This is a genomic window from Kriegella aquimaris, assembly GCF_900103215.1.
Classification (GTDB): Bacteria; Bacteroidota; Bacteroidia; order Flavobacteriales; family Flavobacteriaceae; genus Kriegella; species Kriegella aquimaris.
Genome location: NZ_FNGV01000020.1, coordinates 1 through 57671 on the forward strand (window position 1 = coordinate 1; position 57671 = coordinate 57671).

Annotated in this window: 50 protein-coding genes and 1 other RNA gene (1 of these 51 running past the window's edge); 33 read left to right on the forward strand and 18 right to left on the reverse strand. The window is 39.4% G+C overall.

What is annotated here, in order from left to right; translation table 11 throughout:
• From BLS33_RS24990 to cmk, 4 genes are all read left to right on the forward strand, one after another.
• Positions 1-525: T9SS type A sorting domain-containing protein (locus BLS33_RS24990; protein ID WP_176801490.1), on the forward strand; the 525-nt coding region annotated here is incomplete at its 5' end.
• 315 nt (positions 526-840) lie between these two features.
• Positions 841-5073: a PQQ-dependent sugar dehydrogenase gene (locus BLS33_RS23010; RefSeq protein WP_089895413.1), complete on the forward strand. Its 4233-nt coding sequence runs from the start codon at positions 841-843 to the stop codon at positions 5071-5073.
• A 221-nt stretch (positions 5074-5294) separates the two neighbouring features.
• Entirely contained in the window at positions 5295-7745 is a 2451-nt protein-coding gene (gene lon, locus BLS33_RS23015; protein WP_089895519.1) for an endopeptidase La, read from the forward strand.
• Positions 7746-7812: 67 nt separating this feature from the next.
• A complete protein-coding gene (gene cmk / locus BLS33_RS23020; protein ID WP_089895415.1) occupies positions 7813-8523 on the forward strand; it encodes a (d)CMP kinase in 711 nt (236 codons plus the stop codon).
• 36 nt (positions 8524-8559) lie between these two features.
• Here cmk and BLS33_RS23025 read toward each other — a convergent pair whose 3' ends face one another.
• Positions 8560-8940 carry a LysM peptidoglycan-binding domain-containing protein gene (locus BLS33_RS23025; RefSeq protein ID WP_089895416.1) on the reverse strand — a complete coding sequence of 127 codons (381 nt, stop codon included), beginning with the start codon at positions 8938-8940 and terminating at the stop codon, positions 8560-8562.
• 263 nt (positions 8941-9203) lie between these two features.
• On the opposite strand from BLS33_RS23025, the gene rpsA reads away from it, so the two are divergent.
• From rpsA to BLS33_RS23080, 11 genes are all read left to right on the forward strand, one after another.
• Entirely contained in the window at positions 9204-11048 is a 1845-nt protein-coding gene (gene rpsA, locus BLS33_RS23030) for a 30S ribosomal protein S1 (RefSeq protein ID WP_089895418.1), read from the forward strand.
• Positions 11049-11177: 129 nt separating this feature from the next.
• The gene (gene pyrR / locus BLS33_RS23035) at positions 11178-11717 is read left to right on the forward strand and encodes a bifunctional pyr operon transcriptional regulator/uracil phosphoribosyltransferase PyrR (protein WP_089895419.1); all 540 of its coding nucleotides are present in this window, start codon (positions 11178-11180) and stop codon (positions 11715-11717) included.
• 3 nt (positions 11718-11720) lie between these two features.
• Entirely contained in the window at positions 11721-12647 is a 927-nt protein-coding gene (locus tag BLS33_RS23040; RefSeq protein ID WP_089895421.1) for an aspartate carbamoyltransferase catalytic subunit, read from the forward strand.
• A gap of 6 nt (positions 12648-12653) precedes the next feature.
• Positions 12654-12986: a ribonuclease Z gene (locus BLS33_RS23045; protein ID WP_089895423.1), complete on the forward strand. Its 333-nt coding sequence runs from the start codon at positions 12654-12656 to the stop codon at positions 12984-12986.
• The gene (locus tag BLS33_RS23050; protein WP_089895425.1) at positions 12983-13456 is read left to right on the forward strand and encodes a DUF3291 domain-containing protein; all 474 of its coding nucleotides are present in this window, start codon (positions 12983-12985) and stop codon (positions 13454-13456) included. Before BLS33_RS23045 ends, BLS33_RS23050 begins: the two co-directional genes overlap by 4 nt.
• Before the next feature lie 12 nt (positions 13457-13468).
• The gene (locus BLS33_RS23055; RefSeq protein WP_089895427.1) at positions 13469-14374 is read left to right on the forward strand and encodes a ribonuclease Z; all 906 of its coding nucleotides are present in this window, start codon (positions 13469-13471) and stop codon (positions 14372-14374) included.
• 54 nt (positions 14375-14428) lie between these two features.
• Positions 14429-14926 carry a hypothetical protein gene (locus tag BLS33_RS23060; RefSeq protein WP_089895429.1) on the forward strand — a complete coding sequence of 166 codons (498 nt, stop codon included), beginning with the start codon at positions 14429-14431 and terminating at the stop codon, positions 14924-14926.
• Between the two features lie 117 nt (positions 14927-15043).
• Positions 15044-15691, forward strand: a complete 648-nt coding sequence (pdxH, locus tag BLS33_RS23065) for a pyridoxamine 5'-phosphate oxidase (RefSeq protein WP_089895431.1) — start codon at positions 15044-15046, stop codon at positions 15689-15691.
• Positions 15692-15816: 125 nt separating this feature from the next.
• Positions 15817-16305: a SixA phosphatase family protein gene (locus tag BLS33_RS23070; protein ID WP_089895433.1), complete on the forward strand. Its 489-nt coding sequence runs from the start codon at positions 15817-15819 to the stop codon at positions 16303-16305.
• Positions 16302-18383: a polyphosphate kinase 1 gene (gene ppk1, locus BLS33_RS23075; RefSeq protein ID WP_089895435.1), complete on the forward strand. Its 2082-nt coding sequence runs from the start codon at positions 16302-16304 to the stop codon at positions 18381-18383. Before BLS33_RS23070 ends, ppk1 begins: the two co-directional genes overlap by 4 nt.
• A 1-nt stretch (position 18384) precedes the next feature.
• Positions 18385-19281, forward strand: a complete 897-nt coding sequence (locus tag BLS33_RS23080) for a Ppx/GppA phosphatase family protein (protein WP_089895437.1) — start codon at positions 18385-18387, stop codon at positions 19279-19281.
• Between the two features lie 29 nt (positions 19282-19310).
• Here the strand turns inward: BLS33_RS23080 and miaE are convergent, their stop codons facing one another.
• A complete protein-coding gene (gene miaE, locus BLS33_RS23085) occupies positions 19311-19892 on the reverse strand; it encodes a MiaE family protein (RefSeq protein ID WP_089895521.1) in 582 nt (193 codons plus the stop codon).
• A gap of 156 nt (positions 19893-20048) precedes the next feature.
• Between miaE and BLS33_RS23090 the strand changes: the two genes are divergently transcribed.
• The 7 genes from BLS33_RS23090 to BLS33_RS23120 are packed head-to-tail and all read left to right on the forward strand — an operon-like array spanning position 20049 to position 26816.
• Positions 20049-20906, forward strand: coding sequence for an EboA domain-containing protein (locus tag BLS33_RS23090; RefSeq protein ID WP_089895440.1), 858 nt, complete (start codon positions 20049-20051; stop codon positions 20904-20906).
• A 2-nt stretch (positions 20907-20908) separates the two neighbouring features.
• A complete protein-coding gene (locus tag BLS33_RS23095; RefSeq protein ID WP_089895442.1) occupies positions 20909-21817 on the forward strand; it encodes a TatD family hydrolase in 909 nt (302 codons plus the stop codon).
• Entirely contained in the window at positions 21817-22707 is an 891-nt protein-coding gene (gene eboC, locus BLS33_RS23100; protein ID WP_089895444.1) for a UbiA-like protein EboC, read from the forward strand. The genes BLS33_RS23095 and eboC overlap by 1 nt, the downstream gene beginning before the upstream one ends.
• Positions 22704-23870 carry a 3-dehydroquinate synthase gene (locus BLS33_RS23105; protein WP_089895447.1) on the forward strand — a complete coding sequence of 389 codons (1167 nt, stop codon included), beginning with the start codon at positions 22704-22706 and terminating at the stop codon, positions 23868-23870. Before eboC ends, BLS33_RS23105 begins: the two co-directional genes overlap by 4 nt.
• Position 23871: 1 nt before the next feature.
• Positions 23872-25065, forward strand: coding sequence for a metabolite traffic protein EboE (gene eboE, locus BLS33_RS23110; protein WP_089895449.1), 1194 nt, complete (start codon positions 23872-23874; stop codon positions 25063-25065).
• A gap of 4 nt (positions 25066-25069) precedes the next feature.
• Positions 25070-26443, forward strand: coding sequence for an alkaline phosphatase family protein (locus tag BLS33_RS23115; protein WP_089895451.1), 1374 nt, complete (start codon positions 25070-25072; stop codon positions 26441-26443).
• Between the two features lie 19 nt (positions 26444-26462).
• Positions 26463-26816, forward strand: coding sequence for a transmembrane 220 family protein (locus tag BLS33_RS23120; RefSeq protein ID WP_089895453.1), 354 nt, complete (start codon positions 26463-26465; stop codon positions 26814-26816).
• On the opposite strand, the gene BLS33_RS23125 is transcribed toward BLS33_RS23120, so the two are convergent.
• Positions 26813-28645, reverse strand: coding sequence for a DNA polymerase III subunit gamma/tau (locus BLS33_RS23125; protein ID WP_089895455.1), 1833 nt, complete (start codon positions 28643-28645; stop codon positions 26813-26815). The genes BLS33_RS23120 and BLS33_RS23125 overlap by 4 nt on opposite strands.
• A 134-nt stretch (positions 28646-28779) precedes the next feature.
• Between BLS33_RS23125 and rnpB the strand changes: the two genes are divergently transcribed.
• Positions 28780-29103, forward strand: an RNA gene (gene rnpB, locus BLS33_RS23130) — RNase P RNA component class A.
• Positions 29104-29119: 16 nt separating this feature from the next.
• Here rnpB and BLS33_RS23135 read toward each other — a convergent pair.
• From BLS33_RS23135 to BLS33_RS23145, 3 genes are read right to left on the reverse strand one after another with little or no spacing between them, the layout of a single operon-like run.
• Positions 29120-29656 (reverse strand): RsmD family RNA methyltransferase, encoded by a 537-nt coding sequence (locus tag BLS33_RS23135; RefSeq protein WP_089895456.1) that lies wholly within the window; start codon positions 29654-29656, stop codon positions 29120-29122.
• On the reverse strand, positions 29656-30489 hold the full coding sequence (locus BLS33_RS23140) for a DUF3822 family protein (RefSeq protein WP_089895458.1): 834 nt from the start codon (positions 30487-30489) through the stop codon (positions 29656-29658). Before BLS33_RS23140 ends, BLS33_RS23135 begins: the two co-directional genes overlap by 1 nt.
• Positions 30464-31117 carry a hypothetical protein gene (locus BLS33_RS23145; RefSeq protein WP_089895461.1) on the reverse strand — a complete coding sequence of 218 codons (654 nt, stop codon included), beginning with the start codon at positions 31115-31117 and terminating at the stop codon, positions 30464-30466. The genes BLS33_RS23140 and BLS33_RS23145 overlap by 26 nt, the downstream gene beginning before the upstream one ends.
• A gap of 263 nt (positions 31118-31380) precedes the next feature.
• Between BLS33_RS23145 and BLS33_RS23150 the strand changes: the two genes are divergently transcribed.
• The 7 genes from BLS33_RS23150 to BLS33_RS23180 all read left to right on the forward strand — a co-directional run bounded on the left by BLS33_RS23150 (position 31381) and on the right by BLS33_RS23180 (position 37418).
• A complete protein-coding gene (locus BLS33_RS23150) occupies positions 31381-32820 on the forward strand; it encodes an ATP-dependent DNA helicase (protein WP_089895463.1) in 1440 nt (479 codons plus the stop codon).
• A 51-nt stretch (positions 32821-32871) separates the two neighbouring features.
• Complete coding sequence (locus BLS33_RS23155) at positions 32872-33441, forward strand: DUF4126 domain-containing protein (RefSeq protein ID WP_089895465.1); 570 nt, start codon at positions 32872-32874, stop codon at positions 33439-33441.
• Between the two features lie 121 nt (positions 33442-33562).
• Complete coding sequence (gene kdsB / locus BLS33_RS23160; protein ID WP_176801491.1) at positions 33563-34276, forward strand: 3-deoxy-manno-octulosonate cytidylyltransferase; 714 nt, start codon at positions 33563-33565, stop codon at positions 34274-34276.
• Positions 34267-34965: an HAD family hydrolase gene (locus BLS33_RS23165; protein WP_089895470.1), complete on the forward strand. Its 699-nt coding sequence runs from the start codon at positions 34267-34269 to the stop codon at positions 34963-34965. Before kdsB ends, BLS33_RS23165 begins: the two co-directional genes overlap by 10 nt.
• Positions 34966-34973: 8 nt before the next feature.
• Complete coding sequence (locus BLS33_RS23170; protein WP_089895472.1) at positions 34974-36101, forward strand: iron-containing alcohol dehydrogenase family protein; 1128 nt, start codon at positions 34974-34976, stop codon at positions 36099-36101.
• Between the two features lie 55 nt (positions 36102-36156).
• A complete protein-coding gene (locus BLS33_RS23175; RefSeq protein ID WP_089895475.1) occupies positions 36157-36813 on the forward strand; it encodes an SGNH/GDSL hydrolase family protein in 657 nt (218 codons plus the stop codon).
• Positions 36814-36875: 62 nt separating this feature from the next.
• Positions 36876-37418, forward strand: coding sequence for a 1-acyl-sn-glycerol-3-phosphate acyltransferase (locus tag BLS33_RS23180; protein WP_089895477.1), 543 nt, complete (start codon positions 36876-36878; stop codon positions 37416-37418).
• Positions 37419-37567: 149 nt separating this feature from the next.
• Here the strand turns inward: BLS33_RS23180 and BLS33_RS23185 are convergent, their stop codons facing one another.
• The 10 genes from BLS33_RS23185 to thrA form a co-directional block, all read right to left on the reverse strand.
• Positions 37568-38626: a PAS domain-containing sensor histidine kinase gene (locus BLS33_RS23185; RefSeq protein WP_089895479.1), complete on the reverse strand. Its 1059-nt coding sequence runs from the start codon at positions 38624-38626 to the stop codon at positions 37568-37570.
• A gap of 456 nt (positions 38627-39082) precedes the next feature.
• Positions 39083-39793, reverse strand: a complete 711-nt coding sequence (locus tag BLS33_RS23190) for a YebC/PmpR family DNA-binding transcriptional regulator (RefSeq protein ID WP_089895481.1) — start codon at positions 39791-39793, stop codon at positions 39083-39085.
• Between the two features lie 214 nt (positions 39794-40007).
• Positions 40008-40295, reverse strand: a complete 288-nt coding sequence (locus BLS33_RS23195; RefSeq protein WP_089895483.1) for a 4a-hydroxytetrahydrobiopterin dehydratase — start codon at positions 40293-40295, stop codon at positions 40008-40010.
• 28 nt (positions 40296-40323) lie between these two features.
• Positions 40324-41040 (reverse strand): flavodoxin family protein, encoded by a 717-nt coding sequence (locus tag BLS33_RS23200; RefSeq protein WP_089895485.1) that lies wholly within the window; start codon positions 41038-41040, stop codon positions 40324-40326.
• A 100-nt stretch (positions 41041-41140) separates the two neighbouring features.
• Complete coding sequence (locus BLS33_RS23205; RefSeq protein ID WP_089895487.1) at positions 41141-41965, reverse strand: sugar nucleotide-binding protein; 825 nt, start codon at positions 41963-41965, stop codon at positions 41141-41143.
• Positions 41966-41968: 3 nt separating this feature from the next.
• Complete coding sequence (locus tag BLS33_RS23210) at positions 41969-42886, reverse strand: glutaminase (RefSeq protein WP_089895489.1); 918 nt, start codon at positions 42884-42886, stop codon at positions 41969-41971.
• Positions 42883-43968 (reverse strand): glycine cleavage system aminomethyltransferase GcvT, encoded by a 1086-nt coding sequence (gene gcvT, locus BLS33_RS23215; protein WP_089895492.1) that lies wholly within the window; start codon positions 43966-43968, stop codon positions 42883-42885. Before gcvT ends, BLS33_RS23210 begins: the two co-directional genes overlap by 4 nt.
• A gap of 347 nt (positions 43969-44315) precedes the next feature.
• Positions 44316-45611, reverse strand: coding sequence for a threonine synthase (gene thrC, locus BLS33_RS23220; protein WP_089895494.1), 1296 nt, complete (start codon positions 45609-45611; stop codon positions 44316-44318).
• Positions 45612-45662: 51 nt separating this feature from the next.
• Positions 45663-46595: a homoserine kinase gene (locus BLS33_RS23225; protein WP_089895496.1), complete on the reverse strand. Its 933-nt coding sequence runs from the start codon at positions 46593-46595 to the stop codon at positions 45663-45665.
• Positions 46596-46624: 29 nt separating this feature from the next.
• Positions 46625-49069 (reverse strand): bifunctional aspartate kinase/homoserine dehydrogenase I, encoded by a 2445-nt coding sequence (gene thrA / locus BLS33_RS23230; protein WP_089895498.1) that lies wholly within the window; start codon positions 49067-49069, stop codon positions 46625-46627.
• A gap of 259 nt (positions 49070-49328) precedes the next feature.
• Here thrA and BLS33_RS23235 point away from each other — a divergent pair, with 259 nt between their 5' ends.
• Positions 49329-50876 carry an NAD(P)H-hydrate dehydratase gene (locus BLS33_RS23235; RefSeq protein ID WP_089895500.1) on the forward strand — a complete coding sequence of 516 codons (1548 nt, stop codon included), beginning with the start codon at positions 49329-49331 and terminating at the stop codon, positions 50874-50876.
• Between the two features lie 100 nt (positions 50877-50976).
• Here the strand turns inward: BLS33_RS23235 and BLS33_RS23240 are convergent, their stop codons facing one another.
• Complete coding sequence (locus BLS33_RS23240; protein ID WP_089895502.1) at positions 50977-51378, reverse strand: STAS/SEC14 domain-containing protein; 402 nt, start codon at positions 51376-51378, stop codon at positions 50977-50979.
• Between the two features lie 200 nt (positions 51379-51578).
• Entirely contained in the window at positions 51579-54128 is a 2550-nt protein-coding gene (locus tag BLS33_RS23245; RefSeq protein ID WP_089895504.1) for an ATP-dependent Clp protease ATP-binding subunit, read from the reverse strand.
• A gap of 258 nt (positions 54129-54386) precedes the next feature.
• On the opposite strand from BLS33_RS23245, the gene gyrA reads away from it, so the two are divergent.
• Entirely contained in the window at positions 54387-56921 is a 2535-nt protein-coding gene (gene gyrA, locus BLS33_RS23250; protein ID WP_089895507.1) for a DNA gyrase subunit A, read from the forward strand.
• 37 nt (positions 56922-56958) lie between these two features.
• A protein-coding gene (locus BLS33_RS23255) for a tetratricopeptide repeat protein (protein WP_089895509.1) crosses the window boundary here: on the forward strand, positions 56959-57671 show its 5' portion. The gene runs 550 nt beyond the window's last position; only the first 713 of its 1263 coding nucleotides appear in the window; the start codon lies at positions 56959-56961; its stop codon lies off the right edge, out of view.

Genomic DNA, 57671 nt, shown 5'->3' on the forward strand with positions numbered 1-57671 from the left:
GCGACCGCGCTTACCGTTGCCGAGGGCACCCGTGTGGTGCTGAGCATGGTCCCCAACGGTGTCGGCCTGACGATCACGCTTCCCAATGGGAGTACGGTGGGCGACAACCATTCCCTTGGCAGGGTCGACGTCTCCGATAGCGGCACCTACCTCCTTACCACCGACGGCGGCTGCCAGACAACATTGGACCTTACCGTGGGCGATCAGGTTACCAATACACTCGAAAGCAGTAAAGAAATCGTTTCTAGCGATTACACGAAAAATAATGTTGAAAATGATATTTTGGTATTTCCGAATCCGACCACGGGAATATTACAATTGAATTTGGTTAATTATATGGGATATTCTCTACGTGTCAATGTTTTTAACAGTTCTCAACAGAACGTAATGGTGCATGAATTTGACGCAGACCATGATGCTAATGAAATTCTTGTTTTCGGGGATCATATGGCCGATGGACTGTATCGCATTGTGATTGAAGGTCCAAGAGGTACTATTGTTCAGTCGGTAATATTATCGCGCTAAGGCATTCTTTAAACTGCTGATTTTTATTAGTACTTCAAAGTTTAAAATAAAATCCGTTTCAAGGAAGATTCAAAACCTTGAAACGGATTACTTATTTATAGTTTCATCTCTTATTCATAACGACCTATTCATCGACTTTACTGGGGTAGTTTAATTCTTACGTAAATGTTAACAATTGTTAACGTTTTACTAGTTTCATCGATTATTTTTGATTTGTTTAGGTAATGGGAGTCTTTTTTGTGTTATTCATCGTACTAATAATACATTTAAACGATTTGATAATCTTTTTTGATAAAGCATAACCTCCGACTGCAGATGAAAAAAACTACGATTTTAGGGCTTTTATATTTTGTACTCATCCCTTTTTTAAGAGCGCAAGACCCCGTAACTTACGAACAGGCATTTCCCAACTTAACGTTCGAATTCCCACTCGAAATTCAAAATGCCAATGATGGCAGCAACAGATTATTCGTAGTGGAACAATCAGGAAAAATAAAGGTTTTTGACAATAATAACAATACTTCGACACAGAGTACTTTCATTGATGTAAAAAACAAAATAACTTTTTCATCAGGCCAAGAAATCGGCTTATTAGGGCTGGCTTTTCATCCAAACTATAAGCAAAATGGCTACTTTTATGTTTATCATACCAAGTATGGAAATACAGTAGATTATACGCAAGCAATAGTTGTTGCTAGATATCAAGTGAGTAGCAGTAATCCAAATCAAGCTGATGTATCTAGTAGGCTTGAGTTATTTGAATTTGAAAAGACATATAATAGTAATAATCACAATGGTGGCAAAATTGCTTTTGGTCCTGATGGATATTTATATATCGCAGTAGGCGATGGGGGCGGGTATTCCGACCCCAATAAGAATGCCCAGAATTTAGACGTGGCTTACGGAAGTATCTTGCGCATCGATGTAGATTTGAATGGAAATAATCAAAAGGCTATCAATGGTAATTATGAAATTCCAAGCGATAACCCAAGAGTAGGGAAAAGTGGGATGGACGAAATATACGCTTGGGGCCTACGGAATACTTGGAAATTTTCTTTTGACTCGCAAACTAACCGTCTTTGGGGTGCTGATGTTGGTCAAGATGCCTACGAAGAAATTAACTTAATAACCAAAGGGGGCAATTACGGTTGGAACAGGTATGAGGGTAACTCAACGGAGAGTAGTTCGACAAATCTGACAACCAGTCCTGACATCAAACCCGTTTTTCAGTATAATCATGATAATGGGGATGTATCTATTACAGGTGGATATGTTTATAGGGGGGCAAGCAATAACACGTCACTACAAGGAAAATATATTTTTGCGGACTATCTTTCCGGTAGAGTTTGGTCTTTGAATTATAATTCAGCTAATAATTCAGCAACTTCAGAATTGTTATTCAGAACTAACGGACAATACATTTCAAGTTTTGGATTGGATGAATCTGGAGAACTATATTTCAGCGGTTATGGATCCACGGCCAAGATTTTTAAAATTGTTGGAGGAAATGTTGACCCTTCTCCAGATCCCACGACAGTGGCAATTGATGGTGTCGGAGATTGGAAAGCATTTGAAAATGGTACGAATGGCATTGTCGAATCAATTGTCGTAGATGAAAATGACGTTTATGTAGCGGGTAATTTTTCAAAGGTAGGCTCACTAACAGCTAACAATATCGCACAATACAATATTAACGAGGGTTGGAAAACATTATCAACTGGTGCTAATGGAAAGGTGACGGCCTTGGCCATAGCTCCCAATGGAAATTTATATGCCGGAGGTGAGTTCACCTCTATCGGCGGTGTTTCAGCAAGCAATGTGGCGGTCTGGAATGGTTCTTCTTGGGCTTCTTTGGGTTCAGGAACCAATGGGACTGTGGCTGAAATAGTTGTGGACAATCAAAACAAGGTTTATGTTGCTGGTGGATTTGAATCTGCTGGTGGAAAGCCTGTAAAGAATATTGCACTTTGGTCCAATGGTTCATGGTCGTCTCTTGCTGATTCTGGCACGGGGGATAATGGAACCAACAATGAAATAAGGGCCTTGGCAATTGATGAGAATAATTTACTCTATGTTGGAGGGAATTTTGATGTGGCAGGAGGAAAAAGTGCTTTACGAATTGCAACTTGGAATGGTTCTAGTTGGGGTACTTTGGGAGATGGTACCAATGGATTCGTTCAGGCTATTGTGACGACACCTGACTATATTTATGCCGGAGGTAATTTTTCCATTGCTGGAGGTAAGACGGTAAACCGAGTAGCTAGATGGGCAAGGACATCACGAACCTGGGAGGCACTTGGAAACGGTGTCAGCGGAAATGTGAATACTATGGTTTATAAAGATTCTCATCTCTATGTAGGTGGAAACTTTGAGACAGCGGCCAACGACTCAAATACCAATTATATTGTTAAAAATGTTTCTTGTTGGAGCGCATCCAAAGGCTGGGAAGCCATGGGTCCCTCAAAAGATGTAGGTGTGAATAATTTGGTTAGTACTATCGTATTCTCTGGTGATGAAGAACATATTTTTACAGGTGGAAACTTCAACACGGCGGGTGAAACAACAGTTCAAAATATGGCAGTATGGGGGCAGAATTTTGACTGTTCAGATGAACGATTGAATGTTGAATATAGGCTTGATAATGGTAATTGGACGAGTGTAGGAGCTAGTCTTACGGTCGATGAAGGTACAAAATTAGAACTACGATTGTCTACAAGCGCTCAAAGCTATTTAATAGTATTGCCCAATGAAAACGGTGAAGTAGATGGTGAGCATAATCTTGAGACAGTTACAGTTGATGACGATGGGGTATATGAATTTAATACGAACTCTGGTTGTACAACGACATTTCGTCTAAATGTAATCAAAGATGATTTCTTATGTGATGACAATAGTATCATTGCAGAGTATCAGATAAATGGTGCATGGCAGAGTGGTAATGGTAGTTTACAGGTCGACCCAGGTGATAAGGTTGTACTTAGTATGCTGCCTAATGGCATAGGATTGACCATTACGCTTCCTGATGGTTCTGCCGTCGGCGATAATTATCAGTTCGGTTCGGTTAGCGAGGCCGATAGTGGCATATATGTATTTACCTCGGAACAAGGTTGTAAATCAACTTTAAATTTGGTTGTTGGTACACCCGTAGACTGTAGTGTAACCTTGATTCCTGAATATAATGTGAATGGTACTTGGCAGAGTGGCACTGAAGACCTACAGGTACAATCAGGAACCAAAATGGTATTAAGTGCAATCCCCAATAGTGCCAATGTAACCATTACCTTACCAGACGGTTCAATTGTAGGGGATAATTTCAACTTAGGAAAAGTTACGGAAGTAGATGCTGGAACTTATTTAATCACTTCTGATGAAGGATGCACTACACAATTAAACCTTAGTGTTGGTAATGGTACCATTCCAACAGACTGTGATGGTGAATTGATTCCGGAATACAACGTGAACGGCGTTTGGAAAAGTGGTGCAACTGATTTACAGGTAGAAGCTGGAGATTCAATGGTTTTGAGTATGTTGCCTAATGGAATTGGATTGACTATTACCTTGCCTGATGGTTCGACCGTCGGCGATAATTATTCGCTTCGTTCGATTACTGAAGTAGATAGTGGAATTTACATATTGACTTCCGAAGAAGGGTGTTCAAAAACGTTTAACCTTTCTGTAGCATCTGAGGTAAATGAGGAATGTACGTCATTGAATATAATTCCTGAATACCGCATTAATAACACGTGGTATAACGGAAGCAGTGAAATTACCCTAGATGTCGGAACTGGATTATTGCTTAGTATGTTGCCGAATGGCAAGCCATTGGCAATTACACTTCCCAATGGTACCGTGGTAGGAGATAATTATTACTTAGGCAAGGTGTCGGCGGCCGATAGTGGCACATATATTCTTAGTTCTGAAGGAGAATGTAGAGCGCTGACTGTAGCCGTAACGGATTTACCAAATTGTTCAACTGGTGCTACGGTTCCGGAATATTATCTAGGAAATGTTTGGTCAAGCGGTGAGAACTTATTACAAGTAGAAGAGGGTGAAGATTTGATTTTGAGCATGCAGCCCAATGGTGTTGACTTAACAATCACTTTGCCCAATGGAAATAAAGTTGGAGATAATCATGTGATTAGAAATATAACCGCTTCCGATGCAGGTGTTTATATATTGGAGCCTGCCAATGGCTGTAAAACAACAATACAACTTTTTGTGACAGCAGAGGAGAATGCAAAGGCAGTAAGTTTGCTGGCGAAAGTTGTTGATGATGGCTCCTTTGAAATTTCTGAAAGCCTTATAACGGCGTATCCTAACCCTACCGCAAACAAAGTATTTATTGAACTAGGGGAAACCAAGAGTACATCTTATGAATTAGTTATTCATGACATCAAACAACAACAGGTGTATTCAGAACAAATAGAGAACAATCAGTCTAACCGACTTGAAATAGATCTTAGCGGTTATAGTGAAGGTATCTATTTTGTTTCCATTCGTGATGAAAAAGGTGAAGTCTCTACTCAGAAAATAGTGAAAACCAGATAATTTCCACCTAATGGGTGATATATCACTAAACCCTTGCGATTGACTGTCGCAAGGGTTTTTGTTTTTTTACGACAAAGGTGGCATAACAATTGTTTAAAGTATAAGGAAAAAAAGTTGCATATGCCCCGTTGTAACTATAACAGGGGTTTTTGGCAAATGATGTTTAATTTTACAAATCGAAATTCTGTTTAAACAATGACAGAATGACCGAATATATTGATATGGGAGATTCCAAATTTTCAAATTTTGACAATATGTCTTTGCAAGGAATAGACGAGGATTCTGAATTGATTCCTTTGCTGACCGCCGAGGACGAAGAGCAAATGAACGGTGAGAGCTTACCGGAAACATTGCCGATATTACCTTTACGTAATACCGTTCTATTTCCTGGTGTCGTAATTCCGATTACCGCAGGAAGAGATAAATCTATTAGCTTGATTAAAGATGCCAATAACGGTTCAAAAGTAATTGGTGTGGTTTCCCAAAAAGATGAGGGTACCGAAAATCCGGACATTAAGGATATAAATACACTGGGCACTGTTGCGCGTATTCTTCGCGTGCTGCAAATGCCAGATGGGAATACAACGGTTATTATTCAAGGGAAAAAACGTTTCGAAATAGCCGAGGTTTTGACAAAGAAGCCATATATGACGGCAACGATTCGGGAAGCTAAAGAGCAAAGACCTAATCAGAATAGCAAAGAGTTCAAAGCTATTATTGAATCGATTAAAGAATTGGCACTACAAATAATTAAAGATAATCCGAACATACCTAGTGAAGCATCTTTTGCTATAAAGAACATTCAGAGTAATTCGTTTTTGATAAACTTTGTCTCTTCGAACCTGAATATAAATGTGAAGGAAAAGCAAGAGCTATTAGAGATATCAAATTTGAAAGAACGTGCCTTGGCCACGCTCAAGTATATGAATACCGAGCTCCAGAAATTGGAACTTAAAAACGATATTCAGTCAAAGGTGCGCAGTGATATGGATCAGCAACAGCGCGAATATTTTCTTCATCAGCAAATGAAAACAATTCAAGAAGAATTGGGCGGAGTTTCATATGATGAGGAAATTGATGAAATGCGGATCAAGGCGAAAGATAAAAAATGGGGAAAGAAAGAGAAGGAGCATTTTGAAAAAGAATTAGCCAAGATGCAACGCATGAATCCTCAAGTGGCCGAATATTCAATTCAACGAAATTATTTAGATCTTTTTTTAGACCTTCCATGGAACGAGTATTCGAATGATAAATTCGATCTTAAGAAAGCTGAAAAGATCTTAGATAGGGATCATTATGGTTTAGAAGACGTTAAGAAGAGAATTATTGAATATCTGGCGGTTCTGAAACTTCGAAACGACATGAAATCACCTATTCTTTGTTTATATGGTCCTCCAGGGGTAGGTAAAACTTCTCTGGGTAAATCAGTGGCCGAAGCACTTGGTAGGGAGTATGTACGTATGTCATTAGGCGGACTTCGCGATGAAGCGGAAATTCGTGGACATCGAAAAACCTATATAGGCGCCATGCCCGGTCGCATCATTCAAAGTATTAAGAAAGCAGGTACCTCCAATCCCGTATTTATATTGGATGAAATAGATAAGCTTTCAAATAGCCATCAAGGTGATCCCTCGTCCGCCATGTTGGAAGTACTGGATCCTGAGCAGAACGCAGAATTTCATGACAATTTTTTGGAATTGGGATATGACCTTTCAAAAGTAATGTTCATCGCAACAGCAAATAATCTTTCTACAATTCAGCCAGCGCTGAGAGATAGAATGGAAATAATAAACGTAACGGGGTATACAATTGAAGAGAAAGTGGAGATTGCAAAAAGACACTTATTGCCCAAGCAGTTGAAAGAGCATGGGTTGTCTGCAAAACATTTGAAAATCGGTAAACCACAATTGGAAAAGATTGTAGAAGGTTACACACGTGAGTCGGGCGTTCGAGGTTTGGAAAAACAAATTGCCAAAATGGTTCGCTATGCAGCGAAATCTATAGCCATTGAGGAGGAATATGATGTAAAGGTCACCAATGCCGATGTTGAGAAAGTGTTGGGCCCTGCAAGAATGGAACGCGATAAGTATGAAAATAACGAAGTGGCGGGAGTAGTAACTGGATTGGCATGGACCAGTGTTGGTGGAGATATTCTTTTTATCGAATCAATTTTGTCTAAAGGTAAAGGAGCGTTGAATATTACCGGAAACCTAGGAAAGGTGATGAAAGAATCAGCTACTATAGCCATGGAATATATCAAATCGAACGCAGATAGGTTCGGAATCGATTCCGACGTTTTTGCAAAATATAACGTTCACATTCACGTTCCGGAAGGTGCGACCCCAAAAGATGGTCCGAGTGCGGGAGTTACCATGTTGACCTCTCTGGTGTCTTTGTTCACCCAAAAAAAAGTTAAAAAGAGCCTGGCTATGACAGGCGAAATTACTTTGCGCGGAAAAGTACTTCCCGTGGGTGGTATAAAAGAAAAAATACTGGCTGCAAAGCGTGCACGAATAAAGGAAATCATATTATGTAAAGACAATGAAAGAGATATTCTTGAGATAAAACAAGATTATTTAAAGGGACTGACCTTTCATTACGTAGAAGACATGCATGAAGTAATTGACATTGCCTTGACAAATCGAAAGGTCAAAAATGCCAAAAAACTCTGATATGGTATATGTGCTATTCCTTTTACGAATAGCATGCGAACAATTTATTTCTGCTTATTTTTGACTAATGGCAAAAATCACAATAGCAATAGATGGTTATTCATCTACAGGAAAAAGCACCATAGCTAAGCAATTGGCAAAGGCTCTTGGATACGTATATGTTGATACGGGTGCAATGTATCGGGCGGTAACGCTTTTTGCAATGCGTAATGGTTTTATCGGTGGACAAAATGATAATATTGGCGCTCTTGTCAAACTGCTTCCTAGAATAAAGCTGAAGTTTGTGTATAACGAAACCTTGGGATATGCTGAGATATATCTTAATGGTGAGAACGTCGAGCGTGAAATTCGCACATTGGAAGTTTCCAAGTACGTTAGTCGAATAGCGGAAGTCGAAGAAGTGCGCCATATGTTGGTAGATATCCAAAAAGATATGGGGATGGAAAAAGGCATCGTTATGGACGGTAGGGATATCGGGACGGTGGTTTTTCCAAATGCCGAATTAAAGATTTTTATGACCGCATCGCCTGAAAAAAGGGCGTATAGGCGTTACAAGGAACTGTTGGACAAAAAGGAAGAGGTCACCTATGAAGATGTGCTGGCCAATGTTGAGAATAGAGATCGAATTGATTCAAACAGAGAGTTTTCCCCATTGAAAAGGGCTGATGACGCCATACTTTTCGATAATAGCGACATGGGGTTGAAAGAACAGTTTGAACGTATGTACAATCATGCACTTCGCATAATCGAGAAACAAAAAGACCTGTCGATTTCTTAAGAAACAACAGGTCTTTCTTTTGCAAGAAGGCTCCTTTTAGAGATTCGGAATTACCAAGACTTGATCAGGATGTATTACATCTGGGTTCTTTAAAACATTGGTATTAGCCTCAAAAATTTGCTTATATTTCATCGGGTCGCCATAATAGTGCTTGGCTATCTTACTTAAAGATTCACCACTTTTTACAGTATGTCTGGCATAAACTGAAGTGTCTCCAACGGTAATGTTAGCCTTTATATCCGAAGGGCTTTCCCCTCCGATTTCCTTTATTTTGTCCCAAATTAGGTTCTTCTCATATTGGTTTTGAGCTTCTCCCTTTACTTTTAATACACCGTTTTCCTCAGTGACATTTCCATCTTTTATACCTAATTCCTCCCCTAGATTTAAAACGGGTTGGTACTTTGCTTTAACACTCATAGTTATTTTTGTTTAATGGTTAATATTATGGGTTCAAGATAATGATTCTTAGTGTTTTTAGGGGTAAAATATATAAAATACTGGTACATAATTAAAGCTTTATAAAAATGGGTTTGCCAAACCAGTTATAAATTGTATTTTTGCACTCCTTTTTAACAAAGAATCAAGAGGAAAAAGGGAACAAACTAAAAATCATATAACATCTTCCGTGGTAATTGTTTAGCTCTTGTAACATCATGGAATACAAATTTTAGACCAGTAAAATGGCAGAAGAAAAAGACGCCGCCCAGGTAGATGAAACTACCGAAGCAGTACAAGAAGTAATTGAAACGAAAGAGAGCGCTCCCGCTCAGGATCCTCAAGAGTTTTTAGAAAGTTTTGATTGGGAGAAATACGAACAAGGTATTGAGCGTGTCGATGATTCCAAATTGGAGGAGTTCGAAAAGTTGGTGACCGAAAATTTTGTGGATACCGCAGATGAGGAAGTTGTCGAAGGTACGGTAGTATATCTTACCGATCGTGAAGCTATCATTGATATCAACGCGAAATCGGAAGGTGTAATTTCCCTTAACGAATTTCGATATAATCCAAATTTAAAGGTTGGTGACAAGGTTGAAGTTTTAATCGACATACGCGAAGATAAAAGTGGTCAATTGGTGCTTTCCCACAGAAAGGCCAGAACCATTATGGCTTGGGACCGAATTAATGGTGCCCATGACAAAGAAGAAATTGTTAGCGGTTTTGTCAAGTGCAGAACTAAAGGTGGTATGATCGTCGATGTTTTTGGAATTGAGGCTTTCTTGCCCGGTTCTCAAATCGATGTGAAGCCTATACGTGATTATGACCAATACGTTGGCAAGACTATGGAGTTCAAAGTAGTCAAGATAAACCACGAGTTTAAAAACGTTGTAGTATCGCACAAAGCATTGATTGAAGCCGATATTGAAGAACAGAAAAAAGAGATTATCAGCCAGTTGGAAAAAGGACAGGTTTTAGAAGGTGTTGTGAAAAACATTACTTCTTACGGTGTCTTTATTGACCTTGGTGGTGTTGATGGTCTTGTCCATATTACTGACCTTTCATGGAGCCGAATCAACCACCCGAACGAGGTTGTTGAGTTGGATCAGAAATTAAACGTTGTAATATTAGACTTCGACGAAAACAAATCTAGAATTCAGTTGGGTCTTAAGCAATTGGAGAAACATCCATGGGATGCTTTGAGCGACGATATCAAAATCGGCGACAAGGTGAAAGGAAAAGTGGTTGTAATTGCTGATTACGGTGCATTTATTGAGGTCGTTGAAGGCGTTGAAGGCTTGATTCACGTTTCAGAAATGTCATGGTCAACGCATTTGCGTTCGGCACAAGACTTTGTGAAAGTCGGTGATGAAGTTGAGGCTGTTGTGCTTACTTTGGATAGGGAAGATCGTAAAATGTCTCTTGGCATCAAGCAATTGACTCCGGATCCATGGACCGATATTACAACAAAATATCCTGTAGGATCTAAACACAAAGGTATCATTCGAAACTTTACCAATTTTGGCGTTTTTGTTGAATTGGAAGAGGGTATCGATGGTTTGATTTATATTTCTGATCTATCTTGGACCAAGAAAATAAAACATCCTTCAGAATTTGTTAATGTAGGAGATACCATTGAAGTGGAAGTATTGGAATTGGATGTTGAAGGTCGCAAATTAAGTTTGGGCCACAAGCAGACTACCGAAAATCCATGGGATAAATACGAGCAAGAATTTGCCGTTGATACAGTACATAAAGCTGCGTTGACAGAGATTGTTGACAAAGGGGCCGTAATTGAGTTTAACGACGATATTACTGCATTTGTACCACAGCGTCATATGGAAAAAGAAGACGGTAAAAAATTGGGCAAGGGCGAAGAAGTCGAATTCAAGATCATTGAATTCAACAAAGACTTTAAGCGTGTTGTAGCAAGTCATACCGCTATCTTTAGGGAAGAAGAGCAACGAAACGTAAAAGCAGCCAAGAAGAGGGCCGCTACTACTAACGAAGAGGCTAAAACGACCCTTGGCGATGCTAATGAGCAATTACAAGCATTGAAAGATAAAATGGAAGCAGAGAAAAAGAAATAATCATTCTTTTTAGCTATAATTTAAGAGCCCTGGCGTTTTCGCTAGGGCTCTTTTTGTTTCATCTTAGCGGTACATTATTTGAAGAGAATTCCCTACTTTTGTACCTCCACAGCGTTGATGATCTACTACATGAGTCAAAAAGTCTTACTGTCTTCAAAGGAAATAAACATCATACTTCACCGTTTGGCCTGTCAACTCCTTGAGAACCACTTGGATTTCTCCAATACGGTGCTCATTGGCATACAGCCAAGAGGTATTTTTTTGGCGGAGCGATTGACAAAAATTTTAAAAGAAGAATATGGTGTCAAACATATTGACCTCGGTTTCTTGGATATTACTTTTTACCGTGACGATTTTCGAAGGGGCGATAAAACCTTGGAAGCGAACAAGACTAAAATTGATTTCTTGGTAGAGGATAAGAACGTAGTCTTTGTAGATGATGTTCTGTATACTGGGCGAAGTATACGCGCAGCATTGACAGCCATACAATCTTTTGGTAGACCTGCAGAAATAGAATTGCTAACTCTCATAGACCGTCGTTTTAGCCGGCATTTACCAATACAGCCGAATTACAGGGGCCGACAGGTCGATGCCATAAATGATGAGAAAGTAAAAGTGATGTGGAAAGAGAATGATGGGGAAGACGTAATATATTTGATAAATACATAAGAAATGAGCGAACTGAGTGTAAAACACTTGTTGGGAATTAAATATCTGAACAAAAAAGATATTCAACTCATTTTTGAAACTGCCGACCATTTTAAAGAAGTTATCAATCGGTCTATAAAAAAGGTTCCTTCTTTACGCGATATTACCATTGCCAATATCTTTTTTGAAAACAGTACCCGAACGAAATTATCATTTGAATTGGCCGAAAAGAGGTTATCTGCCGATGTCATAAATTTTTCTGCGGGTCAATCTTCCGTAAAAAAAGGGGAGACGCTTATAGACACTGTGAACAATATACTTTCGATGAAGGTTGATATGGTGGTCATGCGCCACCCTAACCCAGGGGCAGGTATATTTTTGTCAAAACATGTGAAAGCAGCCATTGTAAATGCCGGTGATGGTGCCCATGAGCATCCAACCCAAGCATTGCTTGATTCTTATTCCATTCGTGAAAGGTTAGGCGATGTAGGAGGTAAGAATGTAGTTATTGTTGGTGATATCTTACACTCAAGGGTGGCCTTGTCCAATATTTTTGCACTAAAACTTCAGGGTGCCAATGTCAAAGTATGCGGACCTAAGACGTTATTACCGAAATATATAGAATCTTTAGGGGTAGGGGTCGAGACAGATTTGAGAAAAGCTTTAAATTGGTGCGATGTTGCCAATATGTTGCGCATACAGAATGAACGTTTAGATATCAGCTATTTTCCTACTACGCGTGAATACACCCAACAGTTCGGTGTGAATAAAGCGATGCTCGATGGATTGGACAAGGAAATTGTAATTATGCATCCCGGGCCTATCAATAGGGGGGTTGAGATAACCAGCGATGTAGCCGACTCAAAACAATCAATCATATTAAATCAAGTAGAAAATGGCGTTGCCATTCGAATGGCTGTGATTTATTTATTAGCTTCAAAGATAAAATAAGAAGATATGATTTTCGATAAAGACGGAACCACCACTTTGGTTTTTCAAGAAAACATTTCATTACCGAAATTTCTGGAAAATTTACAGGACTCCTATTCAAAGATTAAAAATGACAATATTATTGTAAATCTTTTTTCCTTTACAAAACTTACGGCAGGCGACGTATTGGAATTTTTAGATTTTTCCAATACCCATAGAAAGGCGAAGAAATCATTTGTTTTGGTTACGGATCGAGTTTCATTCGATGAAGTGCCCGATGAAATCTGCGTAGTGCCTACAATTCAAGAAGCTAGAGATCTTATTGAGATGGAAGAGATAGAAAGAGATCTCGACCTATGAAGAACTACCATTTGGCCCAAGTGAACATAGCACGATTATTAGCTCCGATTGATAGTCCTGTTTTGCTGGATTTTGTCAATAACTTAGATAGAATTAATGAGCTTGCGGAACAAAGCCAGGGATTTATTTGGCGATTAAAGGGTGACGACAATAATGCTACTGCCTTGCGGATTTTTGAAGATGATTTCCTTATTGTCAATATGTCGGTCTGGGAATCCAAGGATGCATTATTTGGGTTTACATATAGTTCCGATCATGTTGAAATCTTAAAACGAAAGAAGGAATGGTTTCATAAAATGTCGGATATGCATATGGCACTCTGGTATGTCGAAGCGGGGCATGAACCTTCTGCTGATGAGGCCAAAGAGCGTTTAAAATACCTCAATGAAGTGGGTGAGAGCCCATATGCCTTTACATTTAAAAGTAAATACTCCATTGCTGATGCACATGATTATGAAGCGCGAAACTAAGAATTTAAAATAATGAAAATCAGTATCTTAGGGTGTTATGCGGCAACTCCACGTACATTGACCAATCCCACTTCTCAAGTACTTGAAATAAAGGACCATCTTTTTTTAATTGATTGCGGAGAAGGTACCCAAGTGCAACTCCGTAAGAATAAAATTAAATTTTCACGAATTAACCATATTTTTATTTCGCACCTACATGGGGATCATTTTTTTGGTTTACCGGGGCTAGTTTCGACATTTCGTTTGCTGGGAAGGGATAAAGAAATGCATATCTACGGACCAAAAGGAATTAAGGAAGCTATCACGCTTTTGCTGAAACTTGGTGATTCATGGACCAATTATCCGCTTGTTTTTCACGAGCTTACAGCAATGGTTCCTGAACTTATTTACGAAGACGATAAGGTGACGGTAGAGACCATTCCTTTGAACCATAGGGTATATACCAACGGATTTCTTTTTAAAGAGAAAGTGGCCGAGCGCAAATTGAACATTGAGGCTGTCGCTAAATACAAAATTGATAAAGCATATTTTCAGAATATAAAAAATGGAAAAGATATTGTGCTCGACGATGGTTTAATAATACCAAATGTAGAATTGACCTTTGATCCTGTAAAACCGAAGAGCTATGCCTTTTGTAGTGATACAAGCTATAAACCTGACATCGTTCCGCAAATAAAGAATGTTGATGTGCTATACCATGAATCTACATTTCTAAATTCTGAAATGCATTTGGTTGCAAAGACAAAGCATTCGACGGCCAAGGAGGCTGCTTTGATTGCAAAGACTGCCAACGTGGGTACTTTGATTCTGGGTCATTACTCTACTCGATATAAATCCATCGAGCTCTTTAAAGATGAGGCTATGAAAGTATATGCAAATGTGGAGTTGGCAGATGATGGTAAAGTTTTTGAGTTATAATCCGGTAATCGAAGCAACTTCCTCGCATTTCTACATCTTATTGTAAAATGAAATATGGAGGCGAAAATTTTTTTTGTAGTTCTGACTTGTATTGTCTTGCTATATTCCTGTGAAAAAATTATCGATGTCGATTATCAAGAAGAAGACCTAACAGGGGAGTGGCGGCATACCGATATCATTCCCAGCGGGCCTTATGAAATTGGTTATAAATATTTCGATGTGGTCAGTACAATAAGCTTTGAGACCGATGCCAAATACGCTTTAGAAATTGACTATTATGGTTTTAAGGATGAAAATCCAAATGAAATTATAGGTTCTTCGAAGACATTGGGTAATTATCAGGTTCGAGCAGACAGCGTGTTTATAAAAAGTCTACAGAATACGTCTTGGGAAAAAGAATTTAATCCGGAACCGTATACGGTGCTTTACGAAGATGCTAAAAGTTCTGGAAGCAGATTTGAAATAAATGATAATATACTCACCTTATACTATATTTCCTATCCTGCAGATGCTCCTGTACAAACACAAATGAGTTACGAGCGGGTAGATTGATTTTTGTTTCTATTCCTTTTTTTATTGATTAATATAAGACCCCAAACGTTTTTAAAACCTTTGGGGTCTTATAATTTTTGCAGAACTTTACACTCCGATTATGGGTAAATAAAAGACATGCAAAAAGATTTAGGTGATTACAGAAAATCGTATGAGAAGAGTGCCTTGATGGAAGATGCTATTTCCGACAACCCTATGGAAGTCTTTCAAAAATGGTTTTATGAAACGGAAGCATCTGAAGTGGTAGAAGAGCCCAATGCGATGACCGTTTCGACCATTGGGCTCGATGGCTTTCCGAAAAGTAGGGTAGTACTATTAAAAAAGTTTACCTATGAAGGATTCATTTTCTATACCAACTACAAGAGCGAGAAGGGAAAAGCGATTGCCAACAACCCTAACGTCTGTATTTCTTTTTTTTGGCCAAATATGGAGCGGCAGGTCATCGTTAAGGGAAAGGCCGAAAAGATAGCTGAAAATTTGTCCGACGGTTATTTTGAATCTCGGCCGGATGGAAGCAAATTGGGCGCAATCGTTTCTGAGCAGAGTATGGTGATCGACTCACGGGAGTCTTTGGAGGAGAACTTGAAAGAGCTTGAAAAGAAATACGAAGGCAAAGAAATCGAAAGGCCCGATTATTGGGGCGGTTATATCGTAAAACCTGTGTCTATTGAGTTTTGGCAAGGTAGGCCGAATCGGCTGCACGACCGCATACGTTTTACTTTACAAGAAGACTTCGATTGGAAGATGGAGCGGTTGGCTCCTTGAAAGCAAGAGGTTACACCTTTAAATATATTTCTGAATGTTTATATCTCGTTTTTTGTTTTTGGGCCAAAAGAACCCGAAATTCATAGCTATTGGAAACTGATTGTTTAACATTAAATTTTGGTTAAATGAAAACACTGATTTTGGTTCGACATGGTAAATCTTCATGGGAGTATTCTGTCAATGACATAGATCGACCTTTGCAGGAAAGAGGTATAAATGATGCGCTTTTGGTTAGTTCATCCTTTAAATCCCAAAATTTAAAAATTGATGCAGTTTATTCGAGTCCGGCAAATAGGGCATTGCACACGAGTATGATATTTTTAAGGGAATTGAACTTTAATTTAGATAGTTTTCAAGCTACCAAATGGTTATACGATTTTTCAGGTGATTATGTATTGCAGTTCATCAAAGAACTGGATAATGACCTTGATACCGTAATGATTTTCGGACATAATCATGCCTTTACCCATATTGCCAATTCTTTAGGAAATACCTATATTGACAACGTTCCTACTACCGGATTGGTAGAGTTGGAATTCACCACGGACGATTGGACCATGGTCACCAAAGGAATTACAAAACAAACTATTTTTCCAAAACATTTAAGAGGATGATAAAAACCAAAAATCAATATGTAAATCGAGAAATTAGTTGGTTGTGGTTCAATGAAAGAGTATTACAAGAAAGTGCAGATAAGAATGTTCCCCTAATAGAGCGCCTCCGGTTTTTGGGTATATTTTCTAATAATTTAGATGAATTTTTTAAAGTACGCTATGCCACTGTAAAACGTATTGTTGAAGCTGGTAAAACGGGGAAAAGCGTTTTGGGGGGCGAGAAGGCCAAAGATATTCTTGCTGAAATCACTCAAATTGTTATCAAGCAGCAAAGTGAGAGTGTACGGGTCTTAAGAACGATAGAAAAAGAACTGGAGGCTCAGAATATTTTTATCATCGACGAGACCGAAATAGCTCCTTCACAAGAAGAATTTCTAAAAAAGTATTTTTTGGAAAATGTGAGTCCGGTTTTGATGACAATCATACTGAACGATTTGACCGAGTTTCCTGTTTTAAAGGATACGGCAGCATATTTGGCAGTGAAAATGGTGATGACAAATGGTGATATTGAAAATGGCAAAGGCACTAATAATATTCGCTATGCATTAATCGAAATTCCCAAGGGCATTGGTCGTTTTATCGAGCTTCCCAAGGAGGGGGACAAAAACTATATCATTATTTTAGATGATTTGATCCGTTATTGCCTGAGAAACATATTTAATATGTTTTCTTATGAATCGATATCCGCGCATATGATAAAGATAACGCGTGATGCCGAGCTCGATATGGACAATGATTTGAGCAAGAGCTTCATTGAAAAAATTTCTTCAAGTGTCGAACATCGCAAGATAAGCGACCCGGTTCGATTTGTATATGATAAGAATATTGCAAAAGATACGCTTCGCTTTCTAAAAGATAAAATGGATATAGAGGATACCGACAGTGTAATTCCCGGCGGCAGGTATCACAACAGAAGGGATTATATGGGCTTTCCTAGTTTAGGAAGGCAAGATTTGCTGTATGATAGGATTAAACCGCTGTCGATAGTTGGCTTGAGTATGGAGGGGAGTCTTTTTGAGCGAATTGCTAAAAAAGACTATTTACAATATACCCCGTACCAAACATTTTCGTACGTCATAAGATTCTTAAGGGAAGCGGCTCTTGATCCCAAGGTAAGGAGCATAAAGATAACCGTATATCGTTTGGCCAATGATTCCCAGGTTGCTGCATGTCTTGTTAATGCCGTTAAAAACGGAAAACATGTAACCGTACAAATCGAACTGCAGGCACGTTTTGACGAGCAGGCTAATATTGAGTACGCCGAACAATTGCAGGCAGAGGGTGTTAAACTGATTTTCGGCGTTCCCGGGTTGAAAGTACATAGCAAAATATGTGTAATCGAACGGGAAGAGCATGACCAAATAAAGCGGTATGGTTTTGTAAGCACAGGTAATTTTAACGAGTCTACTGCACGTATTTATACCGATTATACGCTATTTACGGCCCATGATGAGATACTAAAAGAATTGAACAAGGTTTTTGATTTCTTCGAAACTACCTATAAAATTAATAAATATAAGCACTTAATTGTTTCTCCTCATTATACTAAAAGTGTTTTTAAAAATCTTATTGATCGAGAAATCGAAAATGCCAAAAGGGGCAAGGAAGCCTATATAAAAATAAAGATGAACAGCTTTACTTCCTATAAGATGGTTGATAAATTATATGAAGCAAGCAATGCGGGCGTAAAGATTCAACTGATTATTAGAGGAATTTGTTGTTTGGTTCCCGGGGTAGAGGGAATGAGTGAGAATATTGAGGCTATTAGCGTAGTGGATAAGTTCTTGGAGCACCCACGCGTCTTTATTTTTGCAAATGAAGGAAATCCGAAAATATATATTTCTTCGGCTGATTGGATGACAAGAAACCTGGATTATCGTGTAGAGGTGGGCTGCCCTATTTATGATAAGGATATAAAACAAGAACTCATAGACACTTTTGAAATTTCATGGAATGATAATGTGAAGGCAAGGGTTTTTTCTGAAAAACAGGACAATGCCTATAGAAAAAATAACAAGGAAAAGGTTCGTTCACAATTTGCCACCTACGATTATTATTTAAAGAAACAAAAAGCATAACATGTCATCCCTAAAGGTTCGAAAATTTGCGGCAATCGATATAGGTTCAAACGCCATAAGGTTATTGACCCATAATGTTATCGAAGAAAAGGGTAAAATAACCCGTTTTCGCAAAAGCGCCCTTATTCGGGTGCCTGTTAGGTTGGGTGAAGATTCTTTTACCGTAGGTGAAATTTCAGAGAATAACGTTGAGCGCATGGTAAATACCATGAAAGCCTTTAAGTTGCTTATGAATGTCCATGGTGTTGAGAAGTATATGGCATGTGCCACCTCGGCGATGCGGGAAGCCAATAACGGCATCGAGGTCATCGAAAAAATCGAAAAAGAGTCTGGTGTTAAAATAGAATTGATCGACGGCAAAAGAGAGGCGGCTATAATAGCATCCACCGATTTAAAGCAATTGATTCAGAAAGACCAATCGTATTTATATATCGATGTTGGTGGAGGAAGTACGGAATTCACTATTTTTTCCGGCGAAAAAATAAAAACATCGAAATCGTTTAAATTAGGAACCGTTCGTTTGATTAATAATTTGGTCGGGGAAGGTACATGGAAGAAACTAGAGGAATGGATAAAGGAGAACGTGAAGGATATTCCAAAGTTATCGATTATTGGATCGGGAGGAAATATTAACAAACTTCATAAGATGTCGGGTAGAAAAGAAGGGGAGCCTCTTTCGTATGTTTGGTTAAATGCTCAATTTCGATTTTTAGAAAGTTTGAGCTATGATGAACGAATTTCTGAGCTAGGCCTTAATCCAGATAGGGCCGATGTAATTATCCCTGCCGCCCGAATTTTTTTATCTGCGGCCAAATGGAGCGGAGCGAAAAAGATTCATGTTCCTAAAATCGGACTTTCCGATGGCATCATAAAGACCCTCTATTATATGGAGAAGTAGCTTTTGTCAAAAACAGTAGCTGCTACTTGTCACCCGTGTATGCTTTCCGTCTTCCCTAAATTTTTCATTATTTCAGCTTCATAATCAAGAAGGCTTTGCCATTTTTTGTCTACTTCCTCCCGATTTCCATATTTTCGGGCGAACGTCAAGAACATGACGTAATGCGTGGCTTCACTCACCATGAGTTTATGATAAAAATCGGCCAATGACTTGTCTTTGAGTTGCTCCGACAACAACCGGAAACGTTCACAACTTCTAGCCTCGATTAGCGCAGCATATAATAAACGATGTGTCAATTGCGTGGTTCTGCTACCACCTTTCGGAAAAAATTTCAATAATTGCAGCACATATTCGTCTTTCCGGTCACGCCCTAATGTTTGACCTCTGGCTATAATCAAATCATGCACCATCTTGAAATGGGCCATTTCCTCCCGCGAAAGAGCAATCATTTCTTCAACTAAATCTGTGTATTCCGGAAAGCTGATAATCAATGATATAGCCGTGCTTGCCGCTTTTTGTTCGCAGTATGCATGGTCCGTCAAAATTTCATCTATATTCTTTTCGACAATGTTCACCCATCTCGGGTCTGTTGGTAGTTTTAACCCTAGCATCATTTGTTATCTTTAGCAGCAAAAGTAGAAATAATGTCCTTAAGTTGCGAACACTGGTTTTTAGGGCGGCTATTTTTACTAGATTGGTTATCTTTGAGTGTTAATTTTAGGTGATTCGGGAGATTTTGATTTCTCTTTATTGAAATAGGCAATCGTATGCAGGCAGGTAGTATTGAACAACAATTGAGAAGGATTATTGAATCTAATGTTGAAGAAGAAAATTACAATTGGTTAGAAGGAAAAATAAATGCCATTATAGAAAATAAGTCGACCAAAGACTTATTTATGACATACAGTCTGATCGCTTCTAAAATAAAATTGAAACATGATTTGAATACGGCTATGGTCTCTGATGACCTTAGTAGTTATTTAGAAATTCAGAAAGCCGATTTACGAGAATTGAGTAGACTTTATTTGTTAACAAAGGTTACCAATTCGGATACTGAATTTTTTACGCCAAAAGTTGCCAACATCATTCAGGTGGCCGACACGGGAGAACTAACGACATTTCTCAAATTTTTGATATTATTGCCCCATTGTGAAAAATATAAATCGGTCGCTGTCGATGCATTGCGCACCAATATCGCTACGGTTTTCGATGCTATCGCTCTTAATAACCCATATCCCGGAAAATATTTTGATGATAATCAATGGAACCAGATGTACTTAAAGGCTGCTTTTATGCCACGTGATTTAAGTCAGATATTGGATGTTGATAAAAGAGCCAACAGTGAATTGGCTCGAATTATTTCAGATTATGCCCATGAACGCTGGGCGGCATCCCGAGAAGTGAACCCTTATTTTTGGAGACCAGTGGGTGAATTTTTGAATGATAAACTTTTAAAGGATATGGAACGGTTGTTTTTGAGTACGGATTTATTCGAAAATAGGGCGGCAGCATTATGCTGTCATCGTTCGGATAATCCCAAGGCAAAATCCTTGTTAAACGCCCACTTAGAATTAAAAGAACAAATTGAAAATAATTCCCTTAACTGGGAAACCTTAAAAGATTGAAGATGGATGACAAAATGATGTTTATTGACCCACACGTGCATATGACATCACGAACTACTGATGATTATCAAGCTATGGCGCAAGCAGGTGTCGTTGCCATTATTGAACCTTCTTTTTGGTTGGGCCAACCCCGAACCCAAGTGGGGTCGTTTCAAGATTATTATAGTAGTTTGGTGGGATGGGAGCCTTTTAGGGCCAAACAATTCGGTATCCAGCATTACTGTACTATTGGTCTAAATTCAAAAGAGGCCAACAATGAAGCGCTAGCTGAACAAGTAATGGAGCTTTTACCGTTGTACTTTCACAAAGAAAATGTGGTCGCCGTTGGGGAAATCGGTTATGATGACCAAACGCCGGCAGAAGACAAATATTTTCGCATACAATTGGAAATGGCCAAGGAGTTGAATATGGTCGTACAGATTCATACCCCTCATCGAGATAAGAAATCAGGAACCATAAGAAGTATGGAAGTATGCCTTGAGCACGGGTTAGATCCTTCTATGGTAATTGTTGACCATAACAATGAAGAAACGGTCAAAGATGTTCTTGATCGTGGATTTTGGGCAGCTTTCACTATTTATCCCAAAACAAAAATGGGAAATGAACGCATGGTTGCGGTTGTCAAACAATACGGGAGCAAAAATATAATCGTTGATAGCTCTGCAGATTGGGGGGTCAGCGATCCACTTGCCGTACCGAAAACGGCATCTTTGATGTTGCGTTCCGGAGTATCTAAGGCCGATGTGGTTAAGACGACCTATCAAAATGCACTTGATGCTTTTGGGAAGAACGGAAAAATGAAAGAGTCCGATTGGCTGCAGGCGGAAGGCATCAATCAAACGCAATTATTTAATGACAACAGTGTGCTAAGAGGGCAACAACCTCGTGTTGATGATGATTTGATTAAATAATGAGTTCTTCTTTTCTTGGTTACATTCGATTAATGCGACCGGCCAACTTGCCCACTGCGGCTGCCGATGTGTTGGCGGGAATGGCAATTGCCGGACTTTATTCAAAATGGAGCAATCATAGTTTCAATTATACAGATGGGCTGTGGCTCGTAACGGCATCAATCCTCTTGTATGCCGGAGGTGTCGTTTTAAATGATGTCTTTGATTATAAATTGGATAAAATTGAACGCCCGGAACGTCCTATTCCCAGTGGCGTAGTATCGTTGGTAAATGCTGCCGTGTTTGGAGGGGGGTTATTGGTGATAGGAGTAGTTTGCGCTCTAATGGTCAATAATCTTGCGGGTGTTTCAGCGCTGCTTTTGGCCCTAGCGATTTTGCTGTACGATTCCTTTTCAAAGAAATATGGTATTCTTGGTCCGCTGAACATGGGTGTCTGTCGAGGTTTGAATCTTTTGCTGGGAATGTCTGTTTTTGGAGTTTTAGAACATTGGTACTATGCACCGGTTCCAGTCGTTTATATCGCCGCCATTACTTTGATAAGTAGGGGAGAAGTACATGGAGATAACAAAAAACATATTGTGTTTGCAGGTATATTATACGCACTAGTGATTGTGGCAGTTTTGGCTTTATTTGTCCGGGGCAAAGAAAATGTCCTTCAGGCCGTACCCTTTCTCATTTTATTTGCGATTATGATTTATCGCCCTTTAATTGGGGCTTTTAAAGAGAATTCTCCCAAGAACATAAAGAAGGCCGTCATTGGAGGAGTGTTATCTTTGATTTTATTGGATGCATCTCTCGCTGTCGCATTTTCGCAATGGTGGTTTGCCTTGCCCATAATCTTATTATTACCTTTGTCTATCTGGCTTTCAAAATTATTTGCAGTTACATGAATAAAACCCCGATTTCGCAATCTTTTGCGGTTAAATACGAGTACAAACTCTATTTTACCGATAATCTTTTTTCTCTTGATAATCCATTGTTCAGAACGGTTGTAGAACAGTTCAAAAATAAGGGACCCGTAAAATTACTATTTGTAATCGATGAAGGAGTACACAAAAACCATTTTGGTTTAACACAAGAAATAGAAAGTTATTGTGGTGCATTTTCCGATTCTCTTCAGTATACCGAAAAGTTGATAGTCCCTGGGGGTGAGGAGAGTAAGAACGACCATATTCACGTAGAAAGGATATTAAAGGCAATAAACGCTGAGCGAATTTGCCGGCACTCTTTTGTAGTGGCTATTGGTGGCGGAGCGGTTGTAGATATGGCGGGCTATGCTACCGCTATAGCTCATCGGGGTGTTAAGCTGATTCGTGTTCCGACCACAGTGTTATCTCAGAATGACGCTGCTGTTGGAGTAAAAAACAGTATCAATATTTTTGGGAAGAAAAACTTTTTAGGCACTTTCGCGCCACCTCAGGCTATCATTAACGATGGTAATTTTTTAAAGACTTTGCAACAACGCGATTGGATTGCCGGTATCGCCGAAGGAATCAAGGTCGCCTTGATAAAAGATGCTCATTTTTTCGATTATATAAAACAAAATGCCAAAAAATTGGCGAGTAGGGATGATGAATCGATGCATTATTTGATTTATAGGTGTGCCGAAATGCATATGCATCATATCGCCACTGGGGGTGATCCTTTTGAGAGCGGCTCTTCTCGGCCATTGGATTTTGGCCATTGGGCCGCCCATAAATTGGAACACATGACCAATTACCGACTGCGCCATGGTGAGGCAGTCGCTATAGGCATGGCTTTAGATCTCACTTATGCCAAAAATATAGGACTTATTGATGCGAACACCTTGACATCAATTTTAGAGGTAATGGATAACGTTGGGTTCGATTTGACAATTCCGCTAGATAATGATATGGAAACAGAAGAACTACTTAAAGGTATTCAAGAATTCCGGGAACATCTAGGCGGGGAACTGACAATTACTTTAATATCGGAAATAGGAAAAAAGGTCGATGTACACGAAATTGATATGGACAAAATGCGGTCGGCTATTTTTGAGCTGAACGAACGCGCCAAACTTAAATTAGTCTAACATGAAGATTGCAGATGCGTATCACTTGAGCTATTGTTCCAATATTCATCCAGGTGAAAACTGGGAGGTTACCTTTTCCAATCTTGAGAAGTTTCTTCCGATTATTCAAAAGCAGGTAGCCGATGATAAACCTTTTGGGGTAGGGTTGCGTTTGTCGAATACGGCAAGTGAAGAATTGGGCTTGGGAGAGACGTTATCGAATTTTAAAAATTGGTTAGCGGAAAACAATCTATATGTCTTCACGATGAATGGCTTTCCGTACGGTAATTTTCATAATGAAAGGGTGAAAGATATGGTTCATGCTCCTGATTGGAGTACGAGAGACCGTGTTATCTATACCAAACGCTTGTTTCACCAGTTGGCGGTGCTATTGCCTGATGGTGTCACAGGAGGTATTTCAACTTCACCCATTAGCTATAAACATTGGCATGAGACCGATGCTAAAGTCGATGAGGTATTAAAAAGAGGTGCTGAGCATCTTGTGGAGATAGCACAGCATCTTTTTGAGTTGGAACAATCTACAGGGAAGTTCATGCATTTGGATATCGAGCCCGAGCCAGACGGACTTTTTGAGAATAGTGACGAAGTAGTCAATTTTTTTGCAGATTATTTAGTGCCGATTGCAAAGGAGGTTTTACCAAATAAAATAGGAACTGACGCCGATAGGGTTGAAGATTTAATTAAGAAATACATAACGGTTTGCTATGATATTTGCCACTTTTCGTTGGCATATGAAAATCCTATAGACACTTTTAAAAAATTCGCCGCTGCCGGTATTACTGTTGGTAAGATTCAGGTGAGTGCAGCGCTGAAAATATTAAATAATAGTGAGGAAACCGCTGCTATCTGGGAATCGCTTTCACAGTTTAATGAACCGGTTTATCTACACCAAGTTACCGAAAAAGTGGGCAATGAGGTAGTCACGTATAATGATTTGCCCATTGTTTTAAAGGAAAAGAAAGAATTCACCGAACTTCGAGCCCATTTTCATGTGCCTATATTTCTTGAGAAATTTGATAAACTTGATTCTACCCAAGATCAGATTTTGGCAGTTATCGATTACCTGAAATCGAATAAGGTCAGTGAACATTTAGAAATTGAAACTTATACTTGGGATGTGCTTCCTGAGGCATTAAAAACTGATTTATCCGATTGTATTGTTCGAGAAATCAATTGGCTAAAGCAAAAATTATAATTAAATGCGGAAAACGGTCGTGATCAATGTAGTGGGTTTGACCAAACGTTTGATAGGCACGCATACGCCCTTTATAAAATCTTTTTTAGAGGCAGGAAGAGCCACGACCATTCATCCAGTTTTGCCAGCAGTAACATGTTCGGCCCAATCAACTTACCTTACAGGTAAATGGCCAGCTGAACACGGGGTAGTGGGTAATGGCTGGTATTTTAAAGAGGAGTGTGAAATTAAATTTTGGCGACAATCTAATAAACTGGTTGCAGCTGAGAAAATTTGGGATAAACTAAAAAGAGAAGACTCTAATTTCACCTGTGCCAACCATTTTTGGTGGTACAACATGTATTCGAACGTCGATTATTCATTGACTCCAAGGCCCAATTATTTGGCCGATGGTAGAAAAATTCCCGATTTTTATTCCCATCCCTCGGAACTTAGGGATACCCTTAAAGATGAGTTGGGAAACTTTCCGTTATTCCAGTTCTGGGGACCAAAAACCTCAATTAAATCGAGTAAATGGATTGCCGATGCGGCCATTAAAACGGATCAGCTGCATGACCCGACGCTTACCTTTATTTATTTGCCTCATCTCGATTATAATTTACAGCGTTATGGACTCAATTTCGACGTTATTTCCAAAGACTTGAAAGAAGTTGATACCGAGGTTCAAAAGTTGGTCGAATACTACAATCCTGAAAAAACGAATATTGTACTACTCTCCGAATATGGTATCACCGATGTAAACCATCCGGTCCACCTTAATCGAGAGTTGCGTAAATGGGGGTATTTGAACATCCGCAAAGAGCGTGGACTTGAACTTTTGGATGCCGGGGCCAGTCAGGCATTTGCTGTGGCCGACCATCAAATAGCACATGTTTATCTTAACGATATTGCGTTAAAAGCCGATATAAAAGAATTATTAAAGAAGGTGGAGGGTGTAGAAAAAGTACTTTCTGATGAAGAACTTGTTGCCGCGAATTTAAATCATGATCACTGTGGCGATATTGTGGTCATCGCAGATAAGAACTCTTGGTTTACCTACTATTTTTGGTTAGATGATGCGGTGGCACCCGATTATGCACGAATGGTCGATATTCACAAAAAGCCGGGTTATGATCCCGTTGAGATGTTAACCGACCCCAAAGATAAGTTCGTAATGCTTAAAGTAATCTGGAAATTATTTAAAAAGAAACTGGGTTTTCGAACGGTTTTGGATATTATTCCTATCAATGCTACCTTAGTAAAAGGATCGCATGGTAGGGTGCCGGAAGGCAAAGACGATTTTCCTATACTTATCAGCAATCAAAAAGATTTTATGCCTACAGAAACCGTATCGGCAATCGAGGTCTTTGATGTATTGGTGAAACATGTGAGGGGTTAAGTTTTAAACAACTTTAATTATGAATTCTTTCTTTAAAATAATAGCATTTATTTTTTCGGTACTTTTTATTTGGGCTGCGGTATTGCAATATAATGACCCTGATCCCATTTTATGGTATACAATTTATGGAGTTGCGGCGATTGCCTCGCTGCTGTTCGCTTTTAAAAAATTGTCATTGTGGATGGCCTTGATTTTGTTTTTAGCTTTTTCAGTCGGCGCCTACGTCGATTGGCCAGCTCAGTTCGAGGGGTATGCTATTGGGGAAGGTGATATTAAAAATATTGAGATGGGGCGTGAAGCTTCCGGTTTGATACTATGCGCCTTAGTAATGTTGCTTTACGTGTGGCGTATTCGCAAAGGTTGGAAATCTTAGAGGTCTAAATCGAATTCTTTTCGAAGAAGATCGATAGCCGGATTCTTTTCCCGAAGTTTTTCATATTTTTCTTCAGGAGTAAAGGCGAATTTCTTGGCAGTGGTCTCGTTAACCGTAATTTTCAGTCTTATATGGTAATTATTTAGCTTTAGCTTCAAATACTCCATTAACTCATACTGCTCGCGCTCGATTTCGGTTTTCATGGTGCTATTTGGCATCTCTAGCCATAGCGTGTTTTCATTTCGTAATTTCGGAGTGTCGGCACTCAAATTTGAAGCCAATATTTTTTGGCCTTTAGCATCAATAGTTTCTACAAAATCTTTCCAATGTTGCAACATTTCCTCCTCTGTAAAAAGACTCTTGGGCAATTGGTCGGGGTCGAATTTTACTTCTTTCTTATTAAGCTGGTGTTCTTTTTTCGCTTTTAGACTTGATAAAGAAAGTCCTGATACTTTCTTCGCAGGTACATTGATGTTTATCTTTTTGGTCTCGGGTTTTGCTTCAGGCACAGCTACTTGAATGGAAGGGGAACTTGGTACTGTATTTAATGGTTCTTCTTCTGAAATGAGTTTTGGTGCCTCTTGTTTCTCGAGTAGGGGTTCGGTTTTCTCTTCAGGAGAAGTAGTAGGGATTACTTCCTGTTCCGTAATTTTTTCCTCTTGCGGAGTTGCTATCGGTAATGTCTCGGATACCTCCTCTTTAAAATAGGAAGCTGGTACCAAATCAACTGTATTATTGGCTAATGCTAGAGATTCAGGGTTTTTTTTTTGGCCATCAAAATCGATGGAAGCCAATTTCATGAGCGTCAGCTCGACCAGTAACCGTTGGTTCTTGCTTGTGCGATACTTTAAATCACAATCATTGGCAATATCGATGGCTTGTAGCAAAAAGCGACTTGAAGATTTTTTAGACTGCTCGAGATATTGCTGTTTTGCCGTTTCACCGACTTCTAGCAATTCTATAGTTTGTTGATGTTGGCTAACCATGAGATCTCTAAAGTGGGAAGCAAGGCCCGAGATAAAATGATGGCCATCGAAACCGAGTGCCAAAGTCTTGTTGAACAATATCAATAATCGTGGAATATCGTGCTTCAGTATAAGATCGGTAGCTTCAAAATAGGTGTCGTAATCGAGTACGTTTAAATTTTCAGTAACTGCTTTTCGGGTCAAATTCTTCCCGCTAAAACTCACGACACGATCAAATATGGACAGCGCGTCACGCATCGCACCATCAGCCTTTTGTGCAATGATTTGCAGTGCATCGTCTTCAGCTACTATGCCTTGATTTTCAGCAATGTACTTAAGATAATCCGTTGCATCTTTTACGGTAATCCTCTTAAAATCGAAAATTTGGCATCTAGAGAGTATCGTAGGAATGATTTTATGCTTCTCGGTAGTCGCCAAAATAAAAATAGCATGCTTAGGCGGTTCTTCCAAAGTTTTCAAAAAAGCATTGAAGGCCGATTGTGATAACATGTGGACCTCATCGATGATATAGACCTTATATTTTCCGACTTGTGGAGGAATACGCACTTGGTCGGTAAGGTTTCTGATATCGTCGACCGAATTATTCGAAGCAGCATCAAGCTCAAAAATATTGAAGGCAAAATCTTCATCTTCCTTTTGCGTACCATCTTGATTGATGTTTTTTGCCAAAATACGCGCGCAAGTGGTCTTGCCGACACCTCGTGGTCCACAGAACAAAAGCGCCTGTGCCAAATGATTGCTTTCAATGGCATGGAGCAGAGTATTGGTAATTGCCTGTTGCCCGACAACATCTTTAAATGTCTGGGGACGATATTTGCGTGCAGATACTACAAAAGGTTCCACTTTGAGTGACTTTAATCGAGTGTTTTAGTTGTACCCGATAGGTTAATATACAAATATAAAAATCACATGGCATTTAGGTATTGGTTTTGTCTAGTTTCAATATTTACTTATCAACAATTCGTCTACCTTTGTACCAAGCAGGCTACCCTATCGATTTGCCCTGAATTTTATTCAAGGCAAATAGGAAAGTCCGGACACCATAGTGCGGCATAGCGGGTAACACCCGTCGTTCGTCTTTTGACGAAAAGGACAAGTGCAACAGAAAGCAAGTACAGTTCGGCTGTAGTGAAACCAGGTAAACTCTATGCGGTGAAACGTCATGTAAATCGGTGCTTGAGGGCTGCACGCTCGAGCCGAAGGGTAGGCGGTTTGAGCCTTTGGGCAACCAAAGGTCTAGATAAATGATAGGGATTCACTTTTTAGTGAAAACAGAATCCGGCTTATGGCCTGCTTATTTTTAAAATGGTTACCCGATCAATAGTTAAAAAAACTAAAAACGCTTCCCCCATATTTTCTTGCGTTTGAAAAATGGGCAAGGCGACTTAGGTCGGTATGTTTCGAATGTTCAATAATCAACATGCCATCTTCTAAAAGCAATTCTCGTGTAAATACAAGGTCCGGAATTTTTTCGAAATCCTCCAAAGGCATATCGTAAAAGGGGTCTGCAAAAAATATATCGGCTTTAATCGCCGTTTTCTCAAGAAATTTGAACACATCGCTCTTAATGGCATCAATTCCAAAATCAAAAGATTTGGAAGTTTGATCGATGAACTTTATACAACCAAGGTCTGTATCTACTACGGTGACTTGCTCAGACCCTCTTGAGGCAAACTCGTAAGCAATATTTCCGGTCCCCGAGAAGAGATCTACAACTGCGAGATCACTGAAGTTGTAATGATTGTTCAGAATATTAAAAAGTGCCTCTTTCGACATATCGGTCGTAGGTCGTACCGGCAATTTTTTTGGTGCCGTAATCTTTCTTCCTTTATATTTTCCTGAGATAATGCGCATTATAAGGCGTTTAAAACGGTGAAATCTATAGATGCACTACCTAAATCGGTTACGGGGTATTGCGACGAACTCGAAGGTATAAATATAGATATCAATTTAACATATTCGTAGCAGAGATGATAAATGTCATCGTCGTCGTCGATAGCGCCGAAAAGTTTCAATTGTACTTGTTCGGTATCTAGTTTTAACTGTTCCATTGTAAACAGTAAATAGTAGATGAAATCTTCTTTAGTGCCGAATTCAAAACTGTTGTAAAGCAATAGTTTTTTTTCGGAAATAACGGTGATATCCATTTGATGCTCGGCCACATGTACGTAGCATACTGGTTCTTTGGCATGGGTATGACCATTTAATAAAGATTCTACCATCACGGTACCACTGTGCTTGAATTCAAACTCCCCGAACATGTCATAAATGTAATTGTTTATGTTCACAAAAGGAACATAAACATTTACCATGTCATAACTATCTATTTCATCGTAAGCCAGATGATCGTTAGCTAGAATTTTAGCATTAAACTTTAAATAATTGGGCAGTTCATTGGCATCGAACAGTGATTTTGGAACTAAACTGAACAGTGTATTTCGATGAATGACGATGATTTCGGAAAACCTGTCTTGAGAAACATCGTTCTTTTTAAAAACACCTTGCAACTCTTTCTGCACCTCATAAGGTGTACATTGCTTTTTGAAAAAGATGCTTTCTGATGCTAATATTGTATTGCTAATAGTGTCTAAAACACAAAAAGAAAGTCCATTCAAGCTAACTTGAATGGACAGTTTATGAAAATTTTGGGTAGTTTCCCCGTTATTGTTGTTCACCTTTTTTATCATAGATAGGTGGCCAGTTACCACTTGTGCTAACATCTTCCAAAGATCCTACTCTTATAACGCTTCCGTTTACCTCGTCAACGCCTATCTCGGCATTTTCCTTGGCTAAAAGATCTTTTGGTTGATCACCGAGTATTACATTCTTTTCAACTTTTGCTTCAAAAACCGGCGCTTTATAGCCGCTTCTTTCGATAATGGCTGATTTCATTTCAAATTTTTCTCCACCCGTAGCAGTAGGTACGTTCATCATAGTTTTATAACGATCGTCGTTCTTGAAAAGTGAATCTTTTACCGAAACAAAGCCTAATGTATCGATAAGTACCGTATCCTTAGGCATATCGATTTGAAAATTTTTGTCGAAGCGAACAAAAGAAGAATCCCTTTGCTGCGTGATGATATACTTTCCTGTATCAACGAAACTGATTAGGTCATTAAAGTCCTTGGCGTACTTTCCGTTAACTGTTTTATAAGCTTCTTGAGAATTTCTAATGTCTTTTAAACTTGAAACTACTTTGGCAAAGCGTTGCTCCTTAACCCTGTTGAACTCTATTGGCCCAGTTACCGACTTGTAAATTAGGTAGCCCAACCCGATGCAAACAATCCAAAGTAAAATTTGTGCAATGGTCTTCATTTCTTACGTGTTAATTAGATTTAGTGGTCATCACAAATCTACAATTTTTTTATAAACCTCCTAATTTTTATAAAAGGATTTTGTTATGTTTCAAATTGGGTAGTTGGTTCGTTTTTATTCTTAAGTCCTATTAAAATACACATGATCAGTGTTTTCCGTCAAATAGTTTGTACGAGGCGCTTCACCTATCTATTTTTGTTTTTCAATGGGAGGCTTGGCCTATTTCATGTTTCTGCTTAAATGATGTCTATATTTACAATTCTATGAATAAGATAAACGCGGCTTCTTTTTATGCTATTCTCAAGGATAAATTTCCTCATGAGCCAACTTTAAAACAATCGGTGGCACTTGAAAAAATGGCAATTTATGTTTTGTCTGACGAAAAGGACCATGTTTTTTTACTAAAGGGATTTGCCGGTACGGGCAAAACTACCCTTGTAGGTACGCTCGTCAACAGTCTTTGGAATACAAGAATGAAAACGGTTTTATTGGCGCCTACCGGACGTGCGGCAAAAGTCATGTCGAATTACGCAAAAACCCAGGCGTTTACTATTCATAGAAAAATATATTTTCCGAAAAAACAAGGTGGTGGTGGAGTTCAATTTGTGCTCGCTCCAAACAAACATAGAAACACGATATTTATTGTCGATGAAGCATCGATGATTCCCGATGCCCCTACCGATTCAAAATTATTTGGTAATGGGTCTTTATTAGATGATTTGATGATGTTCGTTTATTCAGGGTTCAATTGTAAATTGATATTGATAGGCGATACCGCTCAATTACCGCCTGTGCATTTGGACCTCAGTCCGGCCTTGGATGCCGACAAATTGTCCTTGAACTATAATAAGGAGGTAATTCGGTTAGAGTTGGATGAGGTGATGCGGCAAGCCGAAGATTCTGGGATATTGGCGAATGCTACCTTTTTGAGAGAGCAGCTTCAGGATGAATTTTTTGATTCGTTTCAATTTGACGTTACACCATATAAAGATATTGTTCGCCTTGTCGATGGCTATGAGATACAGGAAGCCATTGATGCTTCGTACGCCCAGAACGGAAATGAAGGTACCGCACTGATAGTACGCTCGAACAAACGCGCCAACCTATATAATAAGAATATCCGTTCCCGAATTTTATTTTTAGAAAATGAGATTGCCCCAGGAGACTATATGATGGTGGTGAAGAATAATTACTTTTGGTTGAAGCCCAATTCAGAAGCCGGCTTCATTGCCAATGGAGACATTATTGAGGTTCTAGAAATTTTTACGATTATAGACCTTTATGGTTTCAGATTTGCCGAGGTAAAGGTGCAAATGGTGGACTACCCCAATCAAAAACCTTTCGAAACGGTACTTTTATTAGATACTATTGATGCCGTAACTCCATCACTTTCTTATGAAGATGGAAACCGACTTTATCAATCGGTTATGGAAGATTATGCTGACGAGAAGTCAAAGTATAAAAAATTTCTTGGTGTAAAATCAAATAAGTATTTTAATGCGTTACAAGTGAAATTTTCGTACGCTATAACCTGTCATAAGTCACAAGGCGGGCAATGGGATACCGTTTTTGTCGAACAACCGTATTTGCCCGATGGGGTCGATAAAGATTACTTGAGATGGTTGTATACTGCAATTACGAGAGCGAAACGGCAGTTATACCTTATAGGTTTTACCGATGATTTTTTTGTTGAATCGGAATAGATTAAATTCGTAGTGCCTAAAAGCTGATGTTACGTTCCCTAAATAATAAAGATGACCTCTGAAACGATTATAAGTATTTTTCTTGGTATTGGGCTAGCAGCTTCGGTAGGCTTCAGAGTATTTTTACCATTGTTTGCCCTTAGTTTGGCCTCGTATTTTGATGTATGGGAGTTAAATCAGAGTTGGCAATGGATCGGAAGTCTTGCTGCGGTAATCGCTCTGGGAGTAGCTACCATATTTGAAATCTTTGCTTATTTTATTCCCTTTGTTGATAATATGTTAGACAGTTTGGCGATTCCTTTGGCAGCAATTGCAGGAACGGCCGTTATGGTATCTACGGTGGCTAATTTAGATCCTGTGGTCACATGGTCTTTGGCGATTATAGCAGGTGGTGGTACGGCAACGGCCATAAAAGGGGCAGGGGCGACCGGACGTCTGGCCTCAACGGCTACAACGGGCGGTTTAGCAAACCCGATTGTTTCTACTGCTGAAACAGGAACGGCCCTAGTGATTACGGCGGCCTCTATTTTTGCGCCTATTCTTGCCGCCGTCTTAGTTATCATAATTCTTGTTATTATATTCAGAATATATCGGAAATTGCGCCCCCGAATAGATACCTAAGGTTTCAAAAATATAAATTCGGGATTAAATTTTTAATCAAAAATGACCAAATTTAGTGGATCATAACCCGAAACATTTTTTATCTAAAACAAGTAAAAGAAAATAAGTGAAAACGATAGCAATGATACCCGCTCGGTACGCGGCGTCTAGATTTCCTGCAAAGTTGATGCAAGATTTGTCGGGTAAACCTGTGATATTACGAACCTACGAGGCGGCAGTAAACGCCAATTTGTTCGACGATGTTTATGTGGTCACCGATAGTAAGGTGATTTTTGATACGATTACCAGTGCCGGTGGACAGGCGATTATGAGTATAAAGGAACATGACTGTGGCAGCGATAGAATAGCGGAAGCGGTGGCTGACATGGAAGTGGATGTTATCGTAAATGTTCAGGGAGATGAACCTTTTACAGAAAGAAAGAGTTTGGAAAGGCTTTTAGAGGTCTTCGAAAACGATAGTACGAAAGAGATTGATTTAGCTTCTTTAATGGTTCGAATTACTGATGAGGATGAAATAAGTAACCCCAATACGGTAAAAGTAATCGTTGATAATGGAAACTTTGCATTGTACTTCTCGCGTTCTCCGATTCCATATCACAGGGCTAAAGAGGTAACACCTATTTACTATAAGCACAAGGGTGTTTATGCTTTTCGAAAAAGTGCACTTATGGATTTTCATCGTCTGCCGATGCTTCCTTTAGAGGCTATAGAAAAAATCGAGGCCATTCGGTATTTGGAATATGGAAAGAAAATAAAAATGATCGAGACCACGGTTAGTGGTATAGAAATCGATACACCTGAAGACTTGGTAAGGGCGAAAAAAGCATGGAAATAGATTATAGCAATATTAAGGTTATCGCTTTCGATGCCGATGATACTTTATGGGTAAACGAGACCTATTTTAGGAAAGCGGAAGAACAATTCGCCGATTTACTCGAGAAGTATGAGACTAAGAACAAAATAGATCAAGAACTGTTTAGAATGGAGATGAAAAACTTGGACCTTTATGGCTATGGCATAAAAGGATTCGTGCTTTCCATGATAGAATCGGCCTTGCAATTATCGAACAACCGGGTTTCGCAGGCCACGATTTCCGATATTTTGGATATCGGCAGAAAAATGATTCTACATCCAGTGGAACTTTTGGAAGGCGTAAAAGAGGTTTTGAGGAAATTGAACGGTGACTATCGCCTTATCGTTTTGACCAAAGGTGATTTATTGGATCAAGAGAGAAAGCTAGAAAATTCGGGCCTATCGAAATATTTTCACCATGTCGAAGTTCTAAGCGACAAAAAAGAAGAAAACTATATAAATTTGTTGGATCATTTAGAAATTGATGTAAAAGAGTTCTTGATGATAGGCAATTCTTTAAAATCAGATGTGCTGCCTATTGTTAATATTGGTGCAAAGGCTGTGCACGTACCTTTTCACACTACTTGGAAACATGAAGAGGTGTTGGTTGAAGATGAGCACGGTGATTACCTTACGATTAATAAATTGACAGATATTCTGAAGTACTTTTAAGGCGGATTATGGAGATGAAAAAAGAATTGCGTGCAACAAAGCACATTTTGCCAAAGCACGAGAAATACAAGAACTTCCCCATGGTTCCACGTGTCATTTTTGGTAATGGCAGCTTTGATCAATTGGGTGAGATATTGTTACCGAAAAGAAGGCACTCCGATGCTCCATTCATTTTTTTGGTCGATGATGTCTTTGAGGGAAAAGAATTGGTAGGTAGAATTCCACTACTATTTAATGATCAAATTGTTTTCATCTCCTCGGAAGAAGAACCTAAAACAAACCAAGTCGATATATTGGTCGCTAAGATAAAAAATGATTTTGAAGAACTTCCTTCAGGTATTATTGGTATCGGTGGCGGTACTATTTTAGATTTGGCGAAGGCGGTATCCATATTATTGACCAATCGAGGAAGCTCTTCGGAGTATCAAGGATGGGATTTAGTTCATCAACCCTCTATTTATCACGTAGGTATTCCGACCATTAGTGGCACAGGGGCAGAAGTTTCAAGGACTACCGTGTTGCTGGGACCGACAAAAAAATTAGGAATTAATTCAGACTATACCACATTCGATCAAGTGGTACTAGATCCAGACCTTACTCAGGGCGTTTGCAAAGAGCAATGGTTTTATACCGGAATGGATTGCTTCATACACTGTGTAGAATCATTAGACGGTACTTTTTTGAATGCTTTTAGTCAGAGTTATGGCGAAAAGGCCTTCGAACTGTGTAAAGAGGTTTACTTAAATGGGTTGCCCGCCAGTGAAGCTCGTGAAAAATTAATGATGGCCTCTTGGCACGGAGGTATGAGTATTGCATATTCTCAAGTTGGGGTTGCACATGCCATGAGTTACGGGTTATCATACCTCTTAGGTATACGCCATGGTATTGGCAACTGCATGGTCTTCCAACATCTCAAAGAGTTTTACCCTGAAGGGGTAGAATTGTTTTACGAAATGCTTGAGAAACATCAAATAGAACTACCCAAAAATATTTGCGCGAATCTTACCGATGATGATTTTGATACTATGATCGAAGTGGCCCTGAAATTGGAACCGCTTTGGGAAAATGCTTTAGGAAAGAATTGGCGCACTATTGCCACTCCCGAAAAGCTGAGGTCGATATACCAAAAAATTTAATTTTTACTTCTGGAAGTATGGATTGGAACTTCTGGAATAATCTTTATTTACTTTTATGAAGTGTCACGTCAGATTTCTATTTGTATTGTTTTTTGCAACTGTAATCAGTAGCTGTACAGATGAAAAACCTAAAATTTTGATTATTGGTGATTCTATATCCTTAGGATACACCCCATTTGTCAAGGCCAATTTTGCAGATAAGGCGATAATTGAACATAACCCAGGAAACGCCCAACATACGGGAACGGGCTTACAGAAAATAAAGGAATGGATCGGCGACGGTGAATGGGATATTGTTCAATTTAATTGGGGTCTCTGGGATTTGTGCTATCGTCATCCCGATTCTAAAGTACAGGGTAACCGTGATAAAGTCAATGGAAAGGTTACTTTCAGCGTTGAGGATTATAGTGCAAATCTTGATTCGATTGTTGCCATGTTAAAAGAGAGAACCGATGCCAAACTTATTTTTGTCACGATATCATACGTTCCTGAGAAAGAAGCCGGAAGGTTTAGTGATGATGCGTTGAAGTACAATGAAGCGGCAAAAAAAATCATGGAAAAGCACGGGGTAGAAGTCAATGACGTTTTCGAAAAATCGGCTATGATACATAGCAAATTTGGTTCAGGACAGGACAATGTACATTATACCGAGGAAGGGTATAAGGCACTTGGTGAAACGATTTCTAATTTCCTTTTTAAAAAAATAGAGTAATCGATTGATTGTATACTTCTGTTGAAAAATGTAATCTTACTATTTAATTCCCTTTTCATGTTATGCAAATACTTGCCAAATTCATCTTCTACAAATTGTTGGGCTGGAAAATGGTCGGTAGTTTTCCTGGTCATCTTGATAAATTTGTAATCATTGTCGTGCCTCATACCAGTTGGGTAGATTTCTTTCTAGGTCTCCTAATCCGTAGTATATGGAAAGAAGAGATTAATTTTATTGGAAAAAAAAGTCTTTTTAAACCACCTTTTGGGTGGGTATTTAAAAGATTGGGAGGTGCACCTATAGACCGTACCAAAAATAACGATACCGTAGCAGCAACGGCCAAGATTTTTAATGAGCGCAAAAGATTCAGATTGACCATAGCCCCTGAAGGAACGCGTAAAAAAGTTACCCGTTGGAAAACAGGGTTTTACTACATCGCTAAAACTGCAAAAGTTCCCATCGTTATGATTGCCTTTGATTTCGGTAAGAAACAAATAAAGATTTCCGAACCTCATACTCCAACAGATGATATGGAGGCTGATTTTAAAGTATACAGGGCTTTTTTTAAGGGTGTACAGGGGAAAGTGCGCCGGAATGATGTCTAATTATAGTTCTAATAAAAAAGGCACAAGTACGATATGTCAAATTAGAAGTTATACCCTTTTTTACTTTTAAATGTTAGTTTGATATAGACGCTTTCGAGCGTAAATCACAATCAAGTCTATACAGTCTTAGTAAAGTTTGGATAACTAGATTATGCGGAGAATTTTATCGTAAAAGTAGTTCCTTTATTGACCTCGCTTTCTACACCGATACTGCCGCCTAGGCTGGTAACATGATTGTTTACTAAATATAGTCCAACCCCTTTGCTATCTTCATTGTCATGAAATGTTTGATTCAGGTTAAAAATTAGATGTCCTACTTTTTTCATGTCAAAGCCAAGGCCGTTGTCAGAATACTCAAATACCTTTTCCCCATTTTCTTCACTAGTGATTATCGTAACCACGGGTGATACATCGGGTCTGGCATATTTAATAGAATTGGTAATTAGATTAAGAAAAATACTTTCCATATAGGCAGCGTTGAACGCTATGTTTTCTAAACCTGAAAAATCGACTTTAAATTGAGTCTTCGCTTTTTTCACCAATGTGCTTATGGACCTTTGCACCTTTTCAAATACATTTTCAAAATGAACATCTTCAAGTGCTTCCTTTATAATGTCATCTTGTTTCATCACATCTACATTTGAGTTTAGTGAAGTCTTCAGTTCTTCTACCGAAAGCCTTAAAAAGTCAATTATTTCAGCAGTGTCTTCATCATTTATGTTGTCCATATCAATTAAATCGAATAGGGTAAGCATATTGTTTACCGGCGATCTTAAATCATGTGAGGTGGTATAATTGAGTTGTTTTAGTTCTTGATTTAGCTTAGAGAGATGGCCTAAATGCGAGATACGCTCAGTCTCCAGTTTTTTCTTGTGTGTAATATCTTTTGCTATGGCATAGACTAATTGCTCGTCTTCTACAGGAATAGAAGTCCAATGCAACCATACGTATTCTCCAGATTTACAGACATAGCGATTCTCAAAATTGACCAATGGCCTATTATTCTTCAGGCTTTGTCTGTACAAGGCTGTACGCTCCCGATCTTCCTCGTAGATAAAATCGCATATTAATCTAGAATGCAACTCCTCTTCAGAATAACCAAGCAACTTGATAAAAGCTGGATTAATTTTTTTAAAGTACCCATCATAACCTGCTATACAAAGGCAATCCATTGATAAATCGAAAAAAGGTTCTAGTTGAAGCTTCATTGGTTTATGGTAGTTTTGCGGTTTTACGATTTCCTTTTTAATCAGTCAGCCTGATTATAGTTGGCTGTTCCCAACAATAGGTAACGTTTAAAAAGGTCAAATTATTCTTGATTTAGGTGTTAAATCCTCATCAAAATTGGAATTCGAAACGAATTCTATAAAATTAAGGAACGATGACTGCATAGCGAAGTGCCAGGTTAAGCCTTATTCAGTATGTAATCTGGTCGTTTTACGGATAACCCTTGGTTACTGCGGATCAATTTTACAAGAACAATAACGAGTTTAGCCCAAGGCTATGGGAATACAAAAGACGGTAATAAATAGAGTGAAGAATATGTGGAATATGCATAAGTGACAGCTTTTTTAATTGCTGTCACGCTCTAATAAAAATACCTTACGAAATGTCTTTGAAGCCCTAAATCCATTTAGGGCTATTTTCACTATGAAGCTAATTAGTTACTCTTGCATGGTATGATATACGTTCTGTACATCATCGTCTTCTTCGATTTTTTCCAATAATTTTTCTACATCGGCAACCTCTTCTTCATTCAATTCCTTGGTCACTTGTGGAATACGCTCAAAACCGGAAGATAATATTTCAATACTGCGATTTTCTAATTCTTTCTGAATGGCCCCAAAACTTTCAAAAGGCGCGTAAATTAAAAGCCCGTCTTCATCTTCAAAAACTTCTTCTGCACCAAAATCGATCATTTCGAGTTCAAGTTCCTCAGGGTCGATGCCCTCCGCTGGAATACGAAAGTTACAGGTATGGTCGAACATGAATTCAACGGAACCCGAAGTACCCAAACTACCGTCGCATTTATTAAAATAACTGCGAATATTGGCTACGGTACGTGTATTGTTATCAGTTGCCGTTTCAATGAGAATAGCAATGCCATGGGGCGCATAACCCTCAAAAAGGACTTCTTTGTAATCGCCCTGACTTTTATCGGAAGCTCTTTTGATTGCCCGTTCAATATTGTCTTTGGGCATGTTGACAGACTTGGCGTTCTGTATTACCGCTCTCAGTCTCGAATTGGAATCTGGATCTGGTCCGCCTTCCTTTACCGCCATAACAATATCTTTGCCAATACGTGTAAAGGCCTTAGACATTGCCGCCCATCGTTTCATTTTACGTGCTTTTCGAAATTCAAAAGCTCTTCCCATAATCTATTGTTGCATTAAATTGATGTGGACAAATTTAATAAAATTTAAGGACCAAAAGTAGCAGTGCTCGGGTAAGTGACAAGTTACTGCTGGTTTTGGTGTAACGTATTGTCTAACAGTGTTTTTTGTTTAAGGAAAAAGCGAAACCCACCTTAAAAGTAAAGTGGGTCACGAGTCCTATTTATTTTTTAAAGCGTATTACCGACCGCAAATTTTACGCACTTTCAATAATCTTCTCAATGGCATGGGCCAAAATAAAGTCTTTTTCAGTTACTCCCCCTGCGTCATGGGTGCTTAACCGAATGTTCAATGTGTTGTATATATTGTTCCAATCAGGATGATGACGCTGAACCTCACATTCAAAAGCGATGTGCGTCATGGTCGCGAAAGCTTCCCTAAAATCTTTGAATTCAAACGTGGTCTCAATTGCGCCATTCACATATTCCCAGCCCTCAATTTTGTCTAAGCGCTCTTCTATTGTTCTTTCTGATAATTTTTCCATTGTTTTATACCTATTTTTTGGTTTTTAGTTATCTATATTCAGGATTTTCAAATGCCCATCGGGAACCGGTGTCCCAAGCTTCTCTCGAATTCCCATAGCTGGGATAGCCACCTTTGTCTTTTAGAATTTTCGCCAAATGTAGCAGATTATACGTCATAAATGTAGTATTTCTATTAGTGAAATCGTTTTCTGCCGCATTTGATTCCTTATCTAAATAACTTGGGCCGGGCCCTATTTCACCGATCCAGCCACAATCGCCTTGGGGAGGAATAGAATATCCTAAGTGTTGTAAGGCGTACAAAATGCCCATAGCACAATGTTTGACTCCGTCTTCATTGCCGGTTATTATGGTTCCTCCTACCTTTCCATAGAACAAATATTGCCCCTTGTCGTTCTGTTTTCCAGACATGGCGTAAAGCCTTTCGATAACTTTTGTGCATATTGAAGAACGTTCACCCAGCCAAATGGGAGTTCCCAAAATCAAAATGTCAGCGGCAAAAATCGTTTTGAATAGTTGAGGCCATTCATCCTTGTCGGCTCCTTCTTTGGTCATATCCGGTTGAACTCCGTAGGCAATGTCGTGGTCAACGGCCCGAATAGTTTTTACCGATACTCCTTCTTTTTCCATTATTCTCCGTGAAACATCTATCAAGCCTTGTGTATGGCTTTGCTGAGGTGTTTTTTTCAACGTACAGTTGATATAGACCGCTTTGAGTCCACTGAAACCTCCCTTATCATCTTTCATCGCTTATGTAATTTTAATTGAATTTAAAGTTACTAAAATTACGATCTGTTACTATCGCCGAAATGATATGTATCCATAATATATTGGTATGGACACTGAACTAACCTGAAATGTGGTGGTCTATAATGTCTTGACTGCTGAATTGTAGGTTTTTTGGAAGAATGTTATCTTTTGGGAGTACCGCAAGATACCGTTCGTCATTGGTAGTATATATGCGCTTATAGATGGGGTTAAAATGTCCGATCCGATCTACAACTTCGCTGATGAAGTCTTCATGATGCACCAAATCATTACTGCCTAAATGAAACACGCCAGTCTTATTTCTATTGATTAAATAATGAATTTGTTGCGTGAGTTTATCGTCGTTGGTCACGTTCATAACCAGATTTGGGAAAACTTCGAGGGGTTCGTTGGCCCAAATGGCCTGTTTGATTTGCTTTATTCGAGGAGAACCATTACCAAATACCATTGGTACGCGAAGAATGGCCATTTTCTTTTTCGGCAGACGTAACAACATGTTCTCAATCTTTATTTTTAATCTACCGTAAACACTCTCTGACAAGGTTTTGTCATTTTCATAGGAAGGATATTTGCTATAGGCATCAAAAACATTGGCCGAAGAAATAAAGTAAAGTTTACAGTCGTCTTTCTTTTTCAAGTACTCGACAATATGTTGGTGTGCCTGTATCTGAGCAGCAAAATTACCGCGTATTGCCGATATGATATATTGGGGATTTATTTTTTCCAACAACTGAACGACATCATCCTCTTGCATGTCGTATTTGAAAAATTTTTGATTACTCTCGAAAGCCCTACGAGCCGAATTGTAGGTCGCATAGGTATCGTAATAGTTGTAGAGTTCTTTATAGAGTGCATTCCCCAAAAACCCGCTTCCTCCTAATATGAGTATTTTTTTTGACAGCAATGCTTAAAATATTGATTGACCTGTAGCCGTGGTGAGTTTCTCCAAAGCTTCCATGCCCAATTTTGAGTTTCCCTTGGCGTTGAGTCCAGGGGACCAAGTGGCTACACAGTATTTTCCGGGTAAAACGGCAACAATACCGCCACCAACACCACTTTTGCCGGGTAGGCCCACTTCAAAGGCGAACTCTCCTGCTTCATCATAAAAACCACAGGTAAGCATAATTGAATTGATACGTTTTACTTGTCTTAGTGTAAGCTGTTTTTGTTCGCGTTGGCAGAGACCTCGGTTCATAAACATAAAGAATACCTTGGTCAATTGTTCGCAAGTCATTTGAAGCGAGCATTGGTGAAAGTAAAAATCCAATACAGTTTCAACATCGTTTTTCAAATTGCCATATGATTTTAGCAGGTTCGCGGCGGCATAGTTTCTAAAGCCTGTCGCTTTCTCAGACTGTGCAACGGTGCTATCAAATTCGATGGTTTGATCATTGGCAAGATCCCTGACGAATTGTAGAAAATCAACTTTTGGATTCGTAAGTCTAGAAACCAATATATCGGCGACTACGATGGCTCCTGCATTAATAAGTGGATTTCTTGGAATCCCATTTTCCATTTCTAAAAGTGATAAATGGTTGAATGGGTCACCTGAAGGTTCCACATCTACACGCTTCCATAAATCTTCACCGACCAGAGAAATAGCTTTGGCTAGGGTCAGCACTTTGGAAATACTTTGAATAGAAAATTTCTCTAGGGAATTACCAGCTCCAAAATTATTTTTTTCGGCATCGACCAAATGGATGCCGAATTTAAAGCGATCGACTTTGGCAAGTTCTGGAATATAGGTTGCAACCTTGCCACGATCTTCTGTCAATTGACAGCCAGAGGCAATATCGTCCAGAATTTGTTGATAGTCGATTGTCATACGCTATAGAAAGGTAGCTTTACAACGGTTGCAGGGACCGATTTCTTGCGTATCTGTATATTTATTTTAGTGCCTAATGACGAAAGATCTGTGGGAACGTACCCAAGTCCGATACCTTTTCCTAGGGAAGGGGACATGGTACCCGATGTTACAACACCAATTATTTTGCCCTGAGCGTCTACAATGTCATAATCGTGCCGTGGAATACCTCTTTCGTCTAAAGTAAAAGCAATTAATTTCCGTTCCGAACCCTGCTCTTTTTCTTCCTTCAAAGCTTCACTGTTGACAAAATCTTTGGTAAACTTGGTAATCCACCCTAAACCTGCTTCTAATGGTGATGTTTCATCATTGATATCGTTTCCATAAAGGCAGTAACCCATTTCCAATCGTAGCGTATCACGTGCCGCGAGACCAATTGGCTTTATGTCATAAGCTGCACCAGCTTCAAAAACTTTGTCCCAAATCTGCTTTACTTCTTCATTCTTGCAATAGATTTCAAAACCACCAGATCCGGTATATCCGGTTGCGGAAATGATAACATGCGGTATTCCTGCAAAATCACCAACGACAAAATTGTAGAACTTTATAGCCGATAGATCAACAGAAGTTAGTGCCTGCATAGCCTCCACGGCCTTAGGTCCTTGAATGGCCAAAAGTGAATAGCCTTCTGAGATATTTCGCATATCGGCATTAAAATCGGCATTATATTTCGAGATGTGTTTCCAGTCTTTCTCGATATTTGCAGCATTTACCACCAATAAATACTGATCTTCTTTTAAACGGTAGACGATGAGGTCATCAACAATACCGCCTGTCTCATTAGGCAAACAGCTGTATTGGGCTTTTCCAATAGTTAATTTGGAGGCATCGTTCGAGGTTACTTTTTGTATCAAATCTAAAGCTGTGGAACCGCTGATTAAAAATTCGCCCATATGGGATACATCAAAAACGCCTACACCCTTGCGTACGGTTTCATGTTCGGCATTTACCCCCTCGTAAGAAACGGGCATGTTATAGCCGGCAAAAGGTACTATTTTGGCACCAAGGGCTTCGTGGGTCGGGGTAAGGGCGGTATTTTTCATATGTAAAAGAGTGTTTTTTTTGGTTTTGCTTTCTCTTCAAGTTCGCTGTTGATAGCCGATAATTTTTGACAGGCACGTCGATGCCTAATTTTAAACTTATAGGCCCGGCAAATCTATTGAATATATAAAGGATACGAAAATAGCGGTTCGTAATGTTTTGCAAAAAGTAGAGCCTTTTTAAAAGGAGATGAAAATACAGTGGAAATCTCTCTCATTTCCTTCCCAAGCTTACATATAACTTACTATTTACATAGGTATTATAGGATATATTTCTTTCAATCTAGCTTCGTAATCGAAAGTGAAATAGTTGTTGACCGAAAAATATAATAGACTAGATCTAACCAATGTTAGCTTCTCAAAAGAAAGGTTTTAAGTTCGGCGTATTTTTTTATCCGGATAAACTTTTTCTCTTTATCCATTACCTTTTGAATTTGTACCGGAATTTCAAGCGATTTTCCGATAGTTTCTTCTACAACATCCAAGAATTTAACGGGATGCGCTGTCTCCAAAAAGATACCAAAAGTATCGGGATGTGCAGATTGATATTTCTTCAGTCCTAAATATCCTACTGCACCATGGGGATCTGCAATGTACTGGCTTTGTCTATATATGTCCAACATAGCTTTTTTGGTCTCTTTATCAGTAAAAGCGAATGAAGAAAGGTTTTCGTTCAAGGCCTCAAAATCGTCTTGGTACAGATGCCGAATGCGTATGAAATTACTAGGGTCGCCCACGTCCATAGCATTGGAGATAGTGGCCGTTGAAGGTTTGGGATTATAGCTTTGCGTACGCATAAATTCAGGTACGGTGTCATTTACATTGGTAGCAGCTATAAACTGCTTGACAGGCATACCCAGCCGTTGGGCTACCATTCCTGCGCAGATATTTCCAAAATTCCCGCTGGGAACTGCAAAAACAATTTCTTTCTCCTTTGATTTTACCTGTTTATAAGCTAAAAGAAAATAGAATAATTGCGGAAGCCATCGTGCAACATTGATAGAATTAGCAGAAGTCAGTTGCATTTGTTCGAGTAATTCATCGTCTAAGAAAGCCGTTTTCACCATTTCTTGGCAGTCGTCGAAAGTGCCATCTACACTTAAAGCCGTAATGTTTTGACCGAGGGTGGTCAATTGCCTTTCTTGAATATCACTAACTTTTCCGTTAGGGTAGAGAATTACCACTTTCACACCAGGAACGCCGAGAAAGCCATTTGCTACGGCTCCGCCAGTATCACCTGATGTTGCAACGAGTACCGTTACCTCTTGGTTCTGGTTTTCTGAAAAATATCCCAAACAGCGCGCCATAAAACGGGCACCAACATCTTTAAAAGCCATAGTAGGACCATGGAACAACTCTAATGTGACTACGTTATCTTCAATTTCAACAATTGGAAAATCAAAATCGAGTACTTCCTCCAAAATGTTTTTTAAAATGGCATCGGGCAGGTCATCATTGACAAACTGATGAATTGCCTGAAATGCTATTTCAGTAGTAGACAACTTCTCAATATTCTCGAAAAAGGAAGCTGGTAACGCTGAAATGCTTTCTGGGAAATATAGCCCTCTATCGGGTGCTATTCCTTTAATGACGGCATCCTTAAACGATACGTTAGCGGCTTTCTTATTTAGACTGTAAAAGTTCATGGTTATGCTAAGTTTTTTGATGTTGGGCGCTTATGCCCATCTACTTATTTATCAATTATGAAGCAACTTTATTCCTGTACTATTGATTTTAGAAACATGAACATCGTTGTCGACAGCAATTTCTTCATATCTCTCTTTCATTACTTGGGCTACTTTACGGGCAGTGCTTTCTCCTTTGCTAAAGGCAAAAATCGAAGGTCCCGAACCTGATATGCCACAACCAAGAGCGCCTGCATTCAGGGATTCGGCTTTCACAGTGTCGAATTCAGGAATCAACATAGAACGTATGGGCTCAACGATATGGTCTTCCAGAGACCGGCCTATTAAAGCATAATCGTTCATAAATAGTCCTGCGATGAGTCCGCCAACGTTACCCCATTGTTTTATACCATCTTCAAGAGAGATTTTGGTTTTCAAAATTTTTCTTGAATCGGATGTCTTTACTTCTATCTGCGGATGAATCACCGTAGCCCATAACTCATTGGGACTATTTATCGGAATAATATCCAAGGGGTCATAACTACGAACTAAGGTAAAGCCACCGAATAGGGCAGGGGCTACATTATCGGCGTGGGCAACGCCACTGGCCAAACGTTCGCCTTCCATTGCAAATTTTACCAATTCCAGTTGTGAAAAAGGTTTGCCCAATAATTCGTTCATGCCCCAAACAGCACCTGCCGAACTTGCGGCACTGCTTCCAATACCACTACCTGCTTTGATTTTTTTATAGATTTCAATTTCAAATCCACCTTGGTAGTCGCTAGCAGCCAATAGGGCCAAGCCAGCTACCCCGGCCACATTTTTATCAGTCTCCATGGGTAGGTCTTGACCGACCAGTTTGGTGATGCGCACACCTTGTTCCGAAACTTTGCGAATGACCATTTCATCGCCAACGGAGTCGAGCGCTACACCTAGTACATCGAATCCACAAGAAATATTGGCTATGGTCGCTGGGCTAAAAAGTCTAATTTCGTTGGTATGCATAGGTTTGTTATTACTATTTTAAAGGCATTTTAAAAATTTCCGATTCTGATAATATCCGCAAATATTCCCGATGCGGTTACGTCAGCTCCTGCACCTGCCCCTTTTATAATCATGGGCTGATTGGGGTAGCGCTCCGTATAGAAGAGCACAATATTATCACTGCCTTCCAAATTGTAAAAGTCATGTCCTTTGGGAATGTGTTGCAATCCTACACTTGCTTTACCGTCTTCAAACTGGGCGACATATTTTAATTTGCTATCCGTATCGGCAGCGGCCTTATACATTTCCTGAAAAGAGGCCTCGTACTTTTTAAGTGAAGAAAAGAAATCTTCGTTCGTTGTTGTGGCTAAACTTTCTTCAGGTAAAAATGGCGTGTTTCCAATATCTTCGATATCCAATCGATTTCCACTTTCCCTGGCTAAAATTAAAATTTTGCGCATCACGTCGATACCGCTCAGGTCAATTTTTGGATCGGGCTCGGTATATCCTTCCTCTTGAGCTTGTTTTACCACGTCGTGAAAAGTGGTTTTATCATTAAAATTATTGAACACAAAGTTCAAACTTCCCGATAGTACGGCTTGAATTTTTAAAACCTTATCACCAGAGGCTATTAAATGTTTTAAGGTATCTATAATCGGCAGCCCCGCACCTACATTCGTTTCGAAAAGAAAAGGGGCATTGTATTCACGTGCCAAATTCTTTAAGTCGATATAATTTGTGTAGTTCGATGAACAGGCAATTTTATTGCAGGTAACTACCGAAATACTATTCTTTAAATAGGAGGCATAAGTCGATGCAACGTCATCACTAGCTGTGTTATCGACAAAAATGCTATTGCGATAATTCAGTTGGTTAATTTTATTGAAGAACAATGCTTTGTCGGCTTTTTCACCGTCTTTTAAAACGTCTTCCCAATTTTTCAGGGAAATACCATCTTCATCGAAAACCATATTGCGGGAATTTGATATTCCGATGACCCTAATATTCAATTTTAGGTTTTCTTTTAAGTATTTCCGTTGTTGTTGTATTTGGTTTAAAAATTTGGATCCCACATTACCAACTCCCATTACAAAGAGGTTGAGCTGCTTTACATTTTCCTCAAAAAACTCTTCGTGCAGGGCATTCAGTGCTTTTTTGACATCCTCTTTTTTAATTACCGCTGATATATTGCGTTCCGATGCACCTTGCGCAATGGCCCGAATGTTTACGTTGTTCCTTCCAAGGGTACTGAACATTTTGCCGCTCAGACCTTGGTGACTTTTCATATTGTCGCCTACTAGAGCAATAATGGCCAGATTGCGTTCCGCTATTACGGGCCAGATTTTTTCACGCTCGATTTCGTATTCGAAGGCTTGGTTAACAATTTCAACAGCTTTTTCGATATCGCTATCCGAAATACCTACACAAATAGAATGTTCAGAAGAAGCCTGTGTAATAAGAACCACACTGATGTCATGTAGCGAAAGTACTTCGAAAAATCGTTTTGAAATACCAGGAATACCTACCATTCCGGGGCCTTCTAGAGATAATAATGCGATGTTTTCGACATGGGTAATGCCGCGCACGGTCTTTCCTTTTTCTGTTCTATTTTTGGTAATGAGTGTTCCTGCACTCTCGGGGTCAAAAGTATTTTTAATATGGATGGAAATTCCTTTGGTCAATACGGGTTGTATTGTTGGCGGGTATAAAACCTTGGCTCCAAAATGGGATAGCTCCATCGCCTCTTCATAGGATATGTGGGGTATTGCGTGTGCCTGTTTTACGATTTTAGGATTTGCCGTATACATACCGCTGACATCAGTCCAGATTTCGAGAACTTCAGCATCGAGGGCTGCAGCAATAAGGGCTGCCGTAAAATCAGAACCGCCACGACCTAAAGTTGTCGAATTGCCGTTGATTGACGAAGCAATAAACCCAGGAACTACAATAACCTTGCTTTTGGTTTCGCCCAGTATTTCTTTACAAAGCTTGTTGGTGGCGTTGGTATCGACGACTGCTTTACCGTTGAGGTCGTTGGTCTTTATAAAATCCCTGCTATCCCGATAGACCGCATCGAGCTGTTGTTCCGCAAAAAATTCTGCAATACTATAGGAAGACAGCAACTCTCCGTAACTGACAATCTTGTCTGAGAGGCGCGGTGTAATCTCACCTATTAAATAGGCTCCTTCCAATAAAGTTTCAAGCGTATTGAGGTCACTTTTTATTTTGCTAAGTGCCTTGCTCTGTTTGTTGATAGGGATTAATTTTTTTATCGTGTCGATATGTCTATCCTCAATTTCTTTCAAAACCGTTTTGTACCTCAAATCTTGTGAGGCGGCGAAATCGGCCGTTTGGAGCAGTAAATCGGTAATCCCTCCAAAAGCAGAGACGACCACAATAGTCTGGTCCGCATCAACGTCTGAAACGATATTTTTGACCAATGTAATATTTTGTGCGTTGGCGACCGAAGTTCCACCGAATTTCAAAACTTTCATGATGTACTAAAAATTAATTTGAACTGATTCAATTTTTGCGGTGATACGCAAACCGGACGGATATATAGCTGCTTACCCCAAAGGGGTGGTGGCAATAGATGTAATGCCATTTGTAGGAGTGGAAAAAAATAATTGTATGTAATCGTCGTAAAAAAGCATACTTCTTTGAAAGCCTCAAAAGTACTACTTTTGAAGTGCTAATCAAATGTTCTGTAAAAATTTTATAGAATATCCAACATTTACTTAAATTTTTTGACGAATGAAGCTTTTTAATGCCCAACAGATATATGCCGCTGATAAATCAACAATAGCCAGCCAACAAATTACAAGTGACGAGCTTATGGAGCGGGCCGCCGTTCAGCTATTCAATTGGCTGCACTTGCGTCTACAGGGAGCGTCGGTAAAGATTCATTTGTTTTGTGGAATAGGAAATAATGGTGGAGATGGTATTGCGCTTGCCAGACATCTGCAGGATCACGGATACAATATTGGCGTGTACGTGGTAAATTATAGTAAAACACGCTCAGATGATTTCTTGATTAATTTAGATCGGCTAAAAGAACGAAAAGTATGGCCTATTTTTTTAGAGGAAGGTTCGGCACTCCCTGAAGTCGGTCGCGATGATATTATTGTAGATGCGATTTTCGGTATTGGTCTAAATCGGCCCCCAGCAGCTTGGGTCGTTAATTTGATGCGATATTTGCATAAGTCGGAAGCTTTGGTGCTTTCAGTGGATATCCCTTCGGGACTATATATGGACAATGTTCCCAAAGAGGAAGATGCGGCTGTAAAGGCGAATTATGTATTGAGTTTTCAAGCTCCGAAGCTCGTATTTTTTCTCCCTGAAACGGGTATTTACATGGAACACTGGGAGGTTTTGGATATTGGTTTGGATCAAAAGTTTCTATCTGAGCTAGAAACGGAGTATCGCCTTATTGGTAAAAATGAAGTGTTGTCTCACTACCTGCCTCGAGAGAAATTTGCACATAAGGGCACGTATGGGCATTCATTGATCATTGGTGGTAGTTATGGTAAAATTGGAGCGGTTGTGCTGTCGGCCAAGGCTGCCCTTCATTCAGGTAGCGGATTAGTGACTGCTTATGTGCCTGAATGTGGGTATACGATTCTTCAGACAGCGTTACCCGAAGCAATGGTTGTTGTAGATGTTGATAAAAAGAATATTTCGAATATAGATTTTGATATTTCCCCTAAGGTTATTGGACTTGGAGTAGGTTTGGGGAAAGCAGCCTCCACGGTAAAGGCGTTATCCGATTTTCTGAGTGAAAATAAAATACCATTGGTTATTGATGCCGACGGATTGAATATCCTTTCTGAAAATCAGGCATTATTGAAAAAAATGCCAGCGAAGACCATTTTAACCCCGCACCCCAAAGAATTGGAGCGCTTGATAGGGAAATGGGAAAATGATTTTGATAAGTTGAAAAAGGCCAAAGATTTTTCTAAAAAATATGATTGTATTATTGTCATAAAAGGAGCACATACTATTACACTTTATGGCGAAAAAGGATATGTGAATACTACGGGAAACCCAGGGATGGCAACAGCTGGTAGCGGTGATGTATTGACAGGTATCATTACCGGATTGGTAGCACAGGGCTATGAACCTCTTGAGGCGACCATTTTTGGAGTATATCTTCATGGTAAGGCCGCTGATTTGACCGTAGAAAATACCGGTTATCAAGCACTTACCGCTACAGGTATAATTGATGGTATCGGTGAAGCTTATTTAGATTTGTTCAAGACCCCCGAGGAACCTCAAGTGCAGAACGAACAATCGGAACAATAGTAATAGTGTGAATTTAGCCTAGCAGAGCGGTCTGCCTGCGCTTAGGGGCCATAGTTTCCCTTTCTAGTGGAAACTTATGGCCGTGGTCTTAGTCCGATGATTATTTTCCTTTGACCCTTCTTTTAACCCAAGTCAGGGCATTATCGTATTCTATAAAAAACTTCATGGGCTTTTTATAGAATAGCTTTTCAATCTTAAAGTTGTGCATATCGATCTCCTTTATGGAAACAATAGCAAAGGCTTTAAGATTGTCCAATTGTCTCAGATATGAGTAAACGGTAGGGTCTACGGCATATGAATGTTTCCGAAGGCTTATATATCCAAAATTCTTTTCACGGAAGTGAATTTCTGAAATTCCAATTATTTGATACGTTCTTTCTAGGGTAAGGGTGGCACCTTCTTCGAAAATAGCCACCATATAATCATCATAAACTTGAATTTTTCCAATCTCGAGTTGATACTCCCTAACAACAATCGTTTTTTTCGGTTGCCCCACTTTCATTTCATGTATTTTATTGTGTCTGTGACGAAAGTAGCGGTAAGTACTGTTCTACGATAAAAAATTAGATTAAAAGCTTAAATATCGTTTATACTGCTTTTAGAGGATAACTGCCGTGTTTTATTTCTTACTTGCTTAATATTGAACATAAAAAAAGGGAGTCATTTCTTATGACTCCCTTGTTCCCAATTTCTTACGAAATTTTATGTTTTCGACGATTTTTCAGCTTTCTTAATTTTGATGGTAAGCTCGTCTTTTTTGGAATCTAAGTCCATGAAAATACTATCGCCTTCCTCGAGTTTCGAGTTTACGATTTCCTCTGCCAAAGCATCTTCAATATACTTTTGAATAGCTCTTTTGAGCGGTCTGGCCCCGTATTGTTTGTCAAAACCTTTTTCTGCAATGTAATCTTTCGCTTTTTCGGTAAGATTTAAGTTGTATCCTATATCTTTTATGCGTTCAAATAATTTATGCAGTTCAATATCGATAATCAAGTGAATATCCTTTCTTTCTAATGGGTTAAAGACTATAACGTCATCAATTCGATTCAGAAATTCGGGAGCGAATGCTTTTTTCAAGGCATTTTCGATAACACTCTTTTGGTGGGTGTCTGCTTGGGCCTTTTTTGCAGAAGTACCAAAACCTACACCTTGGCCGAAGTCTTTCAACTGTCGTGCACCAATATTCGAGGTCATAATAATAATTGTATTTCTGAAATCGATTTTCCTTCCAAGACTATCGGTAAGAAAACCATCATCCAATACCTGCAACAGCATGTTGAAAACATCGGGATGCGCTTTCTCGACTTCATCTAACAAAATTACGGAATAAGGCTTGCGACGGACCTTTTCGGTCAATTGACCACCTTCCTCGTATCCGACATATCCTGGAGGTGCCCCTACTAATCTAGAGATGGCGAATTTTTCCATATACTCGCTCATGTCTATTCGAATAAGTGCATCTTCCGAATCGAACAATTCTTTGGCCAATACTTTTGCCAATTGTGTTTTACCTACACCGGTCTGTCCTAGGAATATAAAGGAACCTATCGGCTTATTAGGATCTTTAAGTCCTGCTCTATTGCGCTGAATGGCCTTGGCGACTTTGGAAACCGCTTCATCTTGACCAATCACATTAGTTTTGATTAGTTGTGGCAGCTCGGCCAGTTTGTTGCTCTCGGTCTGTGCAATTCGATTTACAGGAATACCGCTCATCATAGAAACCACATCGGCCACATTGTCTTCGGTAACGATTTCTTTGTGCAATTTGCTATCTTCTTCCCATTTTTCTTGAGCTACCGCCAATTCTTTTTCGAGTCTTTTTTCATCGTCCCGTAATTTGGCTGCCTCTTCATATTTTTGCTTTTTAACAACGCTGTTCTTAAGTTCTCGAACATCTTCCAGTTGTTTTTCGAGTACCAAGATTTGTTTGGGAACATCCATGTTCACAATATGAACTCTCGAACCGGCCTCATCTAAAGCGTCAATGGCCTTGTCGGGAAGAAATCTATCCGTCATGTAGCGGTTCGTTAACTTTACGCATGCGACAATCGCCTCGTCAGTATAATTGACGTTGTGGTGATCTTCGTATTTTTCTTTGATATTTTTAAGTATCTCAATGGTTTCACTTACCGTAGTAGGTTCTACGATTACTTTTTGGAAACGACGCTCCAATGCCCCGTCTTTTTCGATATATTGTCGGTATTCATCCAAAGTAGTTGCTCCAATACATTGTATTTCACCCCTTGCCAAAGCAGGTTTGAACATGTTTGAGGCATCGAGGCTGCCTGTAGCGCCACCGGCTCCCACGATCGTATGAATCTCGTCGATAAAGAGTATTACGTCATCGTTCTTCTCAAGTTCGTTCATTACCGCCTTCATACGTTCTTCGAACTGTCCTCGGTATTTGGTGCCTGCGACCAATGAGGCCAAATCTAAGGTTACAACACGTTTATTGTAAAGTATGCGCGATACTTTTTTATTGATAATGCGTAAGGCCAGACCTTCGGCGATGGCACTTTTGCCAACACCTGGTTCCCCTATCAACAATGGGTTGTTCTTTTTTCTTCTACTTAATATTTGTGAGACTCTTTCTATTTCTTTTTCTCTTCCTACAACCGGATCCAATTTATTTTCTTCGGCCATGCGTGTAAGGTCACGTCCGAAATTATCCAATACGGGAGTTTTCGATTTTTTGTTGCCTTTTTGCGTAGAAGCACTGCCAAAAGTACCTTCCTTGCCTTCGTTGGCATCATCGGAATCACTTGGAAACGAATCGGAAGTAGGAGCATCTACAATGTCGTCGTCGCTTGTAATCATAAATTTAAACTGTTCTTTGACCCCGTCATAATCAACTTTGAGCTTATGCAAAAGCTTGGTAGTCGGGTCATTTTCATTTCTTAAAATACAGAGAAGCAAGTGCGCGGTATTGATCGATGAACTTTGAAAAAGCTTTGCTTCTAAAAAGGTAGTCTTCAAGGCGCGTTCCGCCTGTCTTGTCAAGTGTAAGTTTTTTTTGTCTTTTTGTGAACCGCTGGGGTTTGGGTTCGAGGGACTAAGAATTTCTACTTTTCTTCGCAAATGGTCTAAATCAACCTCCAGAGCATCTAAAATGCTTATTGCTTTTCCATTTCCATCGCGTAATAAGCCAAGCATTAGATGTTCGGTTCCAATAAAATCATGGCCCAATCTAAGTGCTTCCTCTTTGCTGTACGCAATCACGTCTTTTACCCTCGGTGAAAAATTATCATCCATAAAATTATCCTTTCAACCATAAAATTAGTAAATCTAGGTCAATCTTGGGCAAATACCGTACCTATTATTCGACAAAGTTGATCGAATTGCCGAAAAAGCGATAGATTACAGAATAATTAACAATCTTATTATCAAACAATCATGGCGACATAAGTGTTAATAAAATTTTGAATAAAGTATGTGATATATACTTAAAAAGTAACGATTTTACGTATATTGGCATGCTTTTTTAACCTAAAAAAAACAGAAGATTTTACAATGGCAGAAGGAGAAAAATTGATACCGATCAACATCGAAGATGAAATGAAATCTGCCTACATCGATTATTCGATGTCGGTCATTGTGTCACGTGCACTGCCAGATGTACGCGACGGATTAAAACCAGTACACAGACGTGTGCTTTTCGGTATGCACGAATTGGGTGTGCGTTCGAACAGTTCACATAAAAAATCTGCCCGTATTGTCGGGGAGGTTTTAGGTAAGTATCACCCTCACGGCGATACTTCGGTTTACGATGCTATGGTACGTATGGCCCAAGAATGGAGCCTTCGCTATATGTTGGTAGACGGGCAAGGTAACTTTGGTTCTGTTGATGGTGATAGTCCTGCCGCAATGCGTTATACGGAAGCCCGTATGCGAAAAATTGCCGACGATATGCTTGCGGATATCGATAAGGATACGGTCGATCATCAATTGAATTTTGATGACTCTTTAAAAGAACCGACCGTGTTACCTACAAGGGTGCCTAACCTTTTGGTCAATGGAGCTTCGGGAATTGCGGTTGGTATGGCTACGAATATGCCTCCCCATAATTTATCTGAAGTTATCGACGGAACTGTTGCTTACATTGACAACAATGATATTGAAATCGATGAGCTAATTACCCATATTAAAGCTCCTGATTTTCCAACAGGTGGAATAATTTTTGGTTACGACGGTGTAAAAGAAGCCTTTCATACGGGAAGAGGTCGTGTGAAAATTAGGGCGAAGGCCATCATCGAAGAAGTTCAGGGTAGGGAGTGTATCATTGTCACCGAGATTCCATATCAGGTGAACAAGGCCGATATGATCAAAAAGACGGCCGATCTTGTAAATGAAAAGAGAATCGAAGGAATTGCTACTATTCGTGACGAGTCGGATCGAAAGGGAATGCGCATCGTGTATATTCTAAAAAGGGATGCCATACCGAATATTGTGCTCAATATGCTGTATAAATATACGGCATTGCAGTCTTCTTTCAGTGTGAACAATATCGCACTGGTCAATGGTCGTCCCCAATTGCTGAATGTAAAGGAGATGATTCATTATTTTGTGGAACATCGTCATGAGGTAGTTGTTCGTAGAACCAAGTTTGAACTTAAAAAGGCCGAAGATAGGGCCCATATTTTGGAAGGCTTGATTATAGCCTCTGATAATATTGATGAGGTAATTGCCATTATTAGGGCATCTTCCAATGCCGATGAAGCGCGGGCAAATTTGATGGAACGCTTTAAGTTGACCGAAATACAGGCAAAAGCTATTGTAGAGATGCGGTTGCGTCAACTTACAGGTCTTGAACAGGATAAACTAAGGTCAGAGTACGACGAAATAATTAAGACCATTGCCGATTTAAAAGACATATTGGAAAGGAAAGACCGAAGAATGCAAATCATAAAGGATGAGCTTCTCGAGATTAAAGAAAAGTATGGTGATGAACGGCGTTCTGAAATCAACCTTGCCGGTGGTGATTTGAGTATAGAAGATATGATTCCTGATGAACAAGTTGTCATCACGATATCACATGCGGGTTACATTAAAAGAACACCATTATCCGAATACAAGACTCAAAATAGAGGCGGCGTAGGTCAGAAGGCCTCTTCGACCCGGAATGAAGATTTTCTTGAATATCTGTTTGTTGGTACCAATCACCAGTACATGTTGTTCTTTACGCAAAAAGGAAAATGTTTCTGGATGCGCGTATACGAGATACCCGAAGGTAGTAGAACATCAAAAGGAAGAGCTATACAGAACCTTGTCAATATTGAACAAGACGATAATGTAAAAGCCTTTATCTGTACACAGGACCTTAAAGACGAAGAATACGTGAACAACCATTATGTTATAATGGCCACGAAAAAAGGAATCGTGAAAAAGACTTCTTTGGAACAATATTCAAGACCTCGTCAGAATGGTATTAATGCTATCGGTATTCGAGAAGACGATGAGTTGCTTGAAGCTAAATTAACCACTGGAACAAGTGAAATATTCTTAGGTCTTAAGTCGGGTAAAGCCATTCGTTTTGAAGAAGGAAAGACACGGCCAATGGGCAGAAATGCTTCCGGAGTACGGGGTATTCGTTTGGCCGATGATAATGATGAGGTAATCGGTATGGTATCGGTACACGATTTTGACGAAGATATACTGGTAGTTTCAGAAAATGGTTATGGAAAACGATCTAGCATTGAAGATTATCGGGTCACTAACCGAGGTGGTAAGGGTGTTAAAACAATATCCATTACCAAGAAGACAGGTGGCCTTGTAGCTATAAAAAATGTATCAGATTCGGATGACCTTATGATCATAAACAAATCAGGTATCGCCATTCGCATGAGCGTCGAAGACCTTAGGGTGATGGGGCGCGCTACACAGGGTGTCAGACTTATCAATTTAAAGGATAACGATTCGATAGCGGCGGTGGCAAAAGTGATGAAAGACGAAGATGACCTGTCTGAAGCCGAGGTGCTGGATATCGAGGTAGAGACTGAAGATGGCACGGCTCTTGATAAAGAAAGTAACGACGATTCTGAAGAATAATCATTAAACACTAATTATTACTTTAATACAATTGAAAATGAAAACTAAAATTTTAATACTAGCCTCCATGTCTTTTGTGATGGCCGGATATGCTCAGAAAAATGAGATTAAGACGGCCGAAAAGGCTTTAAAGGACGGGAATGCCGCCGCGGCAAAAACTGCCCTTGATGGAGCTTCAGGGATGATTTCTGGTGCAGATGAAAAAATGCAGGCACAATATTATTTTGTTCGTGGAAAGGCGTATGCCGATTTAGCAAAAAAAGGTGATAACGCCGCATTTGATGAGGCTGTCTCTTCTTTTAAAAAGGTTATCGAGGTAGAGGAAAAAAGTGGAAAAGCGAAATATTCAGATGAAACAAGACAGCATTTGGGTACTTTGACCGCTGATTTAGTAAATTCTGCAGTCGAGGATAATGCGAATGAAAAATTCAAAGAGGCTGCGGAGAAGTTGTACATGAGTTATAAGATTAGCCCGAAAGACACAATCTATTTATACTATGCGGCGAGTAGTGCAGTCAACGGAGGGCATTACGAGCCGGCATTGGAATATTATGAGGAACTTCAAAGCTTAGGTTATGACGGAAGCGGAGTCACTTATAAGGCAACCAATGTTGCGACTGGTGAAGAGGAGGAAATGGATAAAACACAACGTGATTTAATGGTGAAGTCAGGTACCTACAAAGATCCAAAAGATGATAGGGCTCCTTCCAAGAAGGCGGAAATCGTTAAAAATATAGCTTTAATATATAC

What these genes read in the sequence shown, in the direction of transcription:
- BLS33_RS23010 (WP_089895413.1), top strand. Translation starts at nt 841, where the DNA reads ATGAAAAAAACTACGATTTTAGGGCTTTTATATTTTGTACTCATCCCT.
- lon (WP_089895519.1), top strand. Translation starts at nt 5,295, where the DNA reads ATGGGAGATTCCAAATTTTCAAATTTTGACAATATGTCTTTGCAAGGA.
- cmk (WP_089895415.1), top strand. Translation starts at nt 7,813, where the DNA reads ATGGCAAAAATCACAATAGCAATAGATGGTTATTCATCTACAGGAAAA.
- BLS33_RS23025 (WP_089895416.1), bottom strand. Translation starts at nt 8,940, where the DNA reads ATGAGTGTTAAAGCAAAGTACCAACCCGTTTTAAATCTAGGGGAGGAA.
- rpsA (WP_089895418.1), top strand. Translation starts at nt 9,204, where the DNA reads ATGGCAGAAGAAAAAGACGCCGCCCAGGTAGATGAAACTACCGAAGCA.
- pyrR (WP_089895419.1), top strand. Translation starts at nt 11,178, where the DNA reads ATGAGTCAAAAAGTCTTACTGTCTTCAAAGGAAATAAACATCATACTT.
- BLS33_RS23040 (WP_089895421.1), top strand. Translation starts at nt 11,721, where the DNA reads ATGAGCGAACTGAGTGTAAAACACTTGTTGGGAATTAAATATCTGAAC.
- BLS33_RS23045 (WP_089895423.1), top strand. Translation starts at nt 12,654, where the DNA reads ATGATTTTCGATAAAGACGGAACCACCACTTTGGTTTTTCAAGAAAAC.
- BLS33_RS23050 (WP_089895425.1), top strand. Translation starts at nt 12,983, where the DNA reads ATGAAGAACTACCATTTGGCCCAAGTGAACATAGCACGATTATTAGCT.
- BLS33_RS23055 (WP_089895427.1), top strand. Translation starts at nt 13,469, where the DNA reads ATGAAAATCAGTATCTTAGGGTGTTATGCGGCAACTCCACGTACATTG.
- BLS33_RS23060 (WP_089895429.1), top strand. Translation starts at nt 14,429, where the DNA reads ATGGAGGCGAAAATTTTTTTTGTAGTTCTGACTTGTATTGTCTTGCTA.
- pdxH (WP_089895431.1), top strand. Translation starts at nt 15,044, where the DNA reads ATGCAAAAAGATTTAGGTGATTACAGAAAATCGTATGAGAAGAGTGCC.
- BLS33_RS23070 (WP_089895433.1), top strand. Translation starts at nt 15,817, where the DNA reads ATGAAAACACTGATTTTGGTTCGACATGGTAAATCTTCATGGGAGTAT.
- ppk1 (WP_089895435.1), top strand. Translation starts at nt 16,302, where the DNA reads ATGATAAAAACCAAAAATCAATATGTAAATCGAGAAATTAGTTGGTTG.
- BLS33_RS23080 (WP_089895437.1), top strand. Translation starts at nt 18,385, where the DNA reads ATGTCATCCCTAAAGGTTCGAAAATTTGCGGCAATCGATATAGGTTCA.
- miaE (WP_089895521.1), bottom strand. Translation starts at nt 19,892, where the DNA reads ATGCTAGGGTTAAAACTACCAACAGACCCGAGATGGGTGAACATTGTC.
- BLS33_RS23090 (WP_089895440.1), top strand. Translation starts at nt 20,049, where the DNA reads ATGCAGGCAGGTAGTATTGAACAACAATTGAGAAGGATTATTGAATCT.
- BLS33_RS23095 (WP_089895442.1), top strand. Translation starts at nt 20,909, where the DNA reads ATGGATGACAAAATGATGTTTATTGACCCACACGTGCATATGACATCA.
- eboC (WP_089895444.1), top strand. Translation starts at nt 21,817, where the DNA reads ATGAGTTCTTCTTTTCTTGGTTACATTCGATTAATGCGACCGGCCAAC.
- BLS33_RS23105 (WP_089895447.1), top strand. Translation starts at nt 22,704, where the DNA reads ATGAATAAAACCCCGATTTCGCAATCTTTTGCGGTTAAATACGAGTAC.
- eboE (WP_089895449.1), top strand. Translation starts at nt 23,872, where the DNA reads ATGAAGATTGCAGATGCGTATCACTTGAGCTATTGTTCCAATATTCAT.
- BLS33_RS23115 (WP_089895451.1), top strand. Translation starts at nt 25,070, where the DNA reads ATGCGGAAAACGGTCGTGATCAATGTAGTGGGTTTGACCAAACGTTTG.
- BLS33_RS23120 (WP_089895453.1), top strand. Translation starts at nt 26,463, where the DNA reads ATGAATTCTTTCTTTAAAATAATAGCATTTATTTTTTCGGTACTTTTT.
- BLS33_RS23135 (WP_089895456.1), bottom strand. Translation starts at nt 29,656, where the DNA reads ATGCGCATTATCTCAGGAAAATATAAAGGAAGAAAGATTACGGCACCA.
- BLS33_RS23140 (WP_089895458.1), bottom strand. Translation starts at nt 30,489, where the DNA reads ATGATAAAAAAGGTGAACAACAATAACGGGGAAACTACCCAAAATTTT.
- BLS33_RS23145 (WP_089895461.1), bottom strand. Translation starts at nt 31,117, where the DNA reads ATGAAGACCATTGCACAAATTTTACTTTGGATTGTTTGCATCGGGTTG.
- BLS33_RS23150 (WP_089895463.1), top strand. Translation starts at nt 31,381, where the DNA reads ATGAATAAGATAAACGCGGCTTCTTTTTATGCTATTCTCAAGGATAAA.
- BLS33_RS23155 (WP_089895465.1), top strand. Translation starts at nt 32,872, where the DNA reads ATGACCTCTGAAACGATTATAAGTATTTTTCTTGGTATTGGGCTAGCA.
- kdsB (WP_176801491.1), top strand. Translation starts at nt 33,563, where the DNA reads ATGATACCCGCTCGGTACGCGGCGTCTAGATTTCCTGCAAAGTTGATG.
- BLS33_RS23165 (WP_089895470.1), top strand. Translation starts at nt 34,267, where the DNA reads ATGGAAATAGATTATAGCAATATTAAGGTTATCGCTTTCGATGCCGAT.
- BLS33_RS23170 (WP_089895472.1), top strand. Translation starts at nt 34,974, where the DNA reads ATGGAGATGAAAAAAGAATTGCGTGCAACAAAGCACATTTTGCCAAAG.
- BLS33_RS23175 (WP_089895475.1), top strand. Translation starts at nt 36,157, where the DNA reads ATGAAGTGTCACGTCAGATTTCTATTTGTATTGTTTTTTGCAACTGTA.
- BLS33_RS23180 (WP_089895477.1), top strand. Translation starts at nt 36,876, where the DNA reads ATGCAAATACTTGCCAAATTCATCTTCTACAAATTGTTGGGCTGGAAA.
- BLS33_RS23185 (WP_089895479.1), bottom strand. Translation starts at nt 38,626, where the DNA reads ATGAAGCTTCAACTAGAACCTTTTTTCGATTTATCAATGGATTGCCTT.
- BLS33_RS23190 (WP_089895481.1), bottom strand. Translation starts at nt 39,793, where the DNA reads ATGGGAAGAGCTTTTGAATTTCGAAAAGCACGTAAAATGAAACGATGG.
- BLS33_RS23195 (WP_089895483.1), bottom strand. Translation starts at nt 40,295, where the DNA reads ATGGAAAAATTATCAGAAAGAACAATAGAAGAGCGCTTAGACAAAATT.
- BLS33_RS23200 (WP_089895485.1), bottom strand. Translation starts at nt 41,040, where the DNA reads ATGAAAGATGATAAGGGAGGTTTCAGTGGACTCAAAGCGGTCTATATC.
- BLS33_RS23210 (WP_089895489.1), bottom strand. Translation starts at nt 42,886, where the DNA reads ATGACAATCGACTATCAACAAATTCTGGACGATATTGCCTCTGGCTGT.
- gcvT (WP_089895492.1), bottom strand. Translation starts at nt 43,968, where the DNA reads ATGAAAAATACCGCCCTTACCCCGACCCACGAAGCCCTTGGTGCCAAA.
- thrC (WP_089895494.1), bottom strand. Translation starts at nt 45,611, where the DNA reads ATGAACTTTTACAGTCTAAATAAGAAAGCCGCTAACGTATCGTTTAAG.
- BLS33_RS23225 (WP_089895496.1), bottom strand. Translation starts at nt 46,595, where the DNA reads ATGCATACCAACGAAATTAGACTTTTTAGCCCAGCGACCATAGCCAAT.
- thrA (WP_089895498.1), bottom strand. Translation starts at nt 49,069, where the DNA reads ATGAAAGTTTTGAAATTCGGTGGAACTTCGGTCGCCAACGCACAAAAT.
- BLS33_RS23235 (WP_089895500.1), top strand. Translation starts at nt 49,329, where the DNA reads ATGAAGCTTTTTAATGCCCAACAGATATATGCCGCTGATAAATCAACA.
- BLS33_RS23240 (WP_089895502.1), bottom strand. Translation starts at nt 51,378, where the DNA reads ATGAAAGTGGGGCAACCGAAAAAAACGATTGTTGTTAGGGAGTATCAA.
- BLS33_RS23245 (WP_089895504.1), bottom strand. Translation starts at nt 54,128, where the DNA reads ATGGATGATAATTTTTCACCGAGGGTAAAAGACGTGATTGCGTACAGC.
- gyrA (WP_089895507.1), top strand. Translation starts at nt 54,387, where the DNA reads ATGGCAGAAGGAGAAAAATTGATACCGATCAACATCGAAGATGAAATG.